Annotated in this window: 39 protein-coding genes (2 of these 39 cut by a window edge); 18 read left to right on the forward strand and 21 right to left on the reverse strand. The window is 69.6% G+C overall.

What is annotated here, in order from left to right:
* The 3 genes in view from pmbA to H149_RS0109395 are tightly spaced (at most 11 nt apart) and all read right to left on the reverse strand, a layout consistent with a single transcriptional unit that may run on beyond the window.
* Window positions 1-887, reverse strand: partial view of a metalloprotease PmbA gene (gene pmbA / locus H149_RS0109385; RefSeq protein WP_020649495.1) — the 5' portion only. 478 nt of this gene lie to the left of the window's left edge; only the first 887 of its 1365 coding nucleotides appear in the window; it begins with the start codon at window positions 885-887; its stop codon lies off the left edge, out of view.
* 11 nt (window positions 888-898) lie between these two features.
* Entirely contained in the window at window positions 899-1612 is a 714-nt protein-coding gene (gene murU, locus H149_RS0109390; protein WP_020649496.1) for an N-acetylmuramate alpha-1-phosphate uridylyltransferase MurU, read from the reverse strand.
* Window positions 1609-2634, reverse strand: coding sequence for an aminoglycoside phosphotransferase family protein (locus tag H149_RS0109395; protein WP_020649497.1), 1026 nt, complete (start codon window positions 2632-2634; stop codon window positions 1609-1611). The genes murU and H149_RS0109395 overlap by 4 nt, the downstream gene beginning before the upstream one ends.
* Before the next feature lie 122 nt (window positions 2635-2756).
* Here H149_RS0109395 and H149_RS0109400 point away from each other — a divergent pair, with 122 nt between their 5' ends.
* The 5 genes from H149_RS0109400 to H149_RS0109420 all read left to right on the forward strand — a co-directional run bounded on the left by H149_RS0109400 (window position 2757) and on the right by H149_RS0109420 (window position 8721).
* Window positions 2757-4976 (forward strand): LPS-assembly protein LptD, encoded by a 2220-nt coding sequence (locus H149_RS0109400; RefSeq protein WP_154654722.1) that lies wholly within the window; start codon window positions 2757-2759, stop codon window positions 4974-4976.
* An 85-nt stretch (window positions 4977-5061) separates the two neighbouring features.
* On the forward strand, window positions 5062-6399 hold the full coding sequence (locus tag H149_RS0109405) for a peptidylprolyl isomerase (RefSeq protein ID WP_020649499.1): 1338 nt from the start codon (window positions 5062-5064) through the stop codon (window positions 6397-6399).
* A gap of 30 nt (window positions 6400-6429) precedes the next feature.
* Complete coding sequence (gene pdxA, locus H149_RS0109410; protein WP_020649500.1) at window positions 6430-7419, forward strand: 4-hydroxythreonine-4-phosphate dehydrogenase PdxA; 990 nt, start codon at window positions 6430-6432, stop codon at window positions 7417-7419.
* On the forward strand, window positions 7416-8231 hold the full coding sequence (gene rsmA, locus H149_RS0109415) for a 16S rRNA (adenine(1518)-N(6)/adenine(1519)-N(6))-dimethyltransferase RsmA (RefSeq protein WP_020649501.1): 816 nt from the start codon (window positions 7416-7418) through the stop codon (window positions 8229-8231). Before pdxA ends, rsmA begins: the two co-directional genes overlap by 4 nt.
* Window positions 8232-8292: 61 nt before the next feature.
* Entirely contained in the window at window positions 8293-8721 is a 429-nt protein-coding gene (locus H149_RS0109420; RefSeq protein ID WP_020649502.1) for a universal stress protein, read from the forward strand.
* A 24-nt stretch (window positions 8722-8745) separates the two neighbouring features.
* Here the strand turns inward: H149_RS0109420 and H149_RS0109425 are convergent, their stop codons facing one another.
* The 12 genes from H149_RS0109425 to H149_RS0109480 all read right to left on the reverse strand — a co-directional run bounded on the left by H149_RS0109425 (window position 8746) and on the right by H149_RS0109480 (window position 21086).
* Entirely contained in the window at window positions 8746-11823 is a 3078-nt protein-coding gene (locus tag H149_RS0109425) for a sensor domain-containing protein (protein WP_020649503.1), read from the reverse strand.
* A gap of 43 nt (window positions 11824-11866) precedes the next feature.
* Window positions 11867-12196 (reverse strand): DUF3613 domain-containing protein, encoded by a 330-nt coding sequence (locus H149_RS20430; protein WP_020649504.1) that lies wholly within the window; start codon window positions 12194-12196, stop codon window positions 11867-11869.
* A complete protein-coding gene (locus tag H149_RS20435) occupies window positions 12193-12891 on the reverse strand; it encodes a tetratricopeptide repeat protein (RefSeq protein ID WP_083930899.1) in 699 nt (232 codons plus the stop codon). The genes H149_RS20430 and H149_RS20435 overlap by 4 nt, the downstream gene beginning before the upstream one ends.
* A complete protein-coding gene (locus tag H149_RS0109440; RefSeq protein WP_020649506.1) occupies window positions 12881-13822 on the reverse strand; it encodes a type II secretion system F family protein in 942 nt (313 codons plus the stop codon). The genes H149_RS20435 and H149_RS0109440 overlap by 11 nt, the downstream gene beginning before the upstream one ends.
* Complete coding sequence (locus H149_RS0109445) at window positions 13822-14751, reverse strand: type II secretion system F family protein (protein ID WP_020649507.1); 930 nt, start codon at window positions 14749-14751, stop codon at window positions 13822-13824. The genes H149_RS0109440 and H149_RS0109445 overlap by 1 nt, the downstream gene beginning before the upstream one ends.
* On the reverse strand, window positions 14748-15974 hold the full coding sequence (locus tag H149_RS0109450; protein ID WP_020649508.1) for a TadA family conjugal transfer-associated ATPase: 1227 nt from the start codon (window positions 15972-15974) through the stop codon (window positions 14748-14750). The genes H149_RS0109445 and H149_RS0109450 overlap by 4 nt, the downstream gene beginning before the upstream one ends.
* A gap of 27 nt (window positions 15975-16001) precedes the next feature.
* Window positions 16002-17189, reverse strand: coding sequence for a CpaE/TadZ family protein (locus H149_RS0109455; protein WP_020649509.1), 1188 nt, complete (start codon window positions 17187-17189; stop codon window positions 16002-16004).
* Between the two features lie 52 nt (window positions 17190-17241).
* Entirely contained in the window at window positions 17242-18600 is a 1359-nt protein-coding gene (locus tag H149_RS0109460; protein ID WP_154654724.1) for a type II and III secretion system protein family protein, read from the reverse strand.
* 12 nt (window positions 18601-18612) lie between these two features.
* Window positions 18613-19512, reverse strand: coding sequence for a Flp pilus assembly protein CpaB (gene cpaB, locus H149_RS22115; RefSeq protein ID WP_169518327.1), 900 nt, complete (start codon window positions 19510-19512; stop codon window positions 18613-18615).
* A 137-nt stretch (window positions 19513-19649) separates the two neighbouring features.
* Window positions 19650-20156 carry a TadE/TadG family type IV pilus assembly protein gene (locus H149_RS0109470; RefSeq protein WP_083930901.1) on the reverse strand — a complete coding sequence of 169 codons (507 nt, stop codon included), beginning with the start codon at window positions 20154-20156 and terminating at the stop codon, window positions 19650-19652.
* 12 nt (window positions 20157-20168) lie between these two features.
* A complete protein-coding gene (locus H149_RS20445) occupies window positions 20169-20606 on the reverse strand; it encodes a prepilin peptidase (RefSeq protein ID WP_169518328.1) in 438 nt (145 codons plus the stop codon).
* A 303-nt stretch (window positions 20607-20909) separates the two neighbouring features.
* On the reverse strand, window positions 20910-21086 hold the full coding sequence (locus H149_RS0109480) for a Flp family type IVb pilin (RefSeq protein WP_020649514.1): 177 nt from the start codon (window positions 21084-21086) through the stop codon (window positions 20910-20912).
* A gap of 275 nt (window positions 21087-21361) precedes the next feature.
* Here H149_RS0109480 and H149_RS0109485 point away from each other — a divergent pair, with 275 nt between their 5' ends.
* From H149_RS0109485 to H149_RS0109535, 13 genes are all read left to right on the forward strand, one after another.
* Window positions 21362-22204 (forward strand): symmetrical bis(5'-nucleosyl)-tetraphosphatase, encoded by an 843-nt coding sequence (locus H149_RS0109485; RefSeq protein ID WP_020649515.1) that lies wholly within the window; start codon window positions 21362-21364, stop codon window positions 22202-22204.
* Window positions 22205-22589: 385 nt separating this feature from the next.
* Window positions 22590-22826: a hypothetical protein gene (locus H149_RS23605; protein WP_169518329.1), complete on the forward strand. Its 237-nt coding sequence runs from the start codon at window positions 22590-22592 to the stop codon at window positions 22824-22826.
* Window position 22827: 1 nt separating this feature from the next.
* Window positions 22828-23643 (forward strand): sulfatase-like hydrolase/transferase, encoded by an 816-nt coding sequence (locus tag H149_RS0109490; protein WP_020649516.1) that lies wholly within the window; start codon window positions 22828-22830, stop codon window positions 23641-23643.
* Window positions 23644-23709: 66 nt separating this feature from the next.
* Window positions 23710-33051, forward strand: coding sequence for a type I polyketide synthase (locus tag H149_RS0109495; protein WP_020649517.1), 9342 nt, complete (start codon window positions 23710-23712; stop codon window positions 33049-33051).
* Window positions 33052-33124: 73 nt separating this feature from the next.
* On the forward strand, window positions 33125-37978 hold the full coding sequence (locus H149_RS0109500; protein WP_020649518.1) for a type I polyketide synthase: 4854 nt from the start codon (window positions 33125-33127) through the stop codon (window positions 37976-37978).
* 43 nt (window positions 37979-38021) lie between these two features.
* Complete coding sequence (locus H149_RS0109505) at window positions 38022-39641, forward strand: alkaline phosphatase family protein (RefSeq protein ID WP_020649519.1); 1620 nt, start codon at window positions 38022-38024, stop codon at window positions 39639-39641.
* Between the two features lie 133 nt (window positions 39642-39774).
* Window positions 39775-40641: an LbetaH domain-containing protein gene (locus tag H149_RS24225; RefSeq protein ID WP_020649520.1), complete on the forward strand. Its 867-nt coding sequence runs from the start codon at window positions 39775-39777 to the stop codon at window positions 40639-40641.
* Entirely contained in the window at window positions 40571-40852 is a 282-nt protein-coding gene (locus H149_RS22710) for an acyl carrier protein (protein WP_028009523.1), read from the forward strand. The genes H149_RS24225 and H149_RS22710 overlap by 71 nt, the downstream gene beginning before the upstream one ends.
* Window positions 40853-40862: 10 nt before the next feature.
* Entirely contained in the window at window positions 40863-41735 is an 873-nt protein-coding gene (locus tag H149_RS22120; RefSeq protein WP_020649521.1) for an alpha/beta fold hydrolase, read from the forward strand.
* Window positions 41736-41826: 91 nt separating this feature from the next.
* Entirely contained in the window at window positions 41827-42915 is a 1089-nt protein-coding gene (locus H149_RS0109520; RefSeq protein WP_020649522.1) for a glycosyltransferase, read from the forward strand.
* Window positions 42912-45185 carry a CaiB/BaiF CoA-transferase family protein gene (locus tag H149_RS0109525; protein ID WP_083930903.1) on the forward strand — a complete coding sequence of 758 codons (2274 nt, stop codon included), beginning with the start codon at window positions 42912-42914 and terminating at the stop codon, window positions 45183-45185. The genes H149_RS0109520 and H149_RS0109525 overlap by 4 nt, the downstream gene beginning before the upstream one ends.
* 123 nt (window positions 45186-45308) lie before the next feature.
* The gene (locus H149_RS0109530) at window positions 45309-46154 is read left to right on the forward strand and encodes a glycosyltransferase family 2 protein (RefSeq protein ID WP_020649524.1); all 846 of its coding nucleotides are present in this window, start codon (window positions 45309-45311) and stop codon (window positions 46152-46154) included.
* Complete coding sequence (locus H149_RS0109535) at window positions 46154-47491, forward strand: capsular polysaccharide export protein, LipB/KpsS family (RefSeq protein WP_020649525.1); 1338 nt, start codon at window positions 46154-46156, stop codon at window positions 47489-47491. Before H149_RS0109530 ends, H149_RS0109535 begins: the two co-directional genes overlap by 1 nt.
* A 33-nt stretch (window positions 47492-47524) precedes the next feature.
* On the opposite strand, the gene H149_RS0109540 is transcribed toward H149_RS0109535, so the two are convergent.
* The 6 genes from H149_RS0109540 to H149_RS0109565 all read right to left on the reverse strand — a co-directional run.
* Entirely contained in the window at window positions 47525-49471 is a 1947-nt protein-coding gene (locus tag H149_RS0109540; protein ID WP_020649526.1) for an alkaline phosphatase D family protein, read from the reverse strand.
* Window positions 49472-49699: 228 nt separating this feature from the next.
* Window positions 49700-50623 (reverse strand): sulfotransferase, encoded by a 924-nt coding sequence (locus tag H149_RS0109545; RefSeq protein WP_020649527.1) that lies wholly within the window; start codon window positions 50621-50623, stop codon window positions 49700-49702.
* Window positions 50620-52098: a hypothetical protein gene (locus tag H149_RS0109550; protein ID WP_026353039.1), complete on the reverse strand. Its 1479-nt coding sequence runs from the start codon at window positions 52096-52098 to the stop codon at window positions 50620-50622. Before H149_RS0109550 ends, H149_RS0109545 begins: the two co-directional genes overlap by 4 nt.
* Before the next feature lie 63 nt (window positions 52099-52161).
* Window positions 52162-54498, reverse strand: a complete 2337-nt coding sequence (locus tag H149_RS0109555; protein WP_020649529.1) for an HlyD family secretion protein — start codon at window positions 54496-54498, stop codon at window positions 52162-52164.
* A gap of 16 nt (window positions 54499-54514) precedes the next feature.
* Window positions 54515-55867 (reverse strand): TolC family outer membrane protein, encoded by a 1353-nt coding sequence (locus H149_RS0109560; protein WP_020649530.1) that lies wholly within the window; start codon window positions 55865-55867, stop codon window positions 54515-54517.
* Between the two features lie 247 nt (window positions 55868-56114).
* Window positions 56115-57671, reverse strand: the 3' portion of a protein-coding gene (locus H149_RS0109565) for an efflux RND transporter permease subunit (RefSeq protein ID WP_020649531.1). Its footprint extends 1269 nt past the window's final position; 1557 of the gene's 2826 nt are visible here — the last part of the coding sequence; its start codon lies beyond the right edge, outside the window; its stop codon occupies window positions 56115-56117.

Consider the following 57671-nt stretch of genomic DNA (forward strand, 5'->3'; position numbering starts at 1 on the left):
CGCAGCGTGACGGCACGCGAGAACACGGTTTCGCCGAGCTTGTCGACCAGAAAGCTGGCCTTGCGGTACAGGGCGCCGCCGGAAATCGCGCCGGTGAAGTGGCCCCAGAAGCCGCGCGCCAGCTCCGGCGGCAGCAGCACCGGCGCGCGCCGCGTCGCCAGCTTGCGCGCGCCGAGGCGCGCCGCTGCGCGGCGGCCGGCCTTGTCGCCGATCGCCTCCGGCGTCATCAGCTCGCCCGGCACGCGGGCGTTGCTGTACCAGTAGTCGCGCTGCATGTCCTCGCCGGCGCTGGCGACCACCGCGCAGCTGAGACTGTGCTGCGTGCCGCGGCGCGCACCGAAGAAGCCGTGCGTGTTCGCGTAGGCGGAGATGCCGCGATGGCTCGACACGCTGGCGCCCTCGCTGCCGGTGATGCGCGGATCGGCAGCGAACGCCGCCGCCTCGCAGGCGCGCGCCAGATCGACGGCCGCCTCGGCCGACAGATCCCAGGGATGATCGAGATCGAGGTCCGGGAACTCGCGCGCCATCAGCGCCGGATCGGCCAGGCCGTTGCAGGGGTCCTCGCCGGTCGCGGCGGCGATCGCCAGCGCCGCGTCCACCGCCTGCGCGATGCCGGCGTCGCTCCAGTCGCCGGTGGTCGCGTGGCCCTTGCGCTGGCCGATGTAGACGGTCAGGCCCAGTTCGCGGTCCTGCTGGAACTCCAGACTCTCGACTTCCTTCTGGCGGACGTTGACGGTCAGGCCGCGGCTCGCCGAAACACTGGCTTCGGCCGCGCTCGCCCCGCCACGGCGCGCATGGGACAGGGCCACGTCGAGGCGCGCCTGGAGCAGCTCGGCGGACGGCAGGCCGGCATCGGCGGCGGGCATCGGACTCGGATTCATGCTCATGGTCTCAAGGCTTATGGGCGGCGGGCCCGGTCTGCAAGGGGCGCCAGCGTGGCCTGCAGTGCCGCCAGGCGCTCGGGGGTGCCGACGTCGGACCACAGACCCTCGTGCAGTTCGGCGCTGACGCGACCCTGGCGCGCCGCCGCGCGCAGCAGCGGCGCCAGTGGGAAGGCGCCGGCGGCCGGGGCGTCGTCGAGCAGCCGCGGATCGATCATCGAGATACCGCTGAAGGTCAGCCGCGCCACGCCCGGCGGTTCGGCGATCTGGCCGTCGGCCAGCGTGAAATCGCCGCGCGGGTGATGCGCCGGATTCGGCACCAGCACCAGATGCGCGCGGCGCGCGTCGGGCCAGTCGCCGGCCCGCGCGACCAGCGCCGGCCACGCGTAGTCGGTGTAGACATCGCCGTTGACGAGCAGGAACGGCCGCTCGCCGAGCAGCGGCAGCGCGCGGCGCAGCGCGCCGCCGGTCTCCAGCGCCGGCCAGCCTTCGTCGGAATAGGCGATGCGCAGACCGTAGCGGGAACCGTCGCCGAGCCGCTCGGCGATGCGCGCGCCGAGCCAGCCGAGATTGACCACGGCCTCGCGCACGCCGGCCGCGGCCAGCCCGCGCAGATGATGCTCGATCAGCGCCCGGCCGCCGGCTTCGAGCAGCGGCTTGGGCGTCTCGTCGGTCAGCGGCCGCATGCGTTCGCCGCGGCCGGCGGCGAGGATGAAGGCGCGTACCGTCACGCGGCGGCGCCGCCGTCGTGCAGGCCGAGCTCGTCGAACAGGCGCAGCAGCGGCGTCAGCTCGCGGTAGCGGACCGCGACCTCGCGCACGTAAGCGATGAAGCGCGGCACGTCGGCGAGATACTGTGGCTTGCCGTCGCGGTACTGGATGCGGGCGAAGATGCCGATGACCTTGAGGTGGCGCTGCACGCCCATCCAGTCGAACTGGCGCTCGAACTCGGCGTCGTCGGCGACCGGCAGACCGGCGCGGCGCGCGCGCTCGGCGTAGAGCCGGCGCCAGCGCTCGACGCGCTCGGCCGGCCAGCTGAGGAAGGCATCCTTGAACAGCGAGACGACGTCGTAGGCGAGCGGGCCTTCGACCGCGTCCTGGAAGTCGAGGATGCCGGGGTTCGGCGCCGACACCATGAGATTGCGCGGCATGTAGTCGCGGTGCACGTAGACGCGCGGCTGGGCCAGCGCCGATTCGACCAGCAGGCGCTCGATGCCTTCGAGTGCGGCGGCCTGCTCGATGCGGGTCGCGGTCTGCAGGTGGCGGGCGACGTACCAGTCCGGAAACAGCTGCAGCTCGCGCTGCAGCAGCACGGCGTCGTACGGCGGCAGCACGCCCGGGCGGCTGGCGAGCTGCCAGCGGATCAGGGCGTCGATCGCATCCTCCATCAGCGCGTCGGCGTCGACCTGCGCGCCGCCGTCGCGGATCCGCTGCAGATAGGTCTGGCGACCGAGATCGGTCAGCAGCAGATAGCCGGACGCAAGGTCGCGGGCGACGATGCGCGGCGCGTGCAGGCCGGCCTCGTGCAGCAGCTGCGCGACCTGAATGAACGGCGCGCAATCCTCGCGCGCCGGCGGCGCATCCATCAGTACCCAGCTGTCGGCGCCGGATTCGAGGCGGAAATAGCGGCGGAAGCTGGCGTCGGCGGAGGCCGGGGCGAAGCGCGCGTCGGCGAGGCCGAGCTGGCGCAGCGCCCAGTCGCGGCCGGCGGCGGCGCGGGCATCGAGTTCGAGAACGGGGGCGGAATGGGACAAGGCGGGCCGGGACAGTGCAAGACGGGCGTCGCAGCTTAACCGAACGCCCGCGCCGCCGACGATTGCACCGGGCGCAAACGTCCGCCGATACTTGCGCCCCGATCCCCGAAACCGGCCCACCTTTGTCCCTTTCCCCGCGTCCGTTCGCCTTCCTGCTCGGGCTCAGCTGCGCGATGGCCGCGCCGGCGCAGGCGCAGAGCACGCTGCCGACCCGTTCGGACTACACCCGCGACCGGCACGATCTGATGCCGTCGACCTGCCCGCAGATCAGCGACACGCTGCCGCCGCTCGAGCCGGCGACCGACGACAAGATCCGCATGACGGCCGACCAGGTCGATCTGCAGCAGGAAGGTCTGTCGAAACTGCTCGGTTCGGTCAAGCTGCGCCAGGGCGACAAGGAAATCAGCGCCGACCAGCTCGACTACGATGCAGCGCAGAAGCGCGTCATCATCAACAACGAGTCGCTGTTCCGCAGCCAGGACGTGGTCGTCGACTCGCAGCGCGCGCAGTTCGACCTCGACGACCAGACCGGCATCTTCAGCGACAACGCCTTCACGCTGACCGCGCGGGTCGCGCGCGGCAACGCCCGCGAGCTGCAGGTCAACGCCGACAAGACGGCGTCGATGCAGGAGGCGACCTATACCAGCTGCGCGCCCGGCGACGACAGCTGGTATCTGGAGGCGAGCAAGATCAAGCTCGACTACGACGCCGGCCTGGGCAGCGCCAGCAACGCGCGCCTGCGCTTTCTCGGCGTGCCGATTTTCTATTCGCCGTGGCTGCAGTTTCCGATCGACGATCGTCGCCGCACCGGCCTGCTGTACCCGATCGTCGCCGACACCAAGAAGACCGGCCTCGACATCCGCCAGCCGCTGTACATCAATCTCGCCGAGAACTACGACCTGACCTTCACGCCGCGCTACATGTCCAAGCGCGGCACCCAGCTCGATCTCGCCGGCCGCTATCTGTTCGAACGGTCCGAGGGCAATCTCGGCTACGAATACCTGGACAAGGACGACATCACCGGCGAGAAGCGCGACTACGTCTCGTTCGAGCACCGCGGCCTGCTGAACCGGCGCATGAGCGTCGCTCTGCACTATGCCAACGTCAGCGACCCGGCCTATTTCGAGGATCTCGGCGGCAACGTCGACCTGAGCTCGATCTCGTTCCTCGACCGCAGCGCGCGCCTGACCTACCAGTCGCCGGCCGAGTACTCGATCCAGGCGCTGGTGCAGGACTACCAGAAGATCAACAGCAACATCACCTCGCTCGAAGAACCGTACCGGCGCCTGCCGCAGGTTCTCGTCAACGCCCAGACGCGCAACACCTACTTCTACACGCGCGCCGGCTTCACCGGCGAGTACAGCAACTTCGCGCGCGCCGACTCGGTGCAGGGCCAGCGCATCGATCTCGACCCGTACCTGAAGATCGAACGCGACACGATCGCCTGGTTCAGCAAGGCGCAGCTGGATTTCCACTACACCGCCTACGAGCTGACCGACACGGCGGCCGGGCAGTCCAACTCGCCGGACCGCGCGCTGCCGATGTTCAGCACCGAGTACGGCCTGCGCTTCGAACGCATGCTCGCCGACGGCACCCCGCAGCTGCTCGAACCGCGGATCTTCTATCTGTACGTGCCGTACGAGGATCAAGGCGACCTGCCGGTGTTCGACAGCGGCGAACCGGACTTCGACTTCACGCAGCTGTTCGCGCGCAACCGCTTCTCCGGCCTCGACCGCATCTCGGACGCCAACGAGCTGACGCTGGCGCTGACCGGCCGCCAGCTCGACCCGGACACCGGCGCGGTCAAGGCTTCGGTGGCGATCGGCCAGCTCTACCGCTTCGAGGCGCCGCGCGTGACGCTGCCGGGCGAATCCGCCCCCGACAAGGGCGCCACCGACTTCATCGGCGAGTTCGACTACAACCTCTCGCAGAACTGGGGCACCCGCCTGCTCGCGCAATGGTCGCCCGAGCAGAACGAATTCAGCCGCACCGGCATCGCCGTGCGCTACCGCGACGATCACCGGCGTCTGTTCGAGGCCGCCTACCGCTACCGCCGCGACCAGCTCGAGCAGACCGATCTCGTGGCGATGACGCCGATCTACAAGGCGATCAGCGCCGCCGGGCGCTGGCGCTACTCGATCAGCGATGGCAAGACGCTCGATACCTACGTCGGCCTGCGCTACGACACCTGCTGCTGGGCCATCGACGTTGCGGCGCGGCGCTACATTTCGGACTCGCGCGGCACCTTCAACACCGGCATCTACGCCCAGCTCGAACTCAAGGGCCTCGGCCAGATCGGTTCCGGCTTCCCGAACCTTCGCGTCGACGACGATGTCTACTAGGGCCGGCAGTAGGTATCGCCGCCGGCTCTGGGCGATAATCCCGGACTTGCGTTCCCATTCCGTCTTTCCAGCCAACGGTCCCATCATGCCGTCGCGTCCCCTCCCGCTGCGTCTCGCGCTTTCGTTCCTCCTCGCGCTCGTCACCACGCTCGCGCTGGCGCCGGCCGCCCGCGCCGCCCCGCAGGATCTCGACCGCATCATCGTCGTCGTCAACGACGGCGTGATCCTGCAGAGCGAGCTCGACCAGTCGATGGACGACGCGCGCCTGCAGATCAGCAAGCGCGGCCTGACGTCGCCGCCCGACGCCGCACTGCGCGCGCAGGTGCTCGAACGGCTGATCCTGACGCGCGTGCAGACCCAGCGCGCCGCGCAGGCCGGCATCCGCATCGATGACCGCGAGCTCAACGAAGTGCTGACCAGCATCGCCAAGCAGAACGGCCTGAGCCTGGCGGCTTTCGCCGATGTGGTGCGCAGCGAGGGTCTGGACTATCTCAATCTGCGCGAGCAGATTCGCGACGAGGTGACGCTGCAGCGCCTGCGCAACCGCGAGGTCGACAGCCGCGTCGTGGTCACCGAGCAGGACGTCGACGCCTTCCTCGCCAGTGAAGGCGCCAACAGCGACAAGGAATACCGCCTCTCGCACATCCTGATCGCCGTGCCGGACGGCGCCAGCCAGCAGGTCCGCGACCAGGCGCGCGCCAAGATCGCCGACCTGCTCAAGCGCATCCGCGCCGGCGAGGACTTCGCGCAGCTGGCGATCGCCAACTCCAACGGCCAGCAGGCCCTGCAGGGCGGCGATCTCGACTGGCGCAAGGGCGGCGACCTGCCGAGCGCGTTCGCCAGCGCCGCCGGCAAGCTCAAGGTCGGCGAGACCAGCGAGGTCTTCGAGACCGGCAGCGGCTATCACCTCATCAAGCTGGCCGACATGCGCGGCGGCGACGAGCGCAAGACCGTCACCGAGACGCATGCCCGCCACATCCTGATCCAGACCAACGCGATCCGCGACGACGAACAGGCCCGCGCCCAGGCGCGCGAGCTGTACAACCGCCTGCAGGCCGGCGAGGACTTCGCCAAGCTCGCCAAGGAGCACTCGGATGACCCGGGCTCCAAGAACAGCGGCGGCGACCTCGGCTTCCAGCCGCCCGGCGTGTTCGTTCCGGAATTCCAGTCGCGCCTCGACCAGCTCAAGCCGAACGAGATCTCGCCGCCATTCCGCACCCAGTTCGGCTGGCACATCGCGCAGCTGCTTGAGCGTCGCGATCGCGACGTCACCGAAGAGCAGAAGCGCGCCCGCGCCCGCACCGCGATCGGCACGCGCAAGGCCGCCGAGGAATACGACATCTGGCTGCGCCGCCTGCGCAACGAAGCCTACGTCGAATACCGCGTGCCCGCGGATGCCGAAGCCGCCGCGCAGCTGCAGTAAGCGCGGCACCAGCGCGCCGACGGAGCGGCCGTGAGCCCGCCGCGCATCATGCTGACGCCGGGCGAGCCGGCCGGCATCGGTCCCGATCTGGCCTGCGCGATCGCGCAGGATGCATGGCCGGCCGAGCTGGTCGCCGTCGCCGATCCCGCGCTGCTGCAGTCGCGCGCCGCGGCGCTGGGCCTGGCGCTGCATCTCGAGCCCGTCGACTTGTCGGCCCCGCCGCGCCTGCGGCCGGCCGGCACGCTCGCCGTGCTCGCCGTGCCGCGCGCGGCGCCGACCACGGCCGGCCGGCTCGAGCCGCGCAACGCCGCCTATGTGCTGGACACGCTGCGCCGCGCCGCCGATGCCTGCCTCGCCGGCCAGGCCGGCGCGCTCGTCACCGGGCCGGTGCAGAAGAGCGTCATCAACGACGCCGGCGTGCCGTTCAGCGGCCATACCGAGTTCCTCGCCGAACGCTGCGGCGCCGCGCTGCCGGTGATGATGCTGGCGAACGCCGGCGACCGGCCGTTACGGGTCGCGCTGGTGACCACGCATCTGCCGCTGCGCGCGGTCGCCGACGCGATCACCGCTGAGCGCGTGCTGGCGACGCTGCGCATCCTCGCCCATGACCTGCGCACGCGCTTCGGCATCGACGCGCCGCGCGTCCTGGTCTGCGGACTCAACCCGCACGCCGGCGAATCCGGACATCTGGGCCGCGAGGAGATCGAGATCATCGAACCGGCGCTGGCCGCGGCGCGTGCCGAAGGCATCGACGCACGCGGGCCGCTACCGGCCGACACCCTGTTCACGCCGGCGCACCTCGCCGGCGCCGACGCGGTGCTGGCGATGTACCACGACCAGGGCCTGCCGGTCCTCAAGTACGCCGGCTTCGGCGAGAGCATCAACATCACGCTCGGCCTGCCGATCGTGCGCACCTCGGTCGATCACGGCACGGCGCTCGACCTCGCCGGCAGCGGCCGTGCCGACCCCGGCAGCCTGCGCGCGGCACTGCGTCTGGCCATCGAACTCGCCCGGCGATGAACGAATCCGCACCGCACCAGGCCAAGAAGCGCTTCGGCCAGAATTTTCTGCACGACCCGCAGGTCATCGCCCGCATCCTGCGCGCGATCCATCCGCAGGCCGACGACGTGCTCGTCGAGATCGGCCCCGGACTCGGCGCCCTGACCGTCCCGCTGCTCGAAAAGACCGGCCGGCTGCAGGTCGTCGAGATCGACCGCGACGTGATCCCGCATCTCATCGAGGCGACCGGCCACGCGCCGGGACTGCACATCACCCAGGCCGACGCGCTGACGGTCGACTACCGGCAGTTCACCGAGCCCGGCAAGCGCCTGCGCCTGGTCGGCAATCTGCCGTACAACATCTCGACGCCGATCCTGTTCCATCTGCTCGAGCAGGCCGATGCGATCGCCGACATGCACTTCATGCTGCAGAAGGAAGTCGTCGAGCGCATGTGCGCCGAACCCGGCAGCGAGCACTACGGGCGCCTGACGGTCGCGCTCGCGGCACGCTGCGAGGTGGCGCATCTGTTCAACGTCGGGCCGGGCGCGTTCCGGCCGGCGCCGAAGGTGGACTCGGCGATCGTGCGCCTGCGCCCGCGCGCGCCCGATTACGCGATCGACGATCTCGCGCTGTTCGACCGTGTCGTCGCCGCCGCCTTCTCGCAGCGCCGCAAGACGCTCGCCAACGCGCTCAAGGGCGTGGCCGATGCCGCGACCATCGCCGCCGCCGGCATCGAGCCGACGATCCGCGCCGAACGCCTGCACGCGCGCGACTTCGCGCGTCTGGCCAACCTGCTGCACGCGCGGGCATCGGCGCCGTCCGCCGCCGGTTGACGCCAGCAGCTGCCGCGCGATACTGCGGACTCACCCGAGCGTTCACGCCCAGGAGTCGCGCATGAGCCTGTACCGCCACATCCTTGCCGCAGTGGCCCTCGATCCGAGCGGGCGCGCCGTGCTGGCGCGCGCGCAGGCGCTGGCCCAGCACTTCGGGGCCCGCCTGTCGGTGCTGCACGTCGTCGAGTACATCCCGATCGAAAGCGGTGAGCTGCTGATGAGCGCGCCGGTCGATCTGACGCAGCAGCTCGAAGAACAGTCGCGTCGCCAGCTCGAAGCGCTGTGCGCGGAGTTTTCGATCCCGGCCGCCGATCTGCACACCGCCAGCGGCCCGGTGACGCCACAGATCCAGCAGCTCGCCGAATCGCTGCAGATCGATCTGATCGTGCTCGGCCACCATCCGCGGCACGGCCTCGCGGCCTGGTTCAGTCACACCGGGGAAAGCGTGGTCACGCGCGCACGCTGCGACGTCCTCGCCCTGCACGTCTGACGCGCGGATCGCGCGCGGCGGCTTTCAGAGCGGCTGCACCTCGCGGCCATTGAGCCAGCCGACGGCGTCGGCGGCTTCCATCGGCGCATGCACCGCTTCGCCGCCGAACCAGTGACATCCGGCTGCGCGCCAGCGGGCGTGCTGGATCTCGTCGACCTGCATGGCGATCAGCAGAAGCCCGCGCGCGCGCGCCACTGCGGTCGCGGCGGCCATATCGGCCGTGTCGGCCAAGGTGTCGGAAGCCAGCAGCAGCCGGATCGGCAATGGACCGAAGTCCGGCAGCGGCAGGTTGAAATCGCGCAGCGCCAGGCGCAGCCCGCGCCCGATCAGGGCGGCGGCATCGGCGTGCAGCGTCGCCGCGTCGAGCACGCCGTCCGGATTCAGGGCCAGGATCAGGCGGTCGGCCGCCACGTCGTAGCGCCGTACCAGCTCGTCGACGTGGCACGCGAACTCGCCGCTGCGCAGCTGCCAGCCGGACACGTCGATGATGAACGGCAAGGCCGGCAGGCCGTGGCGGCGGGCGCTGAGATGATGCTCGCAGGCGTGCGTGATCTGCCACAGTTCGAGATCACCGATCAGGCCGGCGCGGGCCGCGGCGCGCAGCAGCTCGTCGTGCGCGATGCGACCGAAGCGCGGATGCTGCCAGTACAGTGAAGCGCGAATCGCCTTGACCGCGCCGTGCTCGACGTCGAGGACCGGCTCCATGAGCAGATGCAGCTGGTTGAGCGCGACCGCGGCATGGATCTCGCGTTCGAGGCCGAGGCGGCGGCGGCGGTCGGCGTCGATCTCGGTGGAAAAGATCCGGTAGCAGCCTCGCCCCGCCTGCTTGGCCTCGTACATCGCGGCATCGGCGTGGCGCAGCAGGCCCTCGGCGTCGCTCTCGTCGAGCGGATAGAGCGTGACGCCGATGCTCAGCCGCATCTGGATGCGATGGCCGGGGATATCGAGCGGATGCGCGAAGCGGTCGAGCAGTTTCTGCGCCAGCTGCGCCGCGTCCTCGACCGAGCGCAGACCGGGCGCGACGATCACGAACTCGTCGCCGGCCAGGCGGGCAACGGTGTCGGACTCGCGCAGCGCCGTGCGCAGACGGTCGGCGGTCGCCTTCAGCACCAGATCGCCGGCTTCGTGACCGTGACGGTCGTTGATCTCCTTGAAGCGATCGAGGTCGAGGAACAGTACGCCGAGCGAGCGAGCGCCGCGCTGCTGGGCGGCAAGCCAGGCCTGCTGCAGGCGATCCTGCAGCATCGCGCGATTCGGCAGGCCGGTCAGCGCATCGTAGTGCGCCAGCTGCTGCAGCCGCAGCTCGGCCTCGAGGCGCTCGCTGATGTCGACGGCAATCGCCATGAAGACCGGCGGCTCCTCGTCGCGCGAGAAGTTGAGCCTCACCTCGACCGGATAGCTGCTGCCGTCGGCGCGGCGATGCCGGCAGCGATAGATCAGATGATCGTGCTCGCCGCCGCGCAGCTGCAGCAGATACTGGCGGAACACCGCTTCGTCGAGCTGCTCGCTGATATCGAGTGGCGTCATGCGCAGCAGCGCTTCCGGACGGAAGCCGAGATTGCGTCGCGCACCGCGGTTGACGTCGAGCAAGGCCAGCGTCTGCGCGTCGAAGATGTAGACCTCCTCGACGGCGGCGTCGAGCAGGCGGCCGAGACGGCTCGCAAGGTTCTCGCCACGCAGGCGCTCGCTGATGTCGCGGACGATGACGACCAGACCCGAGGATTGCTCGACCTGCAGCGGCTGCACCCAGATCTCGACCGGGAACGTGGTGGCGTCCTTGCGCCAGCCGACGATCTTCGGCAACGCGGCGTCGCTGCGCGGCCCGACCGTGCCGACGTAGTCGGTGATACGGATGCCCGGCGTATTGAGGAACGGCACCGGCATCAGCTTGGTGATCGTGAAGCCCTGCAGCTCGTCGCGGGCGTATCCGAACATGCGTTCGGCGCGCGCGTTGGCAAATCGCACGACACCCGACGGATCGGTCATCAGCACGCCTTCCTCGAGATGGTCGACGACGGCCTGCGACAGCTGCGCTTCGTGCTTGAGCGCATCGAGTTCCGCGGCATGCCGCGTCACATCGCGGCACAGCATGGCGACACCGTCGACGCTGCCGTCGCGCTTGCGGATCAGGCAGGCGAGCAGTTCGACCGGCCGCCGCGTGCCGTCGCGGGCGCGCAGCCAGGCGCTCTGCGCCGGCACGTCGCCGTTGCGCTGCAGCGCCTGCTCCAGTGCGCTCTGCAGCGGCAGGTCGCGCCGATCGTGGAGATGGAAGACCGAGTAGGCCATGCGCCCGCGTGCCGCCGCCAGCGGCCAGCCGCTCAGACGTTCGGCGGTGGCATTCAGATAGCGGATGCGACCATCGCGGTCGGCGGTGACCATGCCGTAGTCGAGCGCGTCCATGACCGTGCCGGCCCGCTCGCGGAACAGCTCGGCTGCGGTCGACGCGTCGATCATGGCACCCGCACTGCCCGGCGCGTGCGGATCGGCGCGGCGCATCCATTCCGGGCGGCGTGCCTGACGCCGCAGCAGCCGCCACCACACCGGGATCAGCAGGCCGCCCAACAGCAGCAACGCATAGCCGGTCGCACGGAGCCGGGCAACGGCGTCATCGTGGATCGCCGCGGCTTCGGAGGGAATCAGGTCGAATTCGGCGCGTCCCAGCACGCGCCCGTCTTCAGTCTGGACCAGCGCGCTGGCGTGCACGGCGCGCACGCGATACAGCAGTTCCTCGAGCGCGGCGCCGACATGGCCGGAGAGCTTCAGTCCGTCATAGCGTCCGGCGCGCGCCAGGCGCAGCCCGTCGGCGTCGAAGATCGCCAGCCGGCAAAGCCCCCAGCGATACGCCCCTTCGCTGCCGCGGACCGTGAGCGCGCGCGCGAGGCGCCCCAGTTCCGCCGTGGAATGGCGTGTCCGCCGCAGCTCGGCGCGCAATGCGTCGGGAACCGCAGCCTCCGCCAGGGCGCGCGCGGCGCGCGCCTGCAGGCCGCCGGCGTAAGCGAGGCACGACAGGCCGAGCGCGAGCAGCAGCACGGCCTGCAGCAGCAGCAGACCATATGCCGCCTGACGTCGCGGCCAGCGCTTGCCAGCATCGATCGTGCGCATCGTTCAGCACGGCGCCCACAGTAACGCGGCTGCCGTCCCGGAATCAGGACCCGCTGCCGCCGCTACCGCTCTCGACGAAGCTGTCGCGCTTGAAGGTCTCGGGAATGGGGTGCTTGAAGCTGTTGACGTAGCGCTGATAGACCTGCTCGGCGACCTCGCCCGGCACCGGGCGCAGATCCGGCACCTGCGCCGCCGTCTCCTTCTGCAGGGCCAGCCAGGAGCGCGTATCGGCACCAAGCTGCGGCAGCGGCGCCGCCTCGGCAGGCGGCGCGACGGTGGCCGGCGCGTCGGGCGCGGGGTCCGCAGCCTCCTGCGCGAAAGCGGCCGAGGTGGCGCAGAACAGCGCGGCGCCGATCAAAGCGATCTTCTTCATTTCTTCACTCCTGAGCCCGCGGCGCGGGCCTGCAAAGCCTGCGCATCGCTGCGCAGGCGGGCAACGGTTTCGGGCGGGATGCCCGCCTGATCGACGACGCGTCGCACGCCTTCCTCGTCACGCGTCACCATCAGCAGCAGCACGAGATTGTTGCGCGCCTTGTCGTTGGCCGGATCGAGCTCGACGGCCGTCGACAGTTCGGGCATCGCCTCCGCATAGCGTCCCGCGCGCAGCAGCGCGTACCCGAGGTCGTTACGCACCTTGGCGTCCGTCGGCCTGCGCTGCGCTGCCTCGCGCAAATACTGCACCGAGGTCGCGAGATTGCGCGGCGCATAGAGCAGCCCCAGACCGTGATAGGCATCGCCGGCCAGACGGCCCTTGAGCAGATCTCGGTAGAGCTTTTCCGCTGCTGCGCCCTCGCCGAGCTGGCGCCGCGCCTCCGCCTCGAGGTAACGCAGTTCCTCGCTGTTGCCGCTGCTGCGCTGCTGCTGCTGGATATGCGCAAGCGCAGCGTAATACTGCTCCTGATCGAGCATCTTGCGGATCAGGTCGACGTGCATGGACTTGTCGGTGGATTCGAGCTCTTCGGGTGTATTCGGCGACGCCGTGGTCGCGCGGCCGAAGCCACCGGCGCAACCGGCGAGCAAAACCAGCGAAGCAACAGACACCAAGAAGCCTGCGCCTTTATTGCGCATTGAGATTCCCGAGCACCGTAACGATCGACAGAAAAGCCGGCCCGGCGACGAAAATCATCAGCGCCGGGAAGAAGAACAGCACCATGACGACCGTCATGCGTCCGGACATCAGGTTGACCTTCTCACGCATCTCGTAGCCGCGGCGCTCCTCGATCACCTGCAGCGTTTCGAGCAGCGGCTCGCGCAGTTCACCGCCGTAGCGATCGACCTGACGCAACACTCCCAGCACCGTGCTCAGATCCTCGACGTCAAGCGCTTCTCCCAGGTTCTTCAGCGCGTCGCCGGCCTCGGCGCCGGCTTCGACCTGCCGCAAAACGAGGTCGAGCTCACGCCCCAATTCCCTCAGCACGCCGCCGCTTTCGCGGACGATGCTCGCCAGCGCCTGGCGAGTCGACAAACCGGATTCGAACAGCAGGACCAACAGGTGGATGAACAGCGGCACTTCGCCGCGAATACGCTTCCGGCGCCCCTCGGCGACGCTGCGAAGCACCCAGCGCGGGGCAAGAAAGCTGAGGATCGCGGCCATCATTGCCAGCAACAGGCTCGTCATGGTTCGCTGCGGCGAGTCGCTGAAGGTCCAGAACGCCGCAACGCCAGCAAACAGCACCACCGGCAACGCCGCCTGGAATGCGTACCAGAACAGGCGTGCCTTGGCCGAGCGCCAGCCAGCCTGGACCATGAGACGTGCGCTTTCCCCTTCCGTATCGACCATCTGCTCAATGGCCTTGCCGCTACGCGCCATGCTCTCGATGATCGGCGCATTGCCGGTAGCGCTGAAGTCACGCGCCACGGCTGCCGCTTGCGGATCAAGGCGGCGGCGCACCACCGATTCCTCACGCGTGCGTACCAGCAAATATGCGAGCGCCATCAGCGCCAGCACGCAGACGATGATCGCCGCAGCGACGATCATCGCGAAAAGTGTCGGACTCATCAGGCTTCCTCCGTCGATTTCATCATGCGCCAGATCACCAGCACGCCGGCAACCTGCAAGATGATCGAGCCGGCCAACAGAATCCGCCCGCGCGTCTCCGCCCACATCTGCGTGTAGTAGTCCGGGTTTTGCCAGACGATATAGAACATCAGCGCGATCGGAATGACCGCGAGGACCAGCGCCGAAAAACGCGTTTCGGCCGTTAGCGCACGCAGTTCACGCGCCGCGTTGTCGCGCGAACGAATGCCGGAGATCAGGCTGCGCAGCACGTTGCGCAATGAACCGCCGAACTTGCGGTTGATCGCCGCCGCCAACGCCATGATCTTGAGATCGCGCAACTGGTGGATCTCAGCGGTTTCCATCAGGACCGCTTCCAGCGGCGCGCCGAGGCGCACTTGTCGTCCGATACTGACGAACAGTGGCTTGATCGGATCTGGTGCTTCGCGGCTGGCGGAAGACAAGGCCTCGTCAAGCGTGTTGCCGGCAGCCAGCACACGAATCGTGCTTTCGAGAAAGGACGGAAACTGTTCAATGATCTTGGCGCGCCGGCGTGCGGCCTTCTGCACCAGCAGGAACCAGCCGATTACCAGCAGCATCGCGACCAGCGCCAGCCCCGTCAGCACGCCGAACAGGAGCAACGCCAGCGGAATCAGCAGGACGAGCGCGATCAGGATGCGCAGCACCGCCGTCGGCGTCAGTTCCACGCCTGTGCGCCAGATCAGGTGACAGGCCCAGCGCAGCACCGGATTGCGAATCTGGCGTGCAGCATCCATCTGCGCGAGCGTACTCGCGGCCTCCTCACCGCCGCCGAGCACACGCAGGCGCAGGCCGACGTCTTCCTGGCGCTCGCGCTCCGACGCCCTCAGCACCAGCACGACAGCCGCGGCGAACAGCACCACCGCAAATAACAGGACGAAGACCAGGCTCATGTATGCTCCCCGCGCAGATCGAGATGTTCGCCGCGCTCGCCGTCGTAGCGAAAGATGTCGCGCATGACCAGTTCATGCCCCGACAAGCCAGCAATCTCGGTCACCGACATGACCCGGCGCTCGCCTCCCTTGAGTCGGCTGACGTGGACGATCAGCTGGATCGCCGCCGCGATCTGGCCACGAAACGTCAGCTCGCTGCCGGTGTAGCCCGCGAATCCGGCGAGCAGTTCGAGACGATGGATCGCGTCGCGCGTCGAATTGGCGTGCAGCGTGGTCATCGATCCGTCGTGACCGGTGTTCATCGCCTGCAGCATGTCCAGCACCTCGTCGCCGCGCACCTCGCCGACGACGATGCGATCCGGACGCATGCGCAAGGCGTTGCGGACCAGGTCGCGAGCGCTGACGGCGCGCTCACCCTCCAGGTTCGGCGGCCGCGTCTCCAACCGCACGACATGCCCATGTTCGAATCGCAACTCCGCCGCGTCTTCGATGGTCACGACGCGCTCGTCGGCCGGAATCCACTGCGACAGCAGATTGAGGAAGGTAGTCTTGCCGGAGCCGGTACCGCCGACCACGATGAGATTCGTGCGGCCGGCGACGCGCTGCTTGAGGTAGTCGAGTTCGGCCGGGCTGATCGTGCCGAAACGCAGCAAGTCATCGGCCGACAGCGGCGTCTTGCGAAACTTGCGAATCGAGATGCAGGGCCCATCGAGCGCGATCGGCGGAATGATGGCGTTGACGCGCGAGCCGTCCGGCAAGCGTGCATCGACCATCGGCGTCGACTCGTCGACGCGACGCCCGATCGGCGCCAGGATGCGCTGGATCACACGAATCACATGCGCATCGTTGAAGAAGCGCACCGGCACGCTGTAGAGACGACCGGCCCTTTCGACGAAAACCCGGTTCGGCCCGTTGACGACGATGTCGTTGACGCTGTCGTCGTCGATGAGATTCTGGATAGGCCCGTAGCCCATCAGCTCATCCTTGGCGTCGCGCGCCAGCGCCTCGGATTCGCGCTGATTGATCGGCAGACGCTGATCAACGACATAGCGGCGGATCTGTTCGAGCACGAAGCGCTCGATCTGCTCCGTGTCCCACTGGTCGATATCGAGATTGCGCTCGTCGATCTGCTGGATCAGGTGCCGGTGAAAGCTGTTCTTCAGCTGCAGGTACTGATCCGATAGCCGGAAGCGGGCGACCTGCGCGTCCGGTGTCGTGCTCATGCTGGTGCGATCCGAGTGCCCCACGGCCTAGCCGAACAGCCGGGCAAGCCCGGCCTTCGGTGCCTCCATGCGTTCCTGCGAACCGAGCAGGGCCGACGCGAGCGCACGCATATCAGCGCAGAACGGCTCTTTCGGCGCGACGCTGAACATCGGCTCGCCGGCGTTCATCGCCTGCACGCGACCGTGCCCGACACTCGCCGACAGGCGGCCATACAACGGAAGATCGAGGATTTCGGCAAGGTTCTCGGGCTCCAGCCCGAGACGTTTGCGATAGTGATCGACGAGCAAAGCGGTGCGGTCGAGCGGGCAATCGTCGAGGCGCAGCGCCCGCAGCAGGTACTTGCTGTGGCGCGACTTGATGATCGACTGGTCGGACACCAGCAGCGAGCGCTCCGCCTGGCCGAGAACCCCGGCAATGCAATCGAGCGGCCAGTGCGCGTCGAAGGCGACCACCACACAGCCGAACAGGCCGCGCACCACTTGCAGCAACTTCAGGAAATCGTCGAACACGAACTGCGGACGGCCGATCAGATCTTCCGGCAGGCTCAGCAGATAAAGACCGCTGGCGTGGCGCGAAAACGCCGTATCGACCAGCGTCTGGTCGCAGCGATAGACGTCGTTGACCGCGTCGAGCAGGCTGTACGACTGGCTGATGTTGAGGAAAATCGCCGCGGCGCCGGGCGGTGTCGCGATGTCGATGAGCAGCGTCGGCTCGCTCTTCGGCAGCTGCGCGGCGCAGGCCAGCGCAAGATGCTCGGCAACGAAAGCGATCGAGTCGTTCGGCTGACTCGCGAACACGCTGAACAGCCGCCCCTGCTTCTGCTGCGTGCGGCTGACCGTCTGGCTGCGCCGCAGCAGCTTGGACAGCAACGCGGCCACATCCGCCTCGTCGCGCCGCAGCACGAAGAAGTCGCGCGCACCGGCGCGCATCGCCGCCAACACCACGTCCGGATTGCTGTCGGCGCCGAGGCCGGCGACGGCGATATCCGGCATGCGCTCGACCAGACGCTCCATCATCGACAGGCGTGCGTCGAGATTAGCGCGTTCGAACTGGAAGAAGGCGGCGTCGACACGCCCCATCATCTGCACACGCTCGATCAGATCTTCGGCATCGAGCGGCCGGATCAGCGAGAACTCGGCGTTGGCGCCGGCAGCGTTCTCGAGCCAGCTCAGATAGACGGGATCGTCGGCGACGACGACAGCCTGCGTTTTCATTGTCTCTTCCGTGAGCGAAGGTCAGTCTGCGATTCTAGCCGCTGATGTTTCATCAGCGGCTGAAGCCGGAATCAAACTCGCCGCGCTCGAAGAAAATGCTGTAAGCCGGATTCGGCGTCTTGCCGTTGAACTGATCGCCCGGCAGCTTCGGCAGCGCAACCCCCTTGGCAACCGGACGCACCAGATGCGGGGTCACGACCATGATCAGCTCCTTGTCGGTGCGGTCCAGGGTTGTCGACTTGAAGAACGCACCAAGCACCGGGATATCACCGAGCCACGGAAACTTGTCGACGTTGTCCGTCAGGTTGCTGCTAACCAAGCCCGAAATGATGAAAGTCTCGCCGTCGCCCAGTTCGATGGACGTATCCGTACGCCTCACCTTCAATGCCGGCACCGACACGCCTGCAACCGTAATGCCCGCCGAGAAATCGAGATCGCTAACTTCCGGCGCAACCTTCAGCGCAATGCGATCACGCGCCAGTACTGTCGGCGTCAGGGACAGTCGCACGCCAAACTCCTTGTACTGCACGGTGATCGCCGAGTTGGTCGCCGACCCGCCCCCACCCTGGCTCACCGGCACCGGAAATTCGCCGCCAGCAAGATAGCTCGCAGTCTGTCCGCTAGTGGCCAGCAAGCTGGGCTCCGCCAGCACGTGTGCCAGCCCCTTGCTCTCCAGCAAATTCAGAGTGCTCTTAATCTCCTGCTTACCGTTGTCAAAAGTGCGCGTAAAAACCAGGTTGAACGCGTTTTCTAGCGCCGAACTCGAAGTCTGCGGCGCGTCGAAACTCCATTCGCTGCCGTTGTGCCGCTTCCCCGAATACCCGAGACCAAGACCATATTGCTGCGCGGTCGTACGGCTCACCTCGGCGATCTTGACCTCGGTCAGCACCTGCGACTCGAGCTCGATGCTGCTGCGATCGGTAATCGCACCTTCTTTCTGCGCGGAAGCGCCGAGCTGGGCGCGACGGTGAGCCAGCAGATTCGGCAACTTGCCTTCGACGCCACGACCCGGATCGACGACGGCGTTACCGAGCTCCGGATCCTGCACGTTGGCCTTCAGCGGGTCGGTCGGCAGCTGCACGCGGACGATGTACTGGCGCGGCTGCGTCGAACCCTTCACCCAGATCATCAGGCTGGTGATGCCGACCGCCTTGCCATTCAGCAACAGATCGCGGCGGTTGACGACGCTGACGTCCGCAGTCGCCGGATTGCCGACCGCGACCCGCGTGACATCGGCATTGGCGCGCATCAGCTTGTGCGTGCCCTGTTCGACGATGACCACCGCGCCGGGCACGGTGTCGTCGGCCCGACTCGGCACGCTGCCCAACCAGGCGCCGAGCAACAGCAGGACTTGCAGCAGCACGAAACCGAAACGGGAATTCATCGTACGAAGCGCTTGTTTGTTGTTCATGGGGGCTCGTCCTTACTTCGTCGTCACGGCGCTACGATCGTTGCCACGAATGATCTCGACGCGCGTCACCGGCACAGCCGAACGCGGCGGCGGCTTGACGCGTCCCAGCTCCTCGGCCGTGATGACCTTTTCCGGCGACGGCTTGGCAGCAGCCGGGACTGCAGCAGGCGGGGCTGCAATGGGCGCAGCAACCGCGGCCGTCTCAGGCACCGCGCCCTCGGGCGCCGCCGCGACGTCAGTGCCCTCGACTGCGGTTTCGTCGCTCTGGCCATGCAGCGCCAGCCGCAGTTCACCCAGGCTCGCGCCGAGCATCAGCTTGGTCGTGTCCTTGTCGGCAATCGCCAGGACCGCCGTGCGCTGCTGACGCTGCTGCTGGCGCTGCTGGTCGTCCTGCACGCCCTCGGGACGATCGACGACCTGCTCCAGATAGGCGAGCACGCGGACGTCCTTCAGCAGCACGCGGGACTGAGGCTTGTCGATGCCGTCGGATCCGCGCAGGTAGATCAGGATGTCGACGATATCGCCCGGCCGCAGGAATCCGCCGACCGCCAGTACGTCGGTGACCGAAATCGACACCGCCTGGAAGCCCGCAGGGATGGCGCGGGCGAGCAGATTGCCCTCGCGGAAATAGCGACGCGTGACCGGGGCACCGGCGTCGACGTCGACGAGCGGCTGCTTGCCGACCACCTCGTCGATCGTCGTGAACGGATCGGCCGGCTTGACCGAGACCGGAACCAGCGCCACGGCGTCGCGCGCGATCGGCTTGTAAGCCTCGAGCGGCTTGACCGCGACCACGGCGAGCGTCTGTTCGGCTTCCTGCTGCTTGACCTGTTGCTGCGCCGATTCGGACTTCTGCGCGTATTCGCGGCTCATGCGGTAGCCGACAGCTGCCAGGATGATGGCCGCCAGCACGGAAACCGCCGCGAAAATCTTCAAAGCGGTACTGCTCATCTTCAATCCCCTTCCCCACCGAACCGGTGGCGTCCTGTCACCGACTGCAAAGCTTCGACCGCGCGGCCATCAGCGGGATGGCCGCGCGACCCTGTCATTCATGGTTCGAGTTTAGCGATGGCGGTCGCCACCATTGTTTCCGGCATCGGCGGAATCGTGCCGACCATCGGCAAATCGACCAGCTTCGGGAACAACCAGCTGCCGCCATTGTTGAGCTTGTACGTAACAGTCACGAGCCCATATCCCGACGGGCAGGAGGTCGTCCCTGTCCCCGAGCACAGTGAATACTGCGGCACGACGCGCCCGCCGCTAGCAATAGTCGACGAGCAGCTGCCAGTCAGCCACTGCAGTGAGCAATTGACCGCCAATATCGCCTGCTGCTGTCGCTGCGTCGCCGCATCGGTGGAAGCTGGATCCACAGCCACCGCCGCCTCGATACCCCTGTGCGCCGCGAATTCGATCGACTGCAGCACGACGAACAGGTAGCCGTAAACGATGACGCAATAGACCAGCGTTAGCAACAGTGGAAAAACGAACGCGAACTCGATGGCGGCGGCACCGGATTCGCGACGCCCGCATCGCACTGATTTGTTCTTGTTGTGCATTGATCTTTTCCGCTATCGCAGTAGCAGCGGCCCCCACAGCATTTCAACCACGAAAGCCGCGCTCAGCATCGGCGCTGCCGGAAAGCGCGCCTGCAACTGCCGACGAAGGGCAAGCAAAGCGAGTGCCGTCACGCCCATCAGAATCGAGGCGCCGAGCACCATTTCGAATCCCCGCTCGGCGCCAAGAAACAAACCCAGCATCGCGGCGAACTTGACGTCACCGGCTCCGAAGCGATGCAGCGCATAGCCAGGAATCGTCAGAGCAAACCCCAAAGCCATGCCGCCGACACTGCTGCCCCAGCGCTCGCCCAACAATCCCGTACCGTTGACAATCAATGCCAAGAACGCGGGAACTGCCATCAAAATCAGCAAAACGTTCGGGACTCGCCGCTGCCTAAGGTCGTACCATGCGATAACGGTAACCCAAGCTCCCAGCAACGCAGCAGCCATTCCATATCCTCTGGGCCAGTCCATGCCCTCCCGCCACCGTTTGCCAGCACAGCTCTTAACGCCCGGAGCCGTCGCACGATCCGTTCGCGCGCGATCAAATCCCTAGCAGATTAAATGGCGGCACTTATCACGGCGGTGGTTAGCCTTGAGCACACTTACAACACACCAACATTGCAGTGGCTACTACGCATCACAGCCCCATAAAGCCCAACGCTGAGGTCATCGGAAGCCCCAGGAACTCCGGGGCCTCCGACACTAGCGCACCTCGCGCGCTTTCCCATCGCTCTGAGGAACTTGAAGAGCCTAGCCCGCAGCCTTCGGGATTTTTCCTTCCACGATCGTGAACAAATCCTTCAGGCTCGTACCGGTCGTGCCCAGAATGACGACGATCGCAATTGCGATCAGGCCGACGATCAGGCCGTACTCGACCGCGCTCGCACCTTCTTCGTCGCGCAGAAAATTCATCATCTTGTTCAACATTGGTTTCGCTCCTGAGAACCGCTTCCTGAACCCGAAGTCGGGACTTTCCTGGTCCCGCTTTCCCCGGTCACCACCGACCGTGGCGGTACTATGAGTTTCGCCCTCTCCACCGTCAAAGCGCGTTGACGGCTCCTTCAGTACCGTTCATCGGTTAAATTTCCTTCGTCCCGCCGAATCGCGCCGTTTGTCCCGCCTCCGGCCATTCTGCGTAAGAAATCTCTTACATATCACGGCATTGAGGCGGCGGCAGTTTCCAAGTTTTTCACGACGTCCACATGTCCACCTACGCGATCGGCGACATCCAGGGTTGTTTTCAGGGCCTGCAGGAGCTGCTCGGCCTCGTGCGCTTCGATCGGCACCGCGACCGCCTGCTGCTGACCGGCGATCTCGTTGCAAGAGGGCCGGATTCGCTCGAAACGCTGCGCTTCGTCGCCGGACTCGGCGCGCGTGCGATCACGGTGCTCGGCAATCACGACCTGCATTTGCTGGCGCTTGCCGAAAAAGGCGAGTCCGGCGATCCGGCCGACCGCCTCGGGGCGGTGCTCGCGGCGCCGGATGCCGGGCGCCTGCTGCACTGGCTGCGCAGCCAGCGCCTCGCCTATCGCGATCCGCACCACCACGTCCTGCTGATCCACGCCGGCGTCGCACCGCAATGGACCCAGCGGCAGACCCTGGCGCTCGCCGGCGAAGCCGAAGCCGCGCTCCGCGACGAGCGCCGCCATCGCGCATTTTTTGCCCAGATGTACGGCGATGAGCCACGGCGCTGGCGCGACACCCTGGACGGCAGCGAGCGGCTGCGAGCGGTCGTCAATATTCTGACGCGCGCGCGCGTCTGCGACGTCGACGGGAACTTCGATTACCGATACAAGCGGGGCCCGGCCGAAGCGCCGGCCGGGCTGATGCCGTGGTTCTCGGTGCCGGCGCGCCGCACAAGGCGCTCGACGCTGATCTTCGGCCACTGGTCGACGCTCGGCGCCGTGCATTGGCCCGCGTACGGCGTCTATGGTCTGGATACCGGATATGTCTGGGGCGGCAGCCTCACCGCATTGCGACTCGACGACGGCCGGACGTTCTCTCTCGCCGCCAGGCACGCCGAGCGCGCGCCGACGCCGGCATAGGCCGGCACGGACGGCGGCGCGGCGGAAACCGTCCTTCCCGAGGGAGCGCGCATGCGCCTTGCAAGGAAGCATCAAAGATTTTGCTCGATGCACGGCCGAGTCGGCCGGACCGCCGCCAGTTTCAAACCGAATCTGCAGGCCCTGGACGCGCGGCGACAAACGTCACAAAGTGTCAATTGCTGTCTTTTTCCCTACATAAACCGACGGCTTGTGATGCATCGCGAAGGTCTGTCTGCAAACCCTGAGCTAAGAGCCGGAAATTTCTGATAGCTGCTATTGGCGATCGCGTGGTACCTAAGCACTACCGGCCATAAGGAAAGAACGGAGCCGCAGTAAGCCGGCTTTCCAGCCCCGGTGCGACCGGGGTCATGACAACGAGGAGACGGTGAGGGCCAATGCCTGGGCGTTCGCGCTCGCGCAGATTGAGGGGGGGGGTGGAACCGATGACCAGCCGGGAAATGTGCCGCTGTCGCCGCGGGCGGGCGTCATTGGCCTCCTGTGTCCGTCCCGCGCCTCGCTCCCCCGCGCCTTCAGCCGTTTGGGGCTGTTCCCATTTGACCATTCGTTCTATTTCTCGACATATGGCGGCGCCGAGCCGCCCCTCCCCTTTCTGACCGACTGACATGAGCCACAACCTCGTTTTCATCGTGATGGACAGCTGCCGCTTCGACAGCTACAGCGCCGCCAAGACCCCGAACATGGACCGCATCGGCGCCGGCGAGCGCCGCTTCGCGTACGCGTCCTGGACCAGCCCTTCGCACTACACCTATCTGATGGGCATGGTCCCGCACGACAGCCCGCAGCACGTGTTCGCCTCCGAGGTCTACAAGAAGGACTTCGTGAAGTGGGTCGACCGCCTCGGCATCGACGGCCTGTCGTTCAAGAGCTTCATCCCCAATCTGTCGCTGCCGAAAGTGCTGCAGGACCAGGGCTACCGCACGGTGGGCCGCGTGTCGATGCCGGTGCTGAACCCGGCCAGTCACCTGAACCGGCATTTCGACGACTACAAGCTGATGTCGAGCCACAACGATTTCGCCGGCATGGTCGAGGAGATCGAGTTCGACGAGGACGAACCGAGCTTCCACTTCCTGAACCTCGGCGAGACGCACTACCCGTACATGCTCGACCCGAAGTCGTTGCCGCACATCTCCGGCGTGCACGGCGTGTTCAAGCGCATGGACGACACGCTCGGCCAGGAAACCGAAGACCAGTTCTTCGACGAGAAGCAGATGCGCGACCTGCACCAGCAGCAGATCAAGACCGTCGAGTACGTCGACGGCGTGCTCGATGCGCTGATCGCCAAGGCGCCCGTCAACACGCATTTCATCATCACCGCCGATCATGGCGAATGCTTCGGCGAGAACGGCTATTTCGGCCACGGGCCGATCGTGCACGAGAAGGTGCTCGAAGTGCCGTTCCTCGAAGGCAAGAAGCGCTGAAGGCCATCGCCTGCGCATCTTTTCGCGAAGCACCCAACTGAACGCTGGAAACGCTGGAGAGGTCCCGTGACCACTGTCCCCGCCAAGACCTTCGATGTCATCGGCCTGCAGGCCGCCGACTTGCCGCATGCCGGCATCGCCGCCGCTGTCGCACGCGCCGGCGGCATCGGTCTGCTCGATCTCGAATTCGCCCGCGACAGCGAACTGGTCCAGCGCAACTTCGTGCAGTTGTGCGTCTCGTCCGATGCGCGCATCGGCCTGCGCGTCACGCCGGACAGCGCCAAGCTCGCCCGCAAGCTGCTGGCGCAGGCCGACGGCCGCGCGCTGACGGTGGTGCTGGCCGGAACCGACAGCTACAAGAAGCTGCGCAAGGACGCCGGCCTGCGCACCGGTGACCGCGCCTGGGCCGAGATCAGCGATCCGGCGCAGCTCGACGCGATCGAAGGCTGCGATGCCATCGTCGCGCGCGGCCACGAATCGGGCGGCTGGGTCGGCGAGTACACCAGCTACATCCTGCTGCAGAAGCTGGCCGGCCGCACGCAGCTGCCGCTCGTCGTGCAGGGCGGCGTCGGCGTGCATTCGGCTGCCGCCTGCCGCGCCGCCGGCGCCGCCGGCGTGATCTACGACGACCAGCTGCTGCTGCTCGCCGAATCGCCGCTGCCGATCTCGCTGCAGAACGAACTCGGCCGCCTCAACGGCGCCGAAACCAGGCTGCTCGGCGAGTTGCTCGACGCCAGCTGCCGCGTCTACGCGCGCCCCGCCTCGCCGGTGCTGAAAGCCGCCGAGGAAGACAATCGCCAGGCCGAAGGCGGCCTGCTGGCGCTCGACGCCTGGCGCCAGCAGACCGCCGCGCGCGTCGCCTGGTCCGCCGACGGCTCGACCCTGCTGCCGCTCGGCCAGGGCATCGGCCTCGCCGCCACGTTCCGCCGCCGCTACGGCAACGTCGCCAAGTTCGTGCAGGCCGTGCGCCGCGAGAGCCTCAAGCAGATCGATCAGGCCGCCGAGCTGCGCTTCCTCGCCGAACGCGGCGCGCTCGCCGATTCGCACGGCACGCGCTTCCCGCTCGCGCAGGGCCCGATGACGCGCGTCTCCGATTCGCCGGCCTTCGCCGTCGAAGTCGCCAAGGGCGGCGCGCTGCCGTTCCTCGCCCTCGCTCTGATGCGCGGCGAGCAGGTGCGCGAGATGCTCGAACAGACCGCGGCGACGATCGGTGATCGGCCGTGGGGCGTCGGCATGCTCGGCTTCATTCCGCATGCGCTGCGCGAGGAACAGTGCGAAGCGATCTGGAAGTGCAAGCCGCCGTTCGCGCTGATCGCCGGCGGCCGCCCGGACCAGGCCGCCGAGTTCGAGAAGCGCGGCATCAAGACCTACATCCACGCGCCGGCGCCGGCGCTGCTGAAGATGTATCTCGAACAGGGCGCGCGCCGCTTCGTGTTCGAGGGCCGCGAATGCGGCGGCCACATCGGCCCGCTCGCCAGCTTCACGCTGTGGGAGGAAATGATCGACGTGCTGCTCGAGCACGTGCCGCCCGCCGAAGCCAAGGACGTGCATCTGCTGTTCGCCGGCGGCATCCACGACGCGCGCTCCGGCGCGATGGTCGCGGCGATGACGGCGCCGCTCGCGGCGCGCGGCATGAAAGTCGGCGCGCTGATGGGCACCGCCTACCTGTTCAGCGAAGAAATCGTGACCAGCGGCGCGGTGGTGCCGGGCTTCCAGGAGCAGGCCCTGCTCTGCGAGCGCACCAAGAACCTCGAAACCGGCCCCGGCCACTCGACGCGCTGCGCCGACACGCAGTTCGCGCACGACTTCTTCGAACAGCGCCGCCAGCTGATCCGCGAAGGCCGGAGCGCCGAGGAAATCCGCGACATCCTCGAAGAACTGAATCTCGGCCGCCTGCGCATCGCCTCCAAGGGCGTCAATCGCGATGACAGCGGCAAGGTCGTCGAGATCGGCGCCGACCGCCAGCTCAGCGACGGCATGTACATGATCGGCCAGGTCGCGACGCTGCGCCGCGAGCCGGTCAAGGTCGAAGCGCTGCACGACGACGTCTGCAACGCCGGCCAGCGCCTGCTCGAAGACCTGTCGGCGGCGCGCGTCGAGCGCGCCGTCAAGGCCCAGCCGTCCGACGTCGCCATCATCGGCATCGGCACGCTGCTGCCGAAGGCCGGCAGCGCCGACGAATTCTGGTATCACGTGCTGCACAAGGACGTCGCGCTCGGCGAGGTGCCGAAGACGCGCTGGGACTGGACGCTGTATTTCGACGGCGACCGCAAGGCGCGCGACAAGGTCTATTCGCGCTGGGGCGGCTTCCTCGACGAGGTAGCCTTCGACCCGATGCGCTTCGGCATCCCGCCGAAGTCGATGAAGGCGATCGACCCGATGCAGCTGCTGACGCTGGAGGTCGCGCGCCGCGCGGTCGCCGACGCCGGCTACGCGGACGGCGGCTACGACCGCGCCAACACCTCGATCGTGCTCGGCGCCGGCGGCGGACTCGGCGACCTCGGCCTGCAGTACGGCGTGCGCGCCGAGCTGCCGCGCTTCGTCGAGAATCCAGACCCGTCGGTCTGGGAACGCCTGCCGGAGTGGACGGAAGAGTCGTTCTCCGGCTCGCTGCTCAACGTCGCCGCCGGCCGCGTCGCCAATCGCATGGACTTCGGCGGCATCAACTTCACCGTCGACGCCGCCTGCGCGTCCTCGCTCGCGGCGATCAGCATCGGCGTCAACGAACTCGAATCGGGCCGCAGCGCGATGGTGCTGGCCGGCGGCGTCGACACCGTGCAGTCGCCGTTCGGCTTCATGTGCTTCTCGAAGACGCAGGCGCTGTCGCCGACCGGCCAGCCGAAGACCTTCGATCAGAACGCCGACGGCATCACGATCAGCGAAGGTCTCGCCGTCATCGTCATGAAGCGGCTCGCCGATGCCGAACGCGACGGCGATCGCATCTACGCCGTCATCAAGGCGGCCTCCGGTTCGTCCGACGGCAAGGCGCTCGGCCTCACCGCGCCGCGTCCCGAGGGCCAGATCCGCGCCCTGCGCCGCGCCTACGCCAAGGCCGGCTTCTCGCCGGCGACGCTGGCGCTGGCCGAAGCGCACGGCACCGGCACCGCGGTCGGCGACCGCGCCGAAGCGCAGACCATCACGCGCGCGCTCGCCGACGAACACGCGCCGGCCAAGAGCGTCGCGCTCGGCTCGGTGAAGACGCTGATCGGCCACACCAAGGCCAGCGCCGGCGTGTCCGGCCTGATCAAGGTCGCGCTGTCGCTGTACCACCGCGTGCTGCCGGCACACTACGGCGTCGACAAGCCGATCGACACGATCGCCGACCCGAACTCGGCGGTGTACCTGCTCAAGGACGCGCGGCCGTGGATCGCGCATCCGGATCATCCGCGCCGCGGCGGCGTCTCGGCCTTCGGCTTCGGCGGCACCAACTTCCACGCCGTGCTGGAGGAATACCGTCCGGCCAACGGCGGCAGCAGCGCCGCCAGCGGCGCGAACCGCTGGTCGTCGGAACTCTGCGTGCTGCGCGCCGCCGACGACGCGGCGCTCAAGCAGGCCATCGACAAGCTGTTGCCGGCACTGAGCACCCAGGGCGGCAAGCTGACGCTCGCCGAGCTGGCGCTGGCGCTGGCGCGCGAGGCCGACGCCCGCCGCGGCCAGGCGCTGACGCTGGCGATCGTCGCCGGCAGCCTGCAGGGCCTCGCCGCCGACCTCGAAGCGGTGCTCGCGCATCTGACGCAAGGCAAGCCGCTGCCGGCCCACATCCGCCTCAACCGCGCGACGCCGGCCGAGGCACCGGCCGTCGCGCTGCTGTTCCCGGGTCAGGGCGCGCAGTACGTCAACATGGGGCGCGAAGCGGCGCTCTACTTCGACGAGGTGCGCGAGGCGCTGGAGCTTGCCGACCGCACGCTGCGCGATGAAATCCCGGGTCTGCTGTCGCGCCGGATCCTGCCACCGGCCGCGTTCGACGCCGAAACCGAGCGGCGCCAGACCGCCGAGCTGACCGACACGCGCATCGCGCAGCCGGCGATCGGCGCGCTCGCGCTCGGCTATCACCGGCTGGCGGCGCGCCTGGGCCTGTCGGCGCAGGCGGCGGCCGGCCACAGCTACGGCGAATACGCCGCGCTGATGGCGGCCGGCGTACTCGGCGCCGCCGACTTCCTCAAGCTGTCGGCGATCCGCGGCGCGGCGATGGCCAGCGCCGCGCAGTCCTCGGTGCCCGGCGGCATGGCTGCGGTGCAGGGCAAGCGCGAGGCGATCGCCGCGGTGATCGCCGCGTACGAAGGCGTCAAGGTCGCCAATCACAACGCCCCCGAACAGACCGTCATCTCCGGCCCCAAGGACGCCGTCGCCGCGGCCGCCAAGGCCTGCGATGCCGCCGGCATGCGCGCGACGCTGCTGGCGGTGTCCGGCGCCTTCCATACCGAACTGGTCGCCGGCGCGCAGCCGCCGCTGTCGCAGGCGATCCAGGCGACCGCCTTCGCCAGGCCGGCGTTCGCGGTGTACTCGAACAGCACGGCGCAGCCCTACCCGGCCAAGCCGCAGGACATGCAGCGCCAGCTCGATGCGCACCTGCTCAGCAGCGTCGAGTTCGTCGCCGAGATCGAGGCCATGTACGCCGCCGGCAGCCGCGTGTTCGTCGAGCTCGGCCCGAAGGGCGTCTGCAGCAACATGGTCCGCCAGACGCTGGCCGGCAAGCCGCACGTCGCGGTCTCGCTCGACGGCAGCGGCGGCGGCCTGCGCGGCCTGCTGCTCGGCCTCGCCGAGCTGACGGCCGCCGGCGTCGCGCTGACGCTGACGCGCCTGTTCGACGGCCGCGACATCGCGCCGGTCGAACCGGCGCAGTTCGTGGCGCGCGCGCAGCCGGAGGCGCTGCCGAAGCATTTCTGGATGGTCAGCGGCGGCTGCGCGCGCCCGCTCGACGATCCGCAGTACCGCACCGGCGCCAAGCCGCAGCTCGACAAGGCCGCCGCCGACGCGGCGATGGCCCGCGCCCAGGCCGAGCGCGACACGCGGCTCGCCGCGGCGCGCACGCCGCCGGCCACCCCGACCGCACTGCCGGCCGCGCCGCTCGCGGCGCCGGGCCTGGCGGCGCTGCCGCCGGCGCTCGGCAACGAGGCCATGCAGGCCTACCAGCAGACGATGCGCCAGTTCCTCGCGCTGCAGGAACGCGTGATGCAGCAGTTCCTCGGCGGCGCACCGGCGGCGATGCCGTCGCTGCCGGTCGCAGCGCCGGCGCCCGTCGTCGCGGCCCCCGCCGTCGCGCCGACGCAGCCGAGCTTCGCGCCGCCGCCGAGCGCGCCGGTCGCGGCCGCGCCCGCCGTCGTCACCCGCGCGCCGGTCGCGGCACCCGCCTTCGACGCGAAGAAGCTGCTGCTCGACATCGTCGCCGAGCGCACCGGCTATCCGCACGACATGCTCGCGCTCGAAGCCGATCTCGAAGCCGATCTCGGCATCGACTCGATCAAGCGCGTCGAAATCCTCGGCGCACTGCAGAAGGCGCTGCCCGGCGACGCCGGCACGGCGATGCAGGCGGCGATGGAGCGCTTCACCAAGGCCAAGTCGCTGAACGCCATCCTCGCCGAGGCCCAGCCCTTCCTGCCGGCGGCGGGCGCGGCAAGCCCGGCCGCCGTCGCGCCGCTCGCAGCCGTGACGCCGAGCGCGCCGGCGCTCGATCTGCAGGCGCTGCTGCTCGGCATCGTCGCCGAACGCACCGGCTATCCGCAGGACATGCTCGCGCTCGACGCCGATCTCGAAGCCGACCTCGGCATCGATTCGATCAAGCGCGTCGAAATCCTCGGCGCGCTGCAGAAGGCGCTGCCCGGCGACGCCGGCAGCGGCATGCAGGCGGCGATGGAACGCTTCACCAAGGCCAAGTCGCTGAACGCCATCCTCGCCGAGGCGCGCGCCTTCGCGCCGGCCGGCGTCGCAGCCGCCGCGCCGGCACTCGCGCTCAGCGTTGCGAGCATCGCCGTCGCCGCACCGGCGCTCGATCTGCAGGCGCTGCTGCTCGGCATCGTCGCCGAGCGCACCGGCTACCCGCAGGACATGCTCGCGCTCGACGCCGATCTCGAAGCCGATCTCGGCATCGACTCGATCAAGCGCGTCGAAATCCTCGGCGCACTGCAGAAAGCGCTGCCGGCCGAAACCGCCGCGCAGATGCAGGGCGGCATGGAGCGCTTCACCAAGGCCAAGTCGCTGAACGCCATCCTCGCCGAAGCGCGCACGCTCGGCGGACTCGCCGCGGCCCCGGTCGCGACGGCCGTCGCGACGACGGTCGCCGTCGCGGTGAGCGCGCCGGCGGCCGGCTTCGACGCCGAACGCACGCTGCTCGAAATCGTCGCCGAGCGCACCGGCTATCCGCAGGACATGCTCGCCTTCGACGCCGACCTCGAAGCCGACCTCGGCATCGACTCGATCAAGCGCGTCGAAATCCTCGGCGCGCTGCAGAAGCTGCTGCCGGCCGCGCTCGCCGAGACGATGCAGGGCCGCATGGAACGCTTCACCAAGGCCAAGAGCCTGCGCGCGATCCTCGACGAATTCGCCGCGATCGCCGGCAGCGGCGCGCCGGCACCGGCGGCCGCGACGCTGGCGGCGACGACGCCGGTCGCGGTCGCCACCGCCGCAGCGGTCGCCCTCGACGTCTCCGCCCAGCTGCTCGCGATCGTCGCCGAACGCACCGGCTATCCGCAGGACATGCTCGCCTTCGATGCCGACCTCGAAGCCGACCTCGGCATCGACTCGATCAAGCGCGTCGAAATCCTCGGCGCGTTCCAGAAACTGCTGACGGCCGAGGCGGCGGCGCGCATGCAGACGGAGATGGAGCGCTTCACCAAGGCCAAGAGCCTGAGCGCGATCGTCGCCGCCTACGCCGAGCTGTCGGCCGGCACCGGCGCCGCAGCGCCGCTGGCCGCCGTGCCGGCGGACGACGCCGCTGTCGAAGCGCCGTCGACGACGATCCCGCGCTATCTGATCAAGTCGCAGGCCATGCCCCTGGCGGCCGGCAACGCCGAGCTGCAGGGTCTGGCCGTGGTGCTGGGCGGCCCCGAAGGCGTGCGCACCGCGCTGCAGACGATCCTCACCGCGCGCGGCCTGACGCCGGTCTTCATCGACGCCTTCGACGACAGCCTCGCCGCGGCGCTCGCCGGCGCGCAGGCCGAACACGGGCCGGCGCGCGCCGTGCTGCATCTGCACGGTCTGGTCGGCGAGGAAGCCGCCAGCGCCGCCGACTGGCAGCGGCTCGGCGCGCGCTGCGTCGGCAGCCTGTTCCTCGCCGCCAAGGCGCTGGAACCGCAGCTGGCGCAGATCCGCCTGATCGCCGCCACCCGCCTCGGCGGCACGCTGGGCCGCGACGCCTTCGGCAGCGGCGCGCCGATCGCCGGCGGCGTGACCGGCCTGACCAACTGCCTGCGCCACGAATATCCGGACGCGCAGATCCGCAGCGTCGATTTCGACGGCCAGAGCGACGACGAAATCGCCACCGAGCTGGTCGCCGAGCTGCTCGCCAACGACCCGCAGCCGGAAGCCGGCTGGATCGGCGGCGAGCGCTACGGCAGCGTCACCGTCGAACAGGCGGCGACCGAGCACGCCTTCGCGCCGAACCTGAAGCCGGAAGCCGGCTGGGTGCTGCTCGTCACCGGCGGCGCGCGCGGCATCACCGCCGAGATTCTCGAAGAGCTGGCCGTGCCGGGCCTGCGCTACGTGCTGCTCGGCCGCACCGCCGAGCCGGCCGCCGAAAGCCCCGCGACCGCGGCGCTGGCCGACGCCGCGGCGCTGCGCAAGGCGCTGCTCGAAGCGGCGATCGCGCGCGGCGAGAAGCCGAAGCCGGTCGAGATCGACCGCGCCGTTGCCGCCACCCTCGTCGAGCGCGAGATCCGCGCCAACCTCGCCCGCCTGCGCGCCCGCGGCGCCGAGGTCGAATACCTCGCCTGCGACGTGCGCCAGGCCGAGGCATTCGGCGCGGTGATCGACGAGGTCTACGCGCGCCATGGCCGCATCGACGCGGTGATCCACGGCGCCGGCGTGATCGAGGACAAGCTGCTCAAGGACAAGACGCCGGAATCGTTCGCGCGCGTGTTCGGCACCAAGCTCGATCCGGTGTTCGTGCTGCAGCACAAGCTCAAGGCCGACTCGCTGAAGTGGCTGTCGTTCTTCACCTCGGTCGCCGGCCGCTACGGCAACCGCGGCCAGAGCGACTACGCCGCCGCCAACGAGGCGCTGAACCGCATCGCCTGGTCGCTGTCGCGCGCCTGGCCGCAGACGCGCGTGTTCGCCGTCAACTGGGGACCGTGGGATGCCGGCATGGCCAGCGACGGCGTCAAGCGCGCGTTCCGCGACAAGGGCATGGAACCGATCCCGGTCGCCGCCGGCCGCCGCTTCTTCGCCGACGAGCTCGCCTACGGCACGCGCCAGGACGTCGAGATCGTCGCCGGCTACGGGCCGTGGCGCCTGTTCGGCCCGACGCCGGCCGGCACCGACGCGCCGACGCCGGCCGCCGCCGCCGGCGGCAGCGACTATCCGCTGATCCGCGACGCGCTGCGCATGGGCCCGGGCGGCAACATGACGCTCGACCACGTTTTCACGCTGGCCAGCGATCCGTACCTGATCGACCACTGCATGGACGGCAAGGCCGTGGTGCCGGCGGCCGGCGCGCTGGAGTACATGGCGCAGTTCGTCGGCGCGGCATGGCCGGGCTGGCACGTGGTCGGCATGCGCGACGTGCGGCAGATGAACGGCATCGTGCTCGAAGGCGGTTCGCGCGCCGTGCAGCTGCGCGCGCGCGCGTCCTCGCATTCCGACCTGCACGGCCAGACGGTGACGGTCGAGATCATCGACCCGCAGCGCAAGCTGCCGTTCTACCGCGCCACCGCCGTGCTGCTGCAGGAGCTGCCGGAAGCGACGCTGGCGCAGGCGCCGGTGCTACCGGGCGAAGGCATCGCCATCGAGGCCGCCGACGCCTATCGCGAGCATCTGTTCCACGGTCCGCGCTTCCGCCTGATCGAGCGCATCGACAAGCTGCACGGCGGCGGCATCGCCGTCGCCGTCAAACCCTCGCAGATCGAGGGCTTCGTCGGCGCCGCGGGCGGCCGCTGGGTGTTCGACATGGGCCTGATGGACGTGCCGCCGCAGCTGGCGTTCGTGTGGGCGCGCGTGCAGCAGGACAAGGGCGCGCTGCCGGCCGGTTTCGGCAGCGTGTCGCGCTACGGCCGCGAACCGCTGTCCGGCCCGCTGAAGCTGGTGATGCGCCTCAAACCCGCGCCGCACGAGCACGCGATCGCCTACGACGTCGACATCATCGACGCGCAGGGCCGCGTGCGCATCGCCATCGTCGACGGCACCAGCACGATGAGCGCCGGCCTCAACAAGCTCGCGCCGAACCATCGCGACTTCATCTCGGGACTGATCGCTTGAACGCGCCGATGCCAGCCTGGACCGCCGCCCGCCGGCCGCATGTAGCGAATGCCGGCGGGCCTGGAGCGCGCCCGTGAGCCACCAGCCGGTCGACATCGCCATCGTCGGGCTCGCCGGCGCCTACGCCGGCGCCAGCAATGCCCGCCGCTACTGGCAGAACATCCTCGACAAGGTCGATGCGGTCAGCGACGGCGGCCCGCGCTGGACCGGGCCGTACTTCGATCCCGACGCCAAGACCAACGACCGCATCTACACCACGCGCGGCGGCTTCCTGCACGACAGCATCGTCGTCGACCCGGTCGAGTTCGGCGTGCTGCCGAGCCTCGCCGAGGGCGGCGATCCCGATCACCTGATCGCGCTCAAGTACGCGCGCGACGCGCTCGCCGACGCCGGCTACGGCGCGCAGCGCAAGCCCTTCGATCCGCAGCGCGCCGGTGTCGTCATCGGCCGCGGCACCTACGGCAACCGCGGCATGGCCAGCGTGCTGGCGCGCGGCCTGTTCGCCGATCAGGCGATCGCGCTCGCGCGCGGCCTGCGTCCGGACCTGTCGGAAGCCGAGCTGCGCGAGCTGCACGATCACTTCCGCAAGCAGCTGCCGGTCTACAACGCCGACATGGTCGGCGTGCTGACGCCGAACGTGATCGCCGGCCTGATCGCCAACCGCCTCAACATGATGGGGCCGAACTTCATCGTCGACGCCGCCTGCTCGTCGAGCCTGATCGCGCTCGACGCCGCGGTCCGCGAGCTCGTCACCGGCCGCTGCGACCTGATGATCACCGGCGGCGTGCATTCGCAGACGCCGCCGCAGCTGTACATCCAGTTCTGCCAGATCCAGGCGCTGTCGCACGGCGACATCCGGCCGTTCCAGAAGGGCGCCAACGGCATCCTGCTCGGCGAGGGCGTCGGCATGCTGGTGCTCAAGCGCCTCGCCGACGCCGAGGCCGCGGGCGATCGCATCTACGCCGTCATCAAGGGCGTCGGCACTTCGTCCGACGGCCGCGCCAAGGGCCTGCTCTCGCCGCGCCTCGAAGGTCAGGTGCTGGCGCTGCAGCGCGCCTACGAAAGCTCGGGCATCGACCCGCTGACGATCGACCTGATCGAGGCGCACGGCACCGGCACCGAGATCGGCGACCGCACCGAGATCGAGACCATGCGCCATATCTATGGCGCGCGCGGCCGCGGTGCGCAGATCGCGGTCGGCTCGGTGAAGTCGATGATCGCGCACTGCCTGCCGGCATCCGGCAGCGCTTCGCTGATCAAGACCGCGCTGGCCCTGCACCACAAGGTGCTGCCGCCGATGATCTGCGCGGAGCCCGATCCGAACCTGCATCTCGACGAGACGCCGTTCTACATCAACAACGAGGCGCGGCCCTGGGTGCATGGCGCCGCGCATCCGCGCCGCGCCGCCGCCAATGCCTTCGGCTTCGGCGGCATCAACGCGCACGTGATCCTCGAAGAGCATCGCGAACGCCGCCGCACCCAGGTCGGCGTGCTGCACCGGCCGACGCCGTCGGAGCTGGTCACGCTCGGCGGCGACACGGTGCCGGCGCTGCTCACCAAGATCGAGCAGACACTGCTGCACCTGCGCGCACCGCGGGCAGCGACGCTCGGCGAAGTCGCGCGCGCCAGCGCCAGCCTCGCGCGCGGCTCGCATCGCCTGGCGATCGTCGCCGACAGCGAAGCCGATCTCGTCAAGAAGCTCGAGCAGGCACAGGAGAAGCTGCAGCGCGCCGACGCCAAGCCGTACAAGACCCGCGGCGGCGTGTTCTACGGCCGCGGCGACGCGCCGGGCAAGCTCTGCTTCCTCTACCCCGGCGAAGGCGCGCAGTACCCGAACATGCTCGCCGATCTCGCGCTGCACTTCCCGCAGGTGCGCGAGGCCTTCGACTTCATGGAGTCGACCGGGCTCGCCAGCGGCATGCCGGCGCGCGCGCCGATCATGTTCCCGGCGCCGACCGGCCTCGACGACGAAGCCCGCAAGGCGCTCGAAGAACGCCTCTACGGCATGGACGTCGCCGCCGAGAGCGTGTTCTCGGCCGCGCTCGGCCTGCAGGCCCTGCTCGACGCCATGGACTTCGCGCCGGACGCGATGCTCGGCCACAGCACCGGCGAAAACACCGCGCTGACCGTCAGCGGCGTGCGCCGCACCGAGCGCCGCGAGGAAATCGCCGAATCGATTCGCACGCTCAACGATCTGTCGCGCCGTCTCGAAGCCGAAGGCCGCATCGCCGAGGGCACGCTGCTGACGCTCGGCGCGCTGAAGGCGCCGCTGCGCGAAGCGCTGCTCAAAGACCCCGGCGAGATGATCGTGGCGATGGACAACTGCCCGAACCAGCTGGTGCTGTTCGGGCCGCCCGCCGCCGCCGAGGCGCTGCGCGAAAAGCTGTCCGCCGAAGGCGTCATCTGCGTGGCGCTGCCGTTCGGCCGCGCCTATCACACGCCGCTGTTCAAGCCGTTCGCCGACGCGCTGCGCGAGTACTTCAAGTCGCTGGACTTCGGTCCCGGCCGCTGCACGCTGTACAGCGCGCGCGCGGTCGGCCGCTTCCCGGCCGAGGGCGACGCGATCCGCGAGCTCGCCGCCCAGCAGTGGGAAAACCCGGTGCGCTTCACCGAGACCCTGCAGCGGCTCTACGAGGACGGCTATCGCGTGTTCGTCGAGGTCGGCCCGAGCGGCAACCTGACCTCGTTCGTGTCCGACACGCTGCGCGCGCACGATGACGTCGTCGCGGTCGCCAGCAACAGCCGCCGCCGTCACGGCGTCACGCAGCTGCATCACGCGCTGGCGCAGCTCTACGCCGCCGGCGTCGCCTTCGAACCGGCGGCGCTGTACGCGCATCGCGACATCGACACGCTCGACCTGATGGCGGCGCCGCGCGCCGCCGGCCGCCGCGGCATCACGATCTCGCTGCAGATGCCGGAACTGAGCCTGCCGGCCGACTGGGCGCCGCTGCGGCGCCAGCCGCAGGCCGCGCCGGCCGCCATCGAGGCCGATCCGGCGCACCCGAAAGTCGTGCCGCTGAAGCGCCCGGAAGCGGCGCCGGCCGTCGCGGTCGCCGAAGCCGCCGCCGATCCGCGCAGCGAGCTGCTGCGCACCCATTTCTCGCTGATGCAGGACTTCCTCGACAGCCAGTCGCGGGTGCTGGCGGCGATGACCGGCACCGCGCCGCTGCCGCCGCTGACGATGCCCGGTCTGCCGGCGGCGCCGGCGGCGACCGCCGCCGCAGCCCCGGCCAGCGCGCCGCGGCGTCTGCCGATGCTCGGCCGCATCGTCGAGCAGAGTGCGCAGAAGCTGGTCTGCGAACGCACGCTCGACCATCACCACGACCTGTTCCTGCAGGATCATGCGATCGGCGGCACGCCGAGCCGGCGCGACGCCGGCCTGCTGCCGCTGACCGTGGTGCCGTTCACCTTCAGCATGGAGATGCTGGCCGAGGCGGCGGTGCAGCTGCTCGGCCGCGACGAGCTGGTCGTCACCGGCTTCGAGGAATCGCGCGGCAGCCGCTGGCTGGCGCTCGACGGCGAAGTGCTCGACGTGCGCCTGGTCGTCGAGCGCGAGGCCGCGCGCGACGGCCACGAGCGTGTCGCCGGCCGCATCTTTGCCCTCGGCAAGGCCGGCGGCCCGCCGGGCGGCACGCTGGTGTTCGAAACCACCGTGCTGCTCGCCACGCACTATCCGCCGCCGCCGCCGATGCGGCCCTGGGCTTCGGCCGACGCCCACCCGGCGCGCGCCAATCCGGACGGCGAGATCTACAGCCGCGGCATGTTCCACGGTCCGCGCCTGCAGGGCGTCAAGCACATCGCACGCTGGGGCGAACGCTCGATCGAGGCCGACGTCGAGGCGATCGCCACGCACGACTACTTCGACTTCACGACGGCGCCGCGCTTCGAGTACGACGCCGCGATCCTCGACGCGGTCGGTGCCCTCGCCGCGTACTGGGTCACCGAGAAGTTCGCCTGGGGCTACAACTGCTTCCCGTTCCGCCTCGGCCGCCTCGCGCTGTACGCGCCGCCGCCGGCGGCCGGCACGCGGGTGCGCTGCCGCGGCGACGTGCGCCTGGTCGGCGACACGATGGTCGCCGCCGACTTCGACGTCGCCGACGCGCAGGGCCGCGTGCTGATGCGCGCCGACGACTGGGAAGACCGCAAGTTCCCGACGCCGCAGCGCTTCCTGCATTACCGTCTCGACCCGCCGGCGCGCATGCTGTCCGCGCCGCTGCTCGAAGGCCTGTTGCCGCCGGGCGTCGTCGCGCGCCGCCTCGAACCGTTCGACGAGGGCTTCCTCGACCAGGGCTTCGCGATCTGGAAACGCGTGCTCGCGCACATGGTGCTCGACGCCGCCGAGCTGAAGACCTTCTACGCGCTGCCGGCCGGCGGCCCGCGCCGCGAGGAATGGCTGATGGGCCGCGTCGCCGCCAAGGACGCCGCCCGCCAGTGGCTAGCCGCGCAGCCGCTGGCGCTCGCCGCCGCCGACGTGCACGTCGCCAGCGACGCGGCCGGCGCGCCGCAGCTGCGCATCGGCGCGCTCGCCGGCGCGGCGCCGGCGGTATCGATCAGCCACAGCCGCCGCTGGGGCGTCGCCGCCGTCGCGCCGCCCGGCGTGCGCCTCGGCATCGACTACCAGCGCCTCGACGGCATCGACCTCGAAGCCGTCGCGCGCGGCGCGCTGAACGCCGCCGAGCAGACCCTGATCGCGACCCAGAGCGGGCCGGCGCGGGCGCGCGCAATCGCCGCCTTGTGGAGCGCCAAGGAAGCCGCCGCCAAGGCGTCCGGCCTCGGCCTGCAGGGCCGCCCGCAGGACTGGCACGTGATTCGCTACGCCGGGGACATGACGATCGCCGGCGCCGACGTCGAACACGGCGGCCAGCGTTACGCCGTCATGATCCACTTCATCGAAGAGCGCGAAGTGTTCGCGCTCTGCCTCGCCTGAACCTCATTACCAAACCGTCCGCATCCAGTTTGCAGGAACCGACATGAACGCCGCACTTCCCCGCAAGACCAAGACCCTGTTCATCGGCCTCGACGGCTGCACCTTCACCGTGCTCGACGAGATGACGAAGGATCTGCCCGGCGTCGGCGTGACGATGCCGTTCATGAGGAAGGTCCTCGACAACGGCGTGCGCGCCAAGCTGCGCTCGACGCCGAACCCGCTGACGCCGCCGGCCTGGACCTCGCTGATGACCGGCAAGGGTCCCGGCGCGCACGGCGTGTTCGACTTCATCCGCGCCGAGGACAAGGGCGGCGAGGTCTACTGGACGCTGTACGACTCGCGCGACGTCGACAGCGAGATGATCTGGTCGATGCTCAGCCGCAAGAAGATGAGCTGCGCGGCGCTGAACTTCCCGCTGACCGCGCCGCCGCCGAAGAACATCAACGGCGCCGTGATCCCCGGCTTCACGCCGGCCAAGCACCTGCGGCGCAACACGCATCCGCGCGAGCTGTTCGAGCGCCTGAAGAGCGACGTCGAGGGCTTCGATCCGAAGGAGCTGGCCTGGGACTTCGAGAACGAGCAGCAGGCGATGGACTCGCTGTCGCCGGAGGAGACGCACAAGTGGGTGCGCTACCACCTGCCGCGCGAGGAGCAGTGGTTCCGCATCGCCGAGTACGTGCTGCGCGAGGACGCGCCGGACCTGATGGCGGTGATGTTCGACGGCACCGACAAGATCCAGCACCAGGCCTGGCCGTGGCTGGACCCCGAGCTGCTGAAGGCCGAGCCGAGCGCGCATGACCAGCAGATGCGCGAGGTCGTGCTCGAGTACTTCCGCAACCTCGACCGCTACATCGAGACCCTGGTGACGCTGGCCGGTCCGGACGCGCAGGTGTTCTTCGCCTCCGATCACGGCTTCACGGCGTCCACCGAAGTGCTGCGCATCAACGCCTATCTCGAAGAGCTGGGCTATCTGAAGTGGGCGCAGTCCGACGGCTCGGAGATGGCGCTGCGCCGCGAGGCCGCCAACTTCGCGAATCTCGACTGGAGCGGCACCACGGCCTACTGCCGCACGCCGTCGTCGAACGGCATCCACATCCGCGTTGCCGAGAAGCCGGGCGACCACGGCGTGCCGCCCGAGCAGTACGAGGCCTTCCGCGAGAAGCTGATCGCCGACCTCAAGAAGCTGCGCAACGAATTCGGCGAGCCGGTCGTCGTCGACGTGCTCAAGCGCGACGAATGGTTCCCGGGCCCGCACATGGAACGCGCCTGCGATCTGACGCTGGTGCTGCGCGACAACGGCTTCGTGTCGATCCGCAACCTGAAACCGGTCGTCGTGCAGCGCCCGCACGCCGCCGGCACGCACCACCCGGACGGCATCTTCGTCGCCTACGGCAAGGGCATCGCCAAGGCCGGCATGGTCGAGCGCCGCCAGATCGTCGACGTCACTTCGACGCTGCTCTACAGCCTCGGCACCTCGATCCCGTCCGATCTCGAAGGCGAAGTGCCGGCCTCGTTCTTCACGCCCGAATGGTGGGCCGAGCATCCGGTCAAGAAGGGCGCCAAGACGCGCCTGGAGCGCGAGGGCGAGAAGACCGACGACCTCGACGCCGGCGAGAAGCAGAAGATGATCGAGCAGCTGCAGATGCTCGGCTACATGGAATGAGCAGGGCGGCATGACACGGGTCCGTCCGGAGCGCGCGCGGAGGAACGCGCGATCCGGACGGCGGACGCGAACCTCAGGGGCGAGCCCGCGGCCACGACCGCGGCGCCGCCCGACAACAGCAGATCGGGGACGCATGAACGGACTGACGGCGGAAGCCATCGCGGAACTCAAGGAACGAGGCCTGATCGCGAGCCCCACGGGGCACCTGATCGGCGGGCTGGTCTACGAACGGCCGGCCTACGTGTACACGCACCGGCTGAAGAGCTGCACGGTCGGCGCGTTCACGTACTTCAATACCGCCGGCGTGACCAGCGCCTATCGCACGCACTTCGGCCGCTTCGTGCAGATCGCCGAATCGGTGATCGTCGGCGCGCCGGAGCACCCGCTCGACTGGTTCAGCTCGCACCCGTTCGCGTTCACGCGGCCGCAGTACATGCCGAACCTCTACCAGCTGCCGGACTTCGCCCGGCTGGCGCCGGACGACAGCAACGAGCCTTCGTACGTCGACAGCGTGCCGAGCGAGACTTACATCGGCCACGAAGCGTATCTGTGCGCCGGCACCGTGGTCCGCCGCGGCCTCACGGTCGGCGCCGGTGCCGTGGTCGGCGCCGGCAGCGTCGTGACGCGCGACGTGCCGCCGTTCGCGATCGTCGCCGGCAGCCCGGCGCGCGTGATCCGCATGCGCTTCGCCGAGCGCACCGTCGAGCGCCTCCTCAAGCTGCAGTGGTGGCGCTACGATCTGGCGCCGTACAAGCGCGACATCGACTTCGCGAAGGTCGAGGCGGCGCTCGACTTCCTCGAAGAACGCGCCGCCGACGGCCGCCTGCCGGAACTGCGCCCCGACACCTATCGCGTCGAGCGCCGCGGCAGCGGCTTTCGCATCGAACAACTTTCCGAACCTCTGTACTTCAAAGACCGACTAGACCCCCATGGCCACCAGCGACGAGATCCTGAGCAAGCTGATCACCACTCTCCAAGACTTCACGCAGGACTGGGATAACGAGTTCGAGGGCGAATACGGCCGCGACACCAAGCTGCTCGGCGACCTCGGCTTCGAATCGATCGACATCATCCAGTTCATCGTCGCGATCGAGGAGGACCTCGGCCTGTTCAAGACGCCGTTCGACAAGCTGCTGATGAAGGACGGCCGTTACGTCGACGACCTCGCCCTCGGCCAGCTCGCCGACTTTCTCGTCGCCTACGTCAAATAGGCCCGAGCCGATGCCCAGCGCGACGATCAACGGCGCCGAGATCGCCTGGCAGCAGATGGGCGAAGGCCCCGACCTCGTGCTCGTGCACGGGCTCGCGACCAATCGCGCGTTCTGGTACGGCGGCGTCGCCAGCGGCCTGCGCGACCGCTTCCGCGTCACGCTGTTCGATCTGCCGGGCCACGGCTACAGCGCGATGCCGCCGCGCGGCTATTCGGCGGCGGCGCTCGGCCACGGCATCGTCGAACTGATGGATCAGGCCGGCATCGAGCGCGCGGCGCTGGTCGGCCACAGCTTCGGCGGCGCCTGCGCGCTGGAAGCCGCGGTCGCGGCACCGCGGCGCTTCAGCCATCTCGGTCTGCTCGATACGCGCGTCAACCGCCTGCAGCCGGAAATGCGCCTGCACGACGTCACCGAGCTGTCGGCGTTCGAGCGCGAAGTCGCGGCACGCAGCAGCGAGGCTTTCGGCTACGACTGGGAAAGCGAAACCCAGGTCGGTCTGCGCTTCCTCGAAGCGGCGGCGCGCCTGCGCGCGGCCGGCACCGTCAACGACGCGCGCGACGAATTCACGCCGTTCGGCGAGGGCCGCGGCGCGCAGCGCGCCGCGCAGCAGTGGCTGCGCCTGCTCGACGGCACCGACGCGCCCGACGAGTTCAACCTGCCGGGCGCGAGCCGCGAGGCGATCGCCGCGCTGCCGATGCCGGTCCTGCTGATGTACGCACAGCATTCGCGCTGCGAAATCTCCGGCCGCCAGCTCGCGCAGCTGCTGCCGCAGGCGCGCTATGTCGGCGTCGCCAATGCCGGACACTTCTTCCCGGTCAGCCAGGCGCGCCGCGTGATCGACGAGCTGACGGCCTTTCTCGAACCGCAGCGCGCGGTTGCCTGAGCCTGCGCCCGGACACCCGAATGCCGCAATCGACCGCCGCCGTCCGGCCCCGCCGGAAGCCGCTGCCCGCGCGCACGCCGGAGCACCGCCGATGAGCGACGTCGCCGAGCGCCCCCGCGTGCACGTGTTCTTTCCGTACGCCACCGAAGTCGGCGGCTCGGAAATGCGCGCGCTCGAAATCACCCGGCAGCTGCGCGAGCTGTGCGGCGCCGACGCGCAGCTGTGGGCGACCTCGTCGCGCTCGCGCGCCGCGTTCCGTCGCCGGCACGGCATCCGCCTGTTCCTGCCCTGGCACCTGCGGCTCGGCGGCAGCTTCGTCTTCGTCGGCACGTTCTGGAAGCCGGGCCGGCTGCTGCGCCTGACGCGCCCGCAACAGCTGACGGTGATCGTCAACACCATGGAGCCGGGGCGCTTCGCGAACTTCCTGCCGCTGTACCGGCGCATCTGCCCGGCGGTGCGCTTCGTCTACACCTGCGAGCTGCAGCGGCGCACGCACGGCGTCGACGGCGACATCCATCTGTCGCCGATCGACCTGCAGCGTTTCGCGCCCGAGCCGGCGCGGCCGGCGGCGGTCGCCGGACGCCTGCGCGTCGGGCGCTGCAGCCGCGACGCGCTCGACAAGCACCACGCCCTCTACGATCCCGAGCTTTATGCGCAGCTGTCGCGCGAGGGCATGGAGTTCGACCTGCTCGGCGCGCGCAGCCTGGCGCCGCTGCTCGATCCGCATCCGGCGATCCGCCTGCGCCCGGAAGGAGAGCTCGAGGTCGCCAGCTTCCTGCGCGGGCTCGACGTGTTCTTCTACCGCACCGGCACCTTCTACGACCCCGCCGCGCGTGTGGTCTGGGAGGCGATGGCCTGCGGCCTGCCGGTGGTCTGCCACCGCTTCGCCGGCCACGCCGACCACATCGTGCACGGGCAGACCGGTTTCGTGTTCGACGAACAGCGCGAGGCGATCGAGATTCTGCGCCGCCTGCGCGACGACCCCGCGCTGCGCGAGCGCATCGGCCGCAACGCGCGGCGCGCGATCGAGGCGCGCTTCGCGCCCGAGCGGCTGCGCAACATGCTGGCGACCTATTACGCGGCGCCGGCCGCGCCCGAGCCTGGCGCCGCATCGCCGCCAGCGGCGCGCGGCGTGTGGCCGCAGCAGGAAAAAGAAAAGACAAGGAGCGTACGACCATGAAGTCACTCGGCGGGATTCGCGTGCTGCGCATCGGCGACAGCCTCGGCGCGGCCTACTGCACCAAGCTGCTCGCCGGCTTCGGCGCCGAGGTGCGCAGCGTGGCGCCGGCCGATGCGGCGACGCCCGACTACAGCGCCGAGGAAATGGCCTGGTACGAGGTCGAGCGCGGGCGCCTGCCGTTCGACTGGTCGGCGGCCGACGCGGCGCAGGCCTGGGCGCGCCGGCTGGATGAGACCGACGTGCTGATCGACGCGCGCGCGGCCGCGTACGCCGGCCCCTGCCCGTCCGCGGCCGAGGCTCTTGCCGCCAGCCATCCGCGCCTGATCGTCTGCCGGATTACACCGTTCGGCCTCGACGGGCCGTACCGCGACCACGCCGCCGCGGACATCACGCTGTACGCGATGAGCGGCCTGATGACGAGCACCGGCGACGGCACGCGCGAGCCGCTCAACGCGCAGCCGAAGATCGCCCAGGTCACCGCCGGACTCTATGCCTACATCGCCAGCGTGATGGCGCTGCTGCGCCGCGAGCGCGACGGCCTCGGCGACTTCATCGACCTGTCGATCCGCGAAGCGGCGATGGAGAACTACGAGAACGCGATCGCCGAGCACCTGCACGCCGGCAACATCCCGCGCCGCAACGGCGACGAGCACAACATGGTGCCGTGGCGCACCTACCGCTGCGCCGACGGCGAGGCGGCGATCATCGGCGGGCCGATCCGCAACTGGAGCAAGGCCGCCGCGCTGTTCGGCAACGCCGAGATCGAGCGCTACGCGCGCATGGACCAGCGCATCAAGGAGCGCAAGCAGTTCGAGGCGCTGCTGCGGCCCTGGCTCGAAGCGCACGACAAGCGCGAGATCTTCCTCGCCGGCCAGCGCTGCGGCCTGGCCTGGTCGTATCTGGCGACGATGCTCGACGCGCTGCAGGACCCGCAGAACGTGGCGCGGCAGTTCTTCGTCGACGCGACGCTGCCGGACGGCCGCGCCTGCCGCGTGCCCGGCGCGCCGTTCCGCGGCTCCGCCACGCGCTGGCGCGACGACGGCGACGCGGCGCCCCGCGCCGCGGCCGCCGCGGCCGCCAACGGCGAGCGGGTCGACGCGCCACTCGCCGGCCTGCGCGTGCTCGACTTCACGCACGACTGGGCCGGCCCGCACGCGGCGCGCGTGCTCGCCGACTACGGCGCCGAAGTCATCAAGGTCGAATACCCGAAGCGCCTCGACGGCATGCGCGGCGGCTATCCGGCCAAGGTCAACGACTTCGCGCGCTTCTGGCAGCTGCATCGCAACAAGCGCTCGCTGACGCTCGATCTGGAGCGTCCGGACCATCTGGCGTTCTGCCAGCGCCTCGCCGCCGACAGCGATCTGGTTCTCGAGAACTCGCGGCCGGGCGTGATGGACAAGCTCGGCCTCGGCTACGAGGCGCTGCGCGCGATCAACCCGCGGATCGTCATGGTCTCGATGTCGGCCTTCGGCGCCGACGGCCCGTACGCGCGCTTCGCCGGCTACGGCGGCACCATCGAGGCGATCAGCGGCCTGCAGGCACTGACCGGCTACGACGCGTCCGGTCCGGCGTTCCGCGTGCGCGAGATGGACGTACTCAACGGCATCTTCGGCAGCTGCGCGGCGCTGACCGCGCTGCTGCACCGCGCACGCGGCGGCAGCGGCCAGTGGATCGACCTGTCGGAAACCGAAACCTGCTGCTGGACGGTCGGCGAGTTCTTCGCGCAGGCCTCGGCCAGCGGCCGCGAGCCGCCGGTGCTCGGCAACCGCCACGCACGCCACGCGCCGCAGGGCTGCTACCCGGCCGCCGGCAGCGACCGCTGGCTGACGCTGAGCATCGCCGACGACGCGCAGTGGCGGCGCCTCGCGCTCATCGTCGGCGGCCCGGCGCTCGCCGAGGACCCGCGCTACGCCAGCGTCGCCCTGCGCCGCGCCGCGCACGACGAGATCGACGCGCGCATCACCGCGTGGACGCGCGAGCACGAAGCCGACGAGGCGATGCGGCGCCTGCAAGGGGCCGGCATCGCCGCCGGCCTGGTCTGCAACGCGCGCGACCTCGCCGTCGATCCGCAGCTCGCGGCGCGGCAGTGGTTCCAGAGCGTCGACGGCGTGCGCCTGCCCGGCTTCCCGTTCCGCATGCGCCGCGGCGGCGGCGTGCTGCGCTGGCGCGGCCCGGATCTCGGCCGCGACAACGCGTACTTCGCCGCCTACGGCGATCTCGCGCTCGGCGACGCGCTGGCGCCCGGCAAGCTCGGCACCGCGTTCGAATAGGCGCGTCGCGTCCGCAGCGCGGACGGGACGGCGGTCTATGCAAATAACATTCGCCGCCCGCTGCGCCGCGACGCGCGGCGGGCGGCTATTGTCGGCGCCGTCATGTCCAGGGATCGCGACGCCATGCCACTGCCTGCCGAGTCACCGCCGCCGTGCCCGCCGCCGCGCGCACGCCGCTCGCTGTCGGTGATGATCATCTGCTGCAACGAGGCCGACCGCATCCGCGCCTGCCTCGAGTCGGTCGCCGGCTGGGCCGACGAGATCGTCGTCTTCGACAGCGGCAGCCGCGACGGCACCGTCGACATCGTCCGCCGCTACACCGACCAGGTCTACGTCACCGACTGGCCGGGCTACGGCCCGCAGCGCAACCGCGCCCTGCAGCAGTGCCGCGGCGACTGGGTGTTCTCGCTCGACGCCGACGAGCGCGTGACGCCGGCGCTGCGCGCCGAGATCGATCGCGCGCTCGCCGATCCGCAGCTGCCGTACACGATGCTGAAGATGCCGTGGCGCACCTGGTTCTTCGGTGCGCCGCTGCGTTTCGGCCGCTATACCTCGCCGCAGGGCAAGCTGTTCCGGCGCGAGGGCGCGCGCTACCGCGACCACCAGGTGCACGAGTCGCTGCTGATGCCGAGCCGCGTCGACGGCATCCTCAAATCGCCGCTCGATCACCACAGCTGGCGCGACTACCGGCACGCGCAGGAAAAGCACCTGCAGTACGCCTGCCTGCTCGCCGCCCAGAAGCACGCCGCCGGCCAGCGCGGCAGCATGGGCATGGCGACCTTGCGCTTCTTCACCGACTTCCTGCAGCAGTACGTGCTGCGCCTGTGCCTGCTCGACGGCTGGCGCGGCTTCCTGATCTCGGTGATCCTCGCCCAGTACGCGTTCCACAAGTACGCCGCGCTGTACACGCTGCAGGACCGCGCGCCGCGGCGTCTGACGGCAGGCGCGGCCTCGCTGCCGGGCGACTGATGCGCAGCGCCGGCGGCCGCGCGCCGCGCGTCGGCGTCGTCGATCTCGTCAACGTCGAGCTGCCGTTCGTTCTGGCGCTCGCCGGACGCCTGCGCGGCCGCGTTGAGTTCGCGTTCCTGCAGACGCGCACCGACACGCATGCGCTGCTGCGCGCGCACGGCGCGAGCTGGCACACCCCGGCCGGTACCGCACCGGCCTTGGACTGGAGCGACGACGAACTCCTCGAAGCCTGCGGCGCCCACGAGCGGCAATGGGCGAAATCGCTGCCGGCGCTGCTGGCCACCGCGCGCCCGCTGGCGGCGCAGCTGCAGGACTTCCTGATCCGGCAGCGGATCGACGCCGTGCTGATCTGGAACGGCGCCCCGCTGGCGCGCGCGCTCGCCGCGCATGCCGCTGCCCGGCTCGGCCTGCGGCGCCTGTACTGCGAGAACGGCTACCTGCCCGGCACCATGCAGCTCGATGCCGGCGGCGTGAACGGCGGCAGCTCGCACGCCGCGGCGATCGCCGCCGGCGCCTACCGCGGCTGCGCCTACGATGCCGAAGCGCTCGACGACGCGCTGGCGCGGCTGCGCAGCGGCGCGGCGCTCGCCGGTGCCGTGCCGCTGCGCGATCCGGTCGCGCCGCTCGCGCAGCGCCTGCGCCGCGAGGCGGCGCGGCTGTTCACCGCGCGGGCCTGGCGCTGGCTGTCGGCCGGCGGCGGCGGGCGCATCCATGACCGGCTGCCGGCGGACACCGGCCGTTACGCGCTGCTGCCGCTACAGGTCGTGCGTGATTCGCAGTTGAGCGTGCACTCACCGCTGTTCGGCGCCGATCTGGCGCGCTGCGTCGCCGCAACCGACGTCGCGCTGCGCCGTGCGCGGCCGGAGCTGCGGCTGGTCGTCAAGCTGCACCCGAAGGAGCGCCTCCACGAGAATCGCATCTGGCGCCGGCTCGCCGCGCGCTTCCCCGATGCGATCTTCGTGCGCCGCCAGCCGATCCGCGAACTGCTCGACGGCTGCGAGCTGGTGGTGACGATCAACTCCACGGTCGGCGTCGAGGCGCTGGCCTTCGGCAAGCCGGTGGTCGCGTTCGGCCGCAACTTCTACACCGTACCGGCGCTGGTGCATCCGGTGGCGGAGCTCGCCGAACTTGAGCCGGCGCTGCGCGCCTGCGCCCGGCCGGCGCACGACGCGCGGGACATTCGCGACTTCCTCGGCTATCTGCACCAGCATCTGCTGGTACGCGGCAGCTATCTCGATTTGTCCCCGCGCAGCCTCGACGCAATCGGCGCGCGACTGCTCGAACTGCTGGACCGGCCCGCCGCGGGAGCCCCGGACGGAAACGGCCCGCGCGCATGAGACGGGCCGCAGATCCTGCGGCAGCCCGGGCGCTCAGCGCGGCGCCAAGGTCTGCGTCAGCGGCGCCGGGTCGGCGACGCGCGTGCCGCGGGTCGGCGCGACCGCGAGGCCATGCGCGGTGACGTCGTCGATCTGGTCCTGGAAGCGTGCGACCAGTCCGCTGCTGTCAGTCTGCGCCCAGGCGATCATCTGCCGGCCGAGCACGTCGGGCGAACCCGGCGTCAGCTTGTCCTGCCACCAGTATTCGAACACGGCGCGATCGGCCGTCAGGTGCACGATGCCGTAGCCGTGGTCGACCCATTCGAGGAACTGGATGTTCTTGTTCAGCGCGATCAGCGCCAGTTCGAGCAGGCGCGTGCCGGCGACCGTCGCCGCCGAGCCGGGTTCGAGCTGGAGGGCGTTGGCGAGCAGCTCGTCGCCGCCGCCGCGGCCCATCGAACTCGGCGCGAACTCGACGCCGACCGAGGCCTCGCGCAGGTTCAGCGGCCCGAGGTTGCCGGTGGTCGCGCGGCCGAAGCCGGCGAGCACGTTGGCCGCCGTCGAGCCCGGGCGCGGGTTCGGCACCGGCAGGCCGGAGACGTAGGCGCCGAGCAGGGCGGTACTCTCGATCAGGTCCGAGGCGAGATTGCCATGCGCGTCGCCGGACACGACGATGTTGTTGCGCACGCGCGAGCCGGCGCCGTGGTCGCCGCGCAGGTTCTGCAGCAACGCGGCGCGTTCCTCGGGATAGTCGCTCCAGCGGCTGATGCCGATCTTCGGCAGCGGCGGCAGGCCTTCGACCAGATCCGGCACGTCGGCCGGCGCCAGCCAGGTCTGGTTGTTGACCAGACGCCAGGTGACGCCGGCCTCGGCCGAGGCGCGCATCGACTGCGTCAGCCACTCGAACTGCGTGCGCCCCATCAGGCTGTTGCCGGACGGCAGGTGCGAAGCGTCCATGGTCAGACCGTGGCCGGGCAGGCCGATCTGCGTGTCGACGCCGAACACGTCGAGCAGCGGCCCGTACGGCAGGCGCCGCCAGACCCGCTGACTGTCCTCGGGCGCCGGATACGAGCCGTCGTCGACGAGGATGAATTCGCCGGAGCCGTCGGCTTTGACCGGCCGCGACGGCGTCCACTCCCAGAACACCTGCGTGGTCTGCGCCAGCGTGGTCGTGCTCTGCTCGCCGTCGAACGGCGTCGCCAGCTCGTTGCCGTAGTCCTCATCGAGATCGTGGTTGTCCCAGACGATGAACCACGGATGCTGCTGGTGCGCGCGCAGATTGTTGGGGTCCGAGCGCCATAGCGCGTAGCGGCGGCGCAGCTCGCCGATGTTCAGCCAGTCGCGGTAGTCCGGCAGCGCGGTGTCCTTGGCGTCCTTGCGCGCGCGCACTTCCTCGTCCTGATCGACGAAGTCGTAGATGTAATCGCCGCAGTGGATCACCAGATCGAGGTCGTTGCGGTCGGCGAGATGGCCGAGGCCGCTCCACCAGCTCGACCAGTAGCTGGAGCACGACAGCACGGCGATGCGCAGCGAATCGACCGCGCTGTCCGGCGCGGTGCGCGTGCGGCCGGTGATCGAGGTCCGGCCGAAGGCGTGAAAGCGATAGTAGTAGCTGCTCGCCGGCGCCAGCTGGGTGACGTCGACCTTCACCGTCCAGTCGCGTGCCGCGTTCGTGCGCTGCGTGCCGGAACGCAGCACGCGCGCGAAGTCCGGCGTCTCCGACACCTCCCAGCGCACCGCGATCTCGTCGGCCGACGGCGTGGTCTCGGTGATGCGCGTCCAGATGATGACGCGGTCGCGCAGCGGATCGCCGCTGGCGACGCCGTGCGCGAACGGCAGCGGCAGCGCCAGCGGATAGTCGAAGCCGGCGCTCTCGTCGAGGTTGCCGGACGCCGGCGTGGCGTCGCTGCCGCCGCAGGCCTGCAGCCCGCCGATCAGCGGTGCGGCACCGAGCGCCGCGGCGCCCTTGAGGAAATGACGACGGTCGAGCGGCGGGGCCATGCGAAGAGTCCGAGAGCGGTTGGGCGCGGCCCGGAGCGCACGCCGCAACACGCCGCCCGCCCCCGTAGGCCGCCTGCGCCGCAGTGTACGGGCGCCGGCCGACAGGCTCGTGACGGCGCGCCGGACCCAGCGATTTTTACTACCGGGGCCCGGACCGGCGGCGGCTTCTCACCGCCGTTTTCTTCTACGCCGGATTCTTCTGCGCCGGATTCTTCGAGCCGGATTTTTCTAGGCCGGATTCTGCGAAGACGGATTTTCTTCTGGCCCGTAGCCGCAGGCGCGCGCACTGGCGACGACCTCGGCGGCGAAGGCGACGCCGTCGCCGCGCCACGGCAGCGGCCCGTCGAGACGGGCGCCGGCATCGTCCGGCACCAGGTCTTCGAGCAGCTCGGCGTCGAGCCCGTAGGGCGCGGCCGGCGGGCCGTAGCCGTGGAAGGTCCAGGCCTGCGGCTGCAGGCCGGCGATCGTCAGCGCGTCGCCGGCCACGCCGGCGTGGCGGGCGATCGCTGCCAGCGTCGCCAGACGCTCGCCGCGCAAATCCTCGTCGCGCACGCGCAGCAGGCGCTCGCCGTAGACGGGCGCCAGCACGCGCTCGACATTGCCGTTGACGCGCAGCCAGGCGAGCTGCGGGTCGATCGGCGCCAGATCGCGGCTGTGGTCGCGGTAATCGGCGGCGACGAACAGGCGGTCGGCGAGCCAGGTGGCGAACAGCGCGCCGTGGCTCCACGGATGGCGCACGAGCTGGATCGCGGCGGCCTGCGGGAAGGCGCGGCACAGGCGATCGAGGTCGAGCGGCCGCAGCGCCGACAAGGTTTCGGTGACGACCAGACGGCGCGGCGCGGCGCACGCGGCCAGATGCTCCAGCACACGCGGCGTCGGCCAGTCGGCGCGCGCCGCCAGCCACTGCCGCGCACGCTCGACGGTCTCGTCGCATTCGCCGCCGAACTCCAGTTCGGCGAGCGCGCGCAGCAGGCCGTCGGCATCGCTGCCCTGGCTCAGCTCGAAGATTTCCAGCAGCTCGGCGACCGTGCCGGCGACGAACAGATGGGTCTCCGGCAGCGCGCACAGCTGCGGATGCGCACCGAGCGCGGCCGCCAGCCGCGAGGCACCGCAGAACGGCGCGGCGACGATGAACAGCGGCGCCGCGCTCATGCCGGCGTCTCCGGTGACGCGGGCTGGCCGAGCCAGATCTCGCAGCCGCCGCGCGGATTGTGCACGTACTGCCAACGATGGCTGTCGATGCGCTGCGCGACCGTCGGCCCGAACGGATTGGCGGTGCCGACGAACAGGCCGTGCGGCGTCGACACGAGATTGCGGATGCCCCAGTTGTACTTGTTGCCGAAGCCGTTGCGCGTGACCGGCTCCCAGAGGATGCCGTCGCGGGTGCGCCACAGCTCGCAGCCGCCGAAGCGGCGGATCAGGTTCTCCTCGCCCCAGCGGTACATCATCGCCACCACGTCCTCGGGCCAGACGTAGGTCGGCAGGTACGGCAGCATGTTGGCCCAGTTGAAGGTGCCGACGTACAGATGGCCGGCGTGCGCGGCCATGCGCCACATGTAGCCGTTGAACAGCGAATCGAAGCCCGGCGCGTAACCCGACAGCGGATAGCGGGCGCCGTCCGGCGTCAGCCGCGATTCGCCGACGATCAGCTCCCAGCTGTCGTCCGGCCAGATGCGGATGACCTCGGCGGCGCCGGGGCCGACGTTGGCAGCGCGGTGATAGCCGCCGTTGGCGATGCCGGTGCCCAGGTACAGGGCGCCGTTGAACTCGCAGAAACTGCCGCCGACTTCGTTGAGCTTGCCGCGCCAGGCGCCGCGCGTCAGCACGCGCGTCCAGCGGTACGGCAGGTCGCCGCCGCGCGTCTTCCACACTTCGAGGCCGGTGACCGGATTGACGGTGCCGGCGTAGAGGTGGCCGTCGAACAGCGCCATCTCGAACACGGTGACGTTGGCGCGAAAGCCGAAGCCCTCGGCGCTCGCCGCCTGCCAGCGGCCGCCGATCAGGTCGTCGCAGGCGTAGATCGTCGAGTCCGAGCCGACCGAGTCCTGGGTGCGGCGCGCGACTGCGGTCGAGCTGGTCGGCGAGGTGTGCACGCGACCGTTGAAGACCTGCAGCGTGCGGAACGAGCGCACCACGGTATCCCACGGCGGACGCGGCACCGAGCCGAATTCGCGGCCGTCTTCGCTGCGCAGGATGTCCGGCGGCTCGGCCTGCAGCGGCGCCCAGGTCGAGACGTAGAGGCAGGGCGCGCTGTCCTGCGGGCCCTGGAACACGGTGATGCCGCGAAAGCCGATGTAGCGCGGCACCAGGCGCTTGAGTTCGCGGCCCGGCACCAGCGGCGCCTGGTAGACGCGCAGCCAGGTATCGGTCTCCGGCGTGTATTCCCAGATCTCGGCCTGGCGCGGCACGTCATAGACGTCCTCCGGGCACTCGACCGGCCACGGCCGCATCTCCGGCCGCGGGATCACCCACTTGTTCATCGCCATCGTCGCCCGCGTCGTGCCGACGTACAGGCGACCGCGGAACCACGCCATGCTGTGGGCGTAGTGGTTCCAGCCGTCGCCGAAGCCGTTCTCGCAGGTCAGGCGGAAATCGGCTTCGCGCAAGGGCCACGACGCGTCAGTCATGGCGCAGACGCTCCCGCCCGCACGCGGGCGTCAGGCACAGGCGGCGCGGCGCGAGCGTCATGCTCACGGCAGCCAGGACCAGACCTCGACGAACACGAAACGGACCAGCGCGCGCGTGAAGACCACGCCGGCCAAGCTCCAGCCGCCGTCGACCTTGGCGCTGCCGGTCATGCCGGACTTCAGCAGATCCTGCGGATCGTCGACTTCCATCTCGACGCGCACGACCTTGCCGTACGGGCTGTCCTCGGCGGCCGGCGCGATCGCCGAGACGGTGCCGGCGAAGCTATGCCACGGATACGCCCAGGACTTGGCCCAGGCGGCGTTGCCGACCTTGGCGGCGCCGATCGACGACTCCGGCATCTTGATCTCGGCGCGCTTGGTGCCGGCATCCTCGATGATGGCGACGCGCTCGCCGACGTTCAGGTAGTTGCCGTGCGCGAACTGCAGCGTGCCGGACACGATGCGACCGGCGATCGGCGCCTTCACTTCGGTGTAGCCGAGCTGCTGGCGGTTGAACTTGAGCTCGGCCTCGACGCGCTGCAGATCGGCGCGGATCGAGTCGAGGCGATCGCTCGCCGCCGGGCTGGAGACCAGCGCCAGCTGCTGCTCGGCCTCGCGCAGCAGCTGCGCGTCGACTTCGGCCTGGCCGCGGGCGCGGTCGTATTCCTGCGAGGTCACCGCCTTGCGCTGGTAGGCCTGGGCGAGGCGCTGCGCGTTGATGCGCGAGAACTCGGCCTTGGTGCGCGCCGTCGCGACCGCCTGCCGGGCGACCTCGACCTCCTCCGGCTTGCCGCCCTTCTGCGCCAGCGCCAGATCCGACTTCAGCGACGCGAGCTGCGCTTCGCTGGCGGCGACCTTGGCGGTGTAGACGTCATCGGCGAGGCGCACGATGACCTGCCCGGTCTCGACCGTGTCGCCTTCCTTGACGAGTACCTCGCGAATGTCGCCGGCGACCAGCGCGCGAACGTCGGCCTGCGCGCGCGGCAGCACGAGCATGTCGCCGCTCGGCTCGTACGGATACGGAATCAGACCGATCAGCAGCACGGTCACCGCGATCCAGGTCGTCTTCTCCGAGAACGGCCACCACGAGAACGTCCAGCCGAGGCTGCTGCGCGCCGAGTCCGTCTTGCCCATCTGCTTGACCATGTACACCCCCAAAACCGCTGCCACCAACAGGAAACCCACCCCGCGCAGATGCTCGACCAGCCAGCGCCCGGAGTAATTGAAGATCATCACCGCGACCAGCAGCCAGAACGCGCCGACCAGCCAGGCGTAGAGGCGCAGCACCGAGGCCGGCACCTCGCGCCGGGCGACCTGCCACGGCCGCCGGCCGAAGCCGAAGAACACCAGCGCCGCCGTTTCGCGCAGATCGGAAACACCGAAGGCGTTGAGCAGCAGGAAGTAGCCGTCGCGGCGCGCGATGGGATTGATGCGGATCAGCGTCGACACCACGCAGGCCGCCATCGTCGCGACGCAGAACGCGGCGAGCCGCGGCTGCGTCAGGTGCGTCAGGAACCACAGCAGCGTGGCCAGCACGAACAGGCCGAAGGTGGCGACCAGCGGGCTGCCGACGATGCGCAGACGCGTCGCGCGGCCGGCGTGTTCGGCCGGGCCGGCGGTGTCGACGAACAGCGCCGGCAGGTACAGCGAGGTGATGCGCAGGCCGACGCGCGGCCGGCTCGGCGTGTAGCGCGCGACCGCCGCCGCGCGTGCCGCCATCGACACCAGATTGACGAGATAGGCCGACAGCACCGCGGCACCGAGGAACGGCCACAGATGCGCGAGCATGGCGACGTGGCGCGCCGCATCGAAGCGGCGCTGGTAGAACGCGACCGCCAGCGTCACGACCAGGAACAACAGCGTGTAGAGCCCGGCGCGCGAGGCCAGCGGCGCGGCGAACGGGCGGCCCAGCGCGACCAGACCGCCGGGCGACAGCGGCAGGTCGATGTGATTGGCACGGCCGCGCTGGCCGACCAGGCCGGCAAGGCCACCGAGCAGGCCCGGACTGAGGCGCGAGCCCGGCATCGACGACGGCGGCAGCGCCAGCGGCTCGTGCGTGCGGCCGGCACGGCCGACGTGACCGTCGAGCCAGCCCAGTTCGCGTGCTTCCTCGACCGACTGCGCCGGCACCGGCAGCGGCTCGTGCGTGCCGCGCTGCAGGAGCTGGGCGCGCGCGAGGCGGTCGGCCAGGCCTTCGAGCAGCGCCGCGCGGGTGTCGATGCCGAGCGCACGCGCCGCGGCCAGGCGCTCGTCCGGTCCGCGCGCGCCGTCGAACAGCTGCGCGAGCCGGTAGTCGTCGGCGCTCAGGCGCAGGCGCGGCAGGCCCTCGCCGCCCGACAGCTCGACCTGGGCACCGAGATCTGCGACCGACGCCGCGGCGAACCGGCGGTAGCGATGCATCGTGCGGGTCCGGCCGTCAGTGCTGCGTAGGCGCCGGCGCCGTGGCGGGCGACTGCAGCAGGCGGTTGATCTGCGCCAGGTCCGCCGTCAGCAGGTTGCCGGCCGACTGCTTCAGCTTCAGCGAATTGACGAGGAACAGGTAGCGGGCGTTGGCGTAGTTGGCCTCGGCCTGGTAGCGGCGGTCGATCGCGTCGAGCACGTCGGCATTGGTCAGCGTGCCGGCGTCGTAGCCGGCGCGCGCCGAAGCCTCGGCCTCGATCGCCGCCTCGACCGCGCGCCGCAGCGCCAGCACGCGCTGCAGGCCGGCGGAGCTGTTGAGATAGGCGATGCGGGTATCGCGCACCGCCTTGGCGACGGCGTTGCGCTCTTCGGCCTCGGCCTTCTTCTGCAGCTCCTCGGCGCCGCGGATCGCCGCCGTCAGCTGGCCGCCGGTGAACAGCGGCATGCCGAGCTTGATGCCGATCTGGGCGTCGTCCTGATTGCGGTCGCCGGTGATGCCGCCGCCGTTGTCGAGCGAATAGGCGGTGCCGACGATGTCGACCTTCGGATAGCGGCCGACCTGGGCGACGCGGCGCTCGATCTTGGCGATCTCCAGCGCCGCGCGGCTGGCGAGCACCTGCGGGTTCTCGCTCTGCGCGCGCTGCACCCAGACCGACTCGTCGAGCGGCTGCGGCGGCGCCAGCGGCGTGTTCGGCGGCAGCACCTTGAGCTCGCTGTAGCTCTTGCCGGTCAGCGCCTCGAGCGACATGCGCGCCGCGGCCAGCGTGTTCTCGGCCGCGGTCTGGTCGGCGATCGCCAGCTCGTGCGCGGCCTGCGCTTCCTTGACGTTGGCCTGCGTCGCCAGGCCGGCGTCGGCGCGCGAGCTGATGTAGTCGAGCTGCTCGGCCAGGGTCTTGGTCTCGGCCTTGGCGAAGACCAGCGCGTCGCGCGCCGCCAGCACCGCGAAATAGGCCGACGCGACCTCGATCAGCAGGCCGTCCTGCGCGGCATCGAGCCCGAAGGTCGCCTGCTTCTGCTGCATCTGGGCCTTCGACAGGCCGAGAAACAGGTCGGGCCGGTACAGCGCCTGGGTCAGCTGCGCACCGTAGACGGTGCGGGTGTACGTGTCGTTCACCGACACGTGGTAGATGTCGTAATAGGTGACGTCGGTATCGTCGTGCGTCCACGCGAACTGCGCGCCGGCTTCGAGTTGCGGCAGCAGCTTGCCGCGCGCCAGCGGCAGCAGCTGCCGGGCCGCGAAGAACTGCGCGCGCGCCGCCTCGTACGCGGGATTGAGCTGCAAGGCGTCGCCGCAGATCGACAGCAGATCGGCAGGCCCGGACGGCGGTGGCGATGCAGCGTCCTGGGCTGCCGCCTGCGCGGCCGCCACGACGCACAACAATGCCCATGCCCGGCCGCATGACCGGTACAGTCTCGTGCGAAACAGCATCCCCAGATTCCTCGTTAGCAGCCGCCCGACCCGGCAGCCCGTCGCTTCTACGTGGGCGCGCCGTGCCCGCAGGCGCGCGCTTGGCATTATGGCCGCAGACGATGAACTTTGTCGGTAAGAAATCGCCGCGCCAAAAAAATGGCCCACGCGAGGTGGGCCATCGAACGCAGGCGCAACGAAACCGGCCTCAGTGGCGCGGCTTGAAGACCGGCTCCTCGCCGGGCGCGAGTTCGCGCGGCTTGAGCAGGAACGAGGCGATCGCCGGCAGCAGCAGGATCGCGCCGAACATGTTCGCGGTGAACATGAACACCAGCAGCTTGCCCATGTCGCGCTGGAACTGCAGGCCCGACCACAGCCAGGTCGCGACGCCGATGCCGAGCGTGATGCCGGTGAACACCACCGCCTTGCCGGTCATCTTCAGCGTCTTGAAGTAGGCCTCGCGCAGCTTGTAGCCGCCGGCGGTGGCGTCGGCGAGCGTCGCGTAGACGTAGATGCCGTAGTCGACGCCGATGCCGGCGGCGAGTGCGACCACCGGCAGCGTCGCCACCTTCATGCCGATGCCGAGGATCGCCATCACCGCGTAGGCCATGAACGAGACCAGCGCCAGCGGCAGCATGATCGAGACGATCGACTGCCATTCGAAGAACGACAGGAACACGCAGATGATGATGCCGATGTAGACGATGTAGAGGATCGGCTTCTCGAGGCGGTGCACTTCCTCGTTGGTCGCCGCCATCACGCCGACGTTGCCGGTCGCCAGCGCGAAGTTCACCGGGCAGGCCTTGTCCATGCTCTTGAGCTTGTCCTTGGCTGCGGTGAACTTGTCGGTCAGGTCCTTGACCGTGGCGTTGCTGGCGATGTCCTCGTCGCTGAGCTTCTTGCCGCTCTTTTTCAGCTTCTCGACGTGCTTCTCCATCTTCACGCGGGCGACGCCGACCTCGCGGCGCGCCTCGAGCTTGGCATCGCAGTACTTGGCGTCGACGTCCTTGTGCGTCTCGAAGAACTCGGCGGCGTTGCTCGTGTTGAACGCCTTGGTCTTGTCGACGATGCGCTCGAGCGTCGCCGCGGTGTGGTCCTTGGTGAACACGAACACGGCGAGCGCCGAGCAATCCGGGCTGAGCAGGCCGGACGAGGTCGGGATCGGCGTGATCGCCTGCACGATCGCGTACTGGTTGCGCGGCAGCACGCGGAACTTCGGCGCCGCTTCCGAGAACGCCGAGTTGACCTGCTTGGCCGCCCACGGCAGCGACAGGATGCTCTGCACGCCGACCGTGTTCTCCATGTGCTGATCGAAGCGGTCGATCTGCTCCATCATGTCGTAGCGCACGCAGGACTCGGGGTCCATCTCGGCGACGACCTTGAAGATATCGGTGCCGATCGTGAAGTTGGCGTTGATCGCCGCCATGTCCTGGTTGAAGCGCGAGTCCGGCAGCAGCTCCGGCACGCCGGCCTGGCTGTCGCCGACCTGCAGTTCCTCGCCCTTCCACAAGCTCCAGCCGAACAGGCCCGCGCCGATGACGATGGCGATGACCGCCGGAGCCGGACGCACCATGTTCGAGATCAGCTTCCACAGCGGATCGAACACGCTATCGCGCGAATCCTGCTTCTGCTGGAAAGCGACCGGATCGCCGATGTCGACCCAGGTCAGCATGATCGGCATCATCACCTTGTTGGTGATGATGATCGCGGCCATGCCGAGCGTCGCGTTCAGCGCCATCTCGCGGATGATGTCGATCGGAATCAG

The organism is Solimonas variicoloris DSM 15731 (genome assembly GCF_000382285.1).
GTDB lineage: Bacteria > Pseudomonadota > Gammaproteobacteria > Nevskiales > Nevskiaceae > Solimonas > Solimonas variicoloris.

What these genes read in the sequence shown, in the direction of transcription:
- rsmA (WP_020649501.1), top strand. Translation starts at nt 7,416, where the DNA reads ATGAACGAATCCGCACCGCACCAGGCCAAGAAGCGCTTCGGCCAGAAT.
- H149_RS20445 (WP_169518328.1), bottom strand. Translation starts at nt 20,606, where the DNA reads ATGGCTGCTGCGTTGCTGGGAGCTTGGGTTACCGTTATCGCATGGTAC.
- H149_RS0109555 (WP_020649529.1), bottom strand. Translation starts at nt 54,498, where the DNA reads ATGCATCGCTACCGCCGGTTCGCCGCGGCGTCGGTCGCAGATCTCGGT.
- H149_RS0109530 (WP_020649524.1), top strand. Translation starts at nt 45,309, where the DNA reads ATGCCACTGCCTGCCGAGTCACCGCCGCCGTGCCCGCCGCCGCGCGCA.
- H149_RS0109505 (WP_020649519.1), top strand. Translation starts at nt 38,022, where the DNA reads ATGAACGCCGCACTTCCCCGCAAGACCAAGACCCTGTTCATCGGCCTC.
- H149_RS0109535 (WP_020649525.1), top strand. Translation starts at nt 46,154, where the DNA reads ATGCGCAGCGCCGGCGGCCGCGCGCCGCGCGTCGGCGTCGTCGATCTC.
- H149_RS20435 (WP_083930899.1), bottom strand. Translation starts at nt 12,891, where the DNA reads ATGCGCAATAAAGGCGCAGGCTTCTTGGTGTCTGTTGCTTCGCTGGTT.
- H149_RS22710 (WP_028009523.1), top strand. Translation starts at nt 40,571, where the DNA reads ATGGCCACCAGCGACGAGATCCTGAGCAAGCTGATCACCACTCTCCAA.
- H149_RS0109470 (WP_083930901.1), bottom strand. Translation starts at nt 20,156, where the DNA reads ATGCACAACAAGAACAAATCAGTGCGATGCGGGCGTCGCGAATCCGGT.
- H149_RS0109550 (WP_026353039.1), bottom strand. Translation starts at nt 52,098, where the DNA reads ATGACTGACGCGTCGTGGCCCTTGCGCGAAGCCGATTTCCGCCTGACC.
- H149_RS0109520 (WP_020649522.1), top strand. Translation starts at nt 41,827, where the DNA reads ATGAGCGACGTCGCCGAGCGCCCCCGCGTGCACGTGTTCTTTCCGTAC.
- H149_RS0109445 (WP_020649507.1), bottom strand. Translation starts at nt 14,751, where the DNA reads ATGAGCCTGGTCTTCGTCCTGTTATTTGCGGTGGTGCTGTTCGCCGCG.
- H149_RS0109405 (WP_020649499.1), top strand. Translation starts at nt 5,062, where the DNA reads ATGCCGTCGCGTCCCCTCCCGCTGCGTCTCGCGCTTTCGTTCCTCCTC.
- H149_RS0109480 (WP_020649514.1), bottom strand. Translation starts at nt 21,086, where the DNA reads ATGTTGAACAAGATGATGAATTTTCTGCGCGACGAAGAAGGTGCGAGC.
- H149_RS0109485 (WP_020649515.1), top strand. Translation starts at nt 21,362, where the DNA reads ATGTCCACCTACGCGATCGGCGACATCCAGGGTTGTTTTCAGGGCCTG.
- H149_RS0109420 (WP_020649502.1), top strand. Translation starts at nt 8,293, where the DNA reads ATGAGCCTGTACCGCCACATCCTTGCCGCAGTGGCCCTCGATCCGAGC.
- H149_RS22120 (WP_020649521.1), top strand. Translation starts at nt 40,863, where the DNA reads ATGCCCAGCGCGACGATCAACGGCGCCGAGATCGCCTGGCAGCAGATG.
- H149_RS0109425 (WP_020649503.1), bottom strand. Translation starts at nt 11,823, where the DNA reads ATGCGCACGATCGATGCTGGCAAGCGCTGGCCGCGACGTCAGGCGGCA.
- H149_RS0109490 (WP_020649516.1), top strand. Translation starts at nt 22,828, where the DNA reads ATGAGCCACAACCTCGTTTTCATCGTGATGGACAGCTGCCGCTTCGAC.
- H149_RS0109460 (WP_154654724.1), bottom strand. Translation starts at nt 18,600, where the DNA reads ATGAACAACAAACAAGCGCTTCGTACGATGAATTCCCGTTTCGGTTTC.
- H149_RS0109540 (WP_020649526.1), bottom strand. Translation starts at nt 49,471, where the DNA reads ATGGCCCCGCCGCTCGACCGTCGTCATTTCCTCAAGGGCGCCGCGGCG.
- H149_RS20430 (WP_020649504.1), bottom strand. Translation starts at nt 12,196, where the DNA reads ATGAAGAAGATCGCTTTGATCGGCGCCGCGCTGTTCTGCGCCACCTCG.
- H149_RS0109440 (WP_020649506.1), bottom strand. Translation starts at nt 13,822, where the DNA reads ATGAGTCCGACACTTTTCGCGATGATCGTCGCTGCGGCGATCATCGTC.
- H149_RS24225 (WP_020649520.1), top strand. Translation starts at nt 39,775, where the DNA reads ATGAACGGACTGACGGCGGAAGCCATCGCGGAACTCAAGGAACGAGGC.
- H149_RS0109545 (WP_020649527.1), bottom strand. Translation starts at nt 50,623, where the DNA reads ATGAGCGCGGCGCCGCTGTTCATCGTCGCCGCGCCGTTCTGCGGTGCC.
- H149_RS0109455 (WP_020649509.1), bottom strand. Translation starts at nt 17,189, where the DNA reads ATGAAAACGCAGGCTGTCGTCGTCGCCGACGATCCCGTCTATCTGAGC.
- H149_RS0109450 (WP_020649508.1), bottom strand. Translation starts at nt 15,974, where the DNA reads ATGAGCACGACACCGGACGCGCAGGTCGCCCGCTTCCGGCTATCGGAT.
- H149_RS0109525 (WP_083930903.1), top strand. Translation starts at nt 42,912, where the DNA reads ATGAAGTCACTCGGCGGGATTCGCGTGCTGCGCATCGGCGACAGCCTC.